Source organism: Conexibacter sp. JCM 18997, from assembly GCF_055391915.1.
The window spans coordinates 827,012-882,072 of the sequence record NZ_AP043885.1 but is presented as its reverse complement, the minus strand read 5'-3'; the positions used below and the strand labels follow the sequence as shown (position 1 = coordinate 882,072).

Sequence of the window (55,061 nt, the reverse complement as noted above, 5' to 3'; positions counted from 1 at the left end):
TGCTGGGCGACCGGACCTGGACGCCGCAGCTCCCGATCAGTTGCTACGTGATCGATCACCCCGAGGGCGTGATCGTCGTCGATGCCGGCGGGGACGCCAGACACCGGGAGCACACACCGGCCTGGCATGTCATCGCGCGCACGTGTGACCGTCAGAGGCAGGCCGCGGGCGAGGAGGTCGGCCCCCAGCTCCGCCGTCTGGGCTATGACCCCCAAGCGGTGTCGAAGCTGGTGCTGACGCACATGCACGGAGACCACGTCGGCGGACTGGCGCACTTCGAGGGCGTCGAGATCCTCGTCTCCGCGCAGGAGGCGGCGCTGGCACTCGGACGACTGGGGCCGGCGAACGCGTACTTCGCGCGGTTCTATCCCTCGTGGTTCAACCCGACGCGACTGACGTTCTCCGGTTCACCGTGGGAGACCTTCGACGCGTCGATCGCGCTGACGGAGGACGGGCGCGTGCGAGCGCTCCCGACGCCCGGCCACACCGACGGCCACCTCTCCGTCGCCGTCGAGCTGCCCGACCACATCGTCTTCCTCGCCGGCGACGCCACGTACGTCGAGCGCGCGCTGCTCGAGGGGCGCATCGATGGCGTCGCGCAGAACGCCAAGGCACATCGCGACAGCACCGCGAGGGTGCGCGCGCTGTGCACGCAGCGGCCGGTCATCTTGGTGCCGACGCACGACCCAGAAGGCTCCGCGCGCCTCGAACGCGGCCAGGTCACCACCGTCGACCGTCGGTGAGCGGTCAACACCCAGACCACCGAGGGCTGGACGAGACGTTTGGCGGGTACGTGATCGCCCGAACGGATGACGGACGTATCGCGAGATGTGGAACCTGCTGCCGCGGCGCTGATCCGCGAACTGACCTCTTTCGATCGCGCGAACGTGGAGCACGTCGGCGCCTGTCGGGTGCGGCTGAGCGCGACGGTCGACGGGCTCGCGCTGGCCGCCCTGGCCCACGCTGACGACGAGGCCAGCGGGCGGGCGCTGCGGCTGACCGATGCGCTGGCCGACCTCGTCACCGCGATCGACGGCTTCCTCGAGGACGCCAGCGAGCCCCGGGCCGCGTTCGTGCGCGCGCGGGCGCGTGGCGCCCTGGCCGTGCTGGACGAGTTGCAGCGCTGACCACGCGCACTCGTCCGCCAGTGTCTGGCCTCTGACGAATCTGGTACGCGGGAGTCCCGTTCGGCGTTAGGGTCACCGACATGGAAACGGAATTCCTGGAGTACATCTGCCTCGTGCTCAGCCAGGCGGCCTCCGTCCATCTGTGGCGCGCCGGGGCGCTGGGCTGGATCGACGTGCCCGAACATCTCCACCAGGACCTCGCCGCCGATGCCGACTGCCCGGAGACGTCGCGCGAGCGCGCCCGCGAGTGCCTGGAGGCGCTGGGCTCCGTGCGCCACCTGATGAGCGACCGCCCGGTCGTCGTCTCTATTCGCTGACGGGATCGACCGGGTTCTCGCGCGCGACGATCAGCGGGTCGATCGGCGTGAACGGGAACGTCGGCAGCGTGTCCAGGTCGACGCCGAACACCGAGGCCAGCACGCGGGGCGAGAAGGCCGATGCCGACGCGCGGAAGCCGATGTCGCCGGGCGTGTTCTGGTCGAAGAAGATCAGGAAGTGGATCGGCTCGTCGCCGATGACCTCGATCTGGTGCGGGTAGGCGCGCGGGACGAAGTACACGTCGCCGGGCTGCAGGACGTAGGTGTCGACGCTGCCGTCGGGATCGAGGATGCTCATGCGCGCCCGGCCCTGGCGGACGTACCCGAGCTCGGCGGTCTCCGGATGCCAGTGCGGCTCGCGCATGCCGGTCGTCTCGATGCGCAGCGAGTACATCGACAGGTGGCGCAGCGCGGGCCACGCGCCCACGCGGGCCAGGCGCGCGTTGCCGAACGGGTAGTCCAGCGGCGGCTGCGACGCCTCGACGGCGAACTTGTGCGGATCGGCGAAGCCGGCGCGGTCGGGGATCACCGGATCGCCGACTCCGGCCACCAGATCGGGTGAGCCGGTGTCGCGGGGCAGGCGCGCGAAGTCCGCGGCGGGCAGGCCGTAGGCGTTGCCGAGCACCGCGTCGCTCATGGCCCCGAACGCGCCGTGCAGCGAGAAGTCCTCGGGCGCCTCGCTGGAGAACACCAGGATCAGCTCGGCCGCGACGTCGCCCACGTTCTCGATGTGGTGCAGCGACCCGCTCTCGGCCTGGAACATCTCGCCGGCGTCGATCGTGAACGTCGAGAAGACGTCGGCGTTGTCGAGGATCGAGACGAGCACCGACCCGGCGACGCAGTAGGTCAGCTCGTCGGCGTTGGCGTGCCAGTGCGGCTCGCGGATCGCGCCGGGCTCCAGGACCAGCCGCTTCATCGAGACGCGCTCGAGGATCGGGAAGTTGCCCTTGTGGAGGCGACGGATGCTGCCCAGCTCGCTCTCGTGCTGCGCGTCGGCCGTGAGGATCGACTTGACGTGTCGTGACATCGGTGTGGTCCTTTCTACTGCGCGAACGCGGTCCAGGCGGACAGGTCATACCCGGGGCGATCCCGCCAGGTGAGAAATGCGTCGGAGTCGGTGGCCAGCACCAACGGAACCGCGAGATCCGCCCGGCGGCCGGCGACCAGGCGGCGTTGGTCCATCCACCAGCCCGGATCCCCCAGCGTCTGCAGCGCCAGGCTGACGGTGGTCGTCGCGTCGGTGGTGGCCACGACCGGGGCCTGCGCGTCGACCGGGTTGATCGTGAAGACGCCGCTGGAGCCCGAGCAGCCGCCGCCGACCGGGTTGGCCACCACCGTGTACGCCTGGCTCGTCTTGGCCACCGCGTACCAGAGGTTCATCGTGTTGGCCGCGAACCCGTGCGCGAACAGCCCCTCGGACTCCTGCAGCCAGCCGCCGTAGTCGCCCGTCCACGCGCTCGGCACCGCGATCAGGTCGGCGCGACGGACGGCGAGCACGCCGCTGGCCTCGGGGAAGCGGACGTCCTCGCAGAGCAGGATCGCGACGCGGCCGATGCTCGTGTCGAATACCGGCAGGTCGTCGCCGGCCGTGGCCCAGGCCGCGGTCGGCTCGTCGAGGTGCGTCTGGCGATAGGTGCCCAGCTGCCTGCCGTCGGGCCCGATCAGCACCGCGGTGTGGAACAGCGCGTCGCCGTCGCGCTCGACGTGGCTGCCGACCACGTGGCTGCGCAACCGCACCGCGAAGTCCGACAGCACCTGGACGGTGCGCCCGAGGGCCGACTCGGCGATCGTGGCGGCATCGCCCGGCGCGCCGGTGAAGCTGAAGGCCGGGAACACCACGAGCCCGTCGGCGGTTCCGGCCGCTTCGAGCTCGGCGACGAGCGCGCCGGCGCGCAGCACGGTGGCGTCGAAGTCGCCGGCGATCTCGTACTGCAACGCGACCGCGGTGACCGCATGGGACTCGGTCGACGCCGCGCCGTCGGTCGGGGCTCGGTAGAAGGCCAGGTCGCCGTACAGCTCGGGGCGGCGGCGGGCCAGCGAGGCCTTCTGGCCGTTGTCGTACAGCGCCGGGTCGATCTGCCCGTAGAGGATCTGGCCGGGGTTGGCCGCGGTCAGGTTCGCGTCCGTCGCGGGCAGATGGCCGGTGCGCTCGCCGTTGGCCTGCCAGATCGAGGCCGAGCCGCCGTAGACGACCGAGATGCCCGTGGTCGGGTTGCTCTCGACGTTGTTGCGATCGGCCGCGACCATCGCCAGCCCGTTCCAGGCCGCCAGCTGCTGGACCGCCGCGATGGTCGAGTGGTTGCCCCGCGACTCCGGGCCCAGCTGGGTCAGGACCCGGTCGCTGGAGCAGATGTAGGCGATCAGGTCAGCGCCCTTGACCGCGGGCAGCCGCCCCGGCTCCCAGTAGGTGTCGTCGTAGCAGATGACCATGCTGATCCGGCCCAGCTCGGTCTCGAACACCGGGTAGCCCGTGTTGCCCGGGGTGAACCACAGGATGTCGCTCGGGTTCAGGCCGTTCTTGCGGTACTTGCCGATGTAGCCGTCGGGGCCGACGAGCGCGCCGGTGTTGTACGTCAGCCCGGTCGCGCGATCGATCTCCGCGATGCCGATGGCCACGTGGCAGCCGTGGGTCGCGCACAGCGGCGCGATCGCCTCCGTCGCCCGGCCCGGCACCGTGTCCATGTAGGGCAGGAACTGCTCGAGGTCGCGGTAGATGTACCCCGACAGCGCCGCCTCCGGCAGGACGATCAGCTCCGCGCCGTGGCCCGCCGCCTCCGTGATCACCGCGCACGCGCGCGTGAGGTTGCGATCGAACTCGAACAGCTCGGGGTTGAACTCGACGGCGGCGACGGTGAACGGCTCGGTGCGGGTCACAGACCACATGATCGGCGCGCGCGGCGCCCAACTGCAATCTCGCCCGCCGGCGGGCTAGGGTCGGTCGATGACGAGCGCATGGGTCCTCGCTGCATCGGTCAGCGTCAGCGCAACCTTGCTGGTCGTCTTCTGCGCGGAGGTGATCAGCTGGACGGGCGTTCCCGCGGTGGGCACCGCGGCGCTCGGTGCCGCCGGCGTTCTGGCCAGCCAGGGCACGCTGAGCCTGTGGGCCGTGCTCGTCGCGGGCGTGGCGGGGGCCGAGATCGGCGGGATCGCCGGCTGGTCGATCGGACGGCGGCTGGCCACGCGACCGGCCAAGCGCCCCCACGAGGGGCGCATGGCCCAACGCGGGCGCAAGGCCCTGGAGGCCGGCCACGAGCTCGAGGAGAAGGTCGGCGGCGTGATGGTCCTGTTCGTCTCCTCGTGGGTGTCGGGCAGCCTCGGGATGCCCCTGCGGCGCTTCGCCATCTGGAACCTGATCGCGGCGACGCTGTGGACCGCGGTGTCCGTGCTGGGCGCCTACGGCATCGGCAACGCGATCGACGGCGGCAACCTCAAGCAGGTGCTGACGCCGCTGGTGATCGCGGCCGCCGCGCTGGCGCTCCTGGCCTACGGCTTTCGCCACTGGCGCCGGCACCGTGGCGCCCCGGTCGCCGTCGAAGGTCCCTGACTCAGATCTTTTTGGACACAGGGTCGACCACGGCTGGACGAAACGCGGTGGCTCGGCCAGAAGGCTGAGGTATGTTTTCCAGACTTCTCCCTTCGATCCAAGGATCCCGGTGGCCAATGTCTGACCGTCTCCCCGTCGGCCTCGTCCTGGGCAGCGCCATCCCGCCGGAGCAGATCCGCGACCTCGCCCGCCTGGGCGAGGACCAGGGCCTGGGCGAGCTGTGGCTGGCCGAGGACTACTTCTTCACCGGCGGCATCGCCGGAGCCACCGCCGCGCTGGAGGTGACCAGCGAGATCCCGGTCGGCACCGGCATCGTCTCGGCGATGGTTCGCCACCCGGCCCTGCTGGCCATGGAGATCTCGACGATCTGCCGGATGTACCCGGGCCGGTTCATGCCCGGGATCGGGCTCGGCGTCCCCCACTGGACGCGCCAGATGGGCGTCTACCCCAAGTCGCAGCTGACCGCCGTGCGCGAGTGCACCACCGCGGTCCGCGACCTGCTGGCCGGCGAGACCCTGACCCGCGAGAGCCCGTACTTCGGCTTCGACGAGGTCGCGCTGACCTATCCGCTCCAGGAGCTGCCGCCGCTGTACCTGGGCGTGCTCGGCCCCAAGATGCTGGCCATGTCGGGCGAGATCGCCGACGGCACGGTCACCTCGGTGTTCACGAACGTGCCCTACCTGCGGTGGCTGCGCGAGCAGGTCGCCGCGGGCCAGGCCACGGCCGGGCGCACCGGGCACCATCGGGTCGTCGCCTTCGCGGCGTTCTGCTGCGACGACGACGGCGACGTGGCCCGCGACGCGCTGCGCCCGCTGTTCGCGATGTACCTGTCGATGATGCCCAAGACGCCGATGTCGGATCTGTACGGGATCTCCGACGAGCTGATGGCGCTCGCGGCCGACGGCCCGGAGGCGATCGCCCGCGGCCTGCAGCCCCAGTGGCTGGACGATCTGGCCGTCGTCGGCAACCCCGAGGAGTGCGCGGCGCAGATCCAGGCGCTGCTCGACGCGGGCGCCGACAGCGTCGCGCTGTTCCCGATGCCCACAGACCGCTGCACGGAGATGGCCCGGATCGCGGGCAACGCGGTCCTGCCGCTGCTGGCCGCCGCGTGAGCGCCGGGCCGCGAATACGATCCGGCGGTATGGCGGATGCCGCGCCCACCCCGGTGGCGATCGACACGCAGGCGCTCGATCGCCAGCGGCTGCTGGAGACCTGGAACCTGCGCCCGATCCGCCTGCCCAAGGCGCGCGACGAGGTCGTCGCCGTCCTGGTCGACGCGATCCGCGTCGGTCGCTGGGGCATCGGCGACCAGCTGCCGACCGAGCGCGAGCTGACCGAGCAGCTCGCGGTCAGCCGCGTCGTGGTGCGCGAGGCGATCGAGACCCTGCGCGACGAGGGCATCGTCGAGACGCGGCGCGGGCGCGGCGGGGGCACCGTGCTGGTGTCGGTCGACAACCTCCCCCGCGTGCTGGCCAGCCTGCGCGGCGAGTACACGGCGAACATCCGCTCGCGGCTGGAGTTCCGGCGCATCGTCGAGACCGCGGCCGCCGTGCGCACCGCGGAGCTGGCCACCCAGGAGGACTTCGCCGCGTTGCGCGAGCTCGTCGAGATGCTCGGGGCCAGCCTCGGGCGCAGCCACGGCGAGATCCTGCACCACGACATGCGCTTCCACATGGCGGTCGGCGAGTACAGCCGCAACGTGCTGCTGGCCGAGGCGCTGTCGGACACGCTGAAGGAGATCCTCGTGCTGCGCTCGTTCTTCCCGCACGGGCACGTCGAGGTCGAGGCCTCCTACCGCAACCAGCAGACGATGATGGCGGCGCTGGAGACGCGCGACCCGACGATCGTCCGCCGCACGGTGGACGACCACCTGGCCGCGCTGGAGGAAGCGTCGCTCGGGTTCCGGCTGCCGCCCCCGCCGTAGGCGTCAGCCCACGGGCAGGACGCGGGCCAGCTGCTCGGCGCTGAGCACGCCGGACGTGGGGAACCCGCGGATGTAGGCGTCCAGCTCGGGCTGCAGCTCGATCGCCGCCGCCAGGTGCGCGGCCGCCTCCGCGTCGCGCCCGATGCGCGCGAGCACCACGCCCCGCCACAGCGTCGCCTCGTGGTTGTCGCCCAGCAGCTCCATGCCGGCGCTGAGCTCGGCCAGCGCGACCTCGGCCTGCTCGGCCGTCGGCGGCTCGGGGCCGCCCAGCAGCCGCGGCTCGCTCATCATCTGAAGCAGCCGGTCGTAGAACCCGTTGAGGCCGGCCAGGCGGCGCAGCTCGACCAGCGGCTCGGGATGGTCGTCGACGCGCACGTCGACGAGCACGTGGTCCCAGGGCGCATCCGAGCGCACGCCGTCGACGACGTACAGCGCCGCGGACTGGCGCCCGCGCAGGTCGCCGCCGATCACCTCGGCCCGGTCCATCGCGGCCAGCAGCTTGTCGGCCAGCGGCCCGTCGGTCTGCGCGAACGCGGCGACCATCGCCTCCGGCGTGTCGTCGCTGCCGAGCATGTTGCCCTGGGCGGTGACCCCCGCACCGACGTGATGGCCGCGGCACAGCACCGTGTCGGTGCCGGTGTGCACGGCGATGCCGCCCTCGGCGTCGATCACCGCGACCTGCCGCGTCTCGCGCCGCTCGTCGGGACCCAGCAGCGCGGCGAGCACCTCCTCGGCGGCCAGCCCGTCGCGCAGGAGCGCCATGCCGCGCGGCCCGAAGGAGATCTCGGCGAAGGCCTGCGTGAGGATCCCGCCCACGCCGGCCTCCGCGTGGCCGACCACGCGGCCGACGCCGAAGAAGTGCGACTGGACGCCGAAGCCGATGCCGCCGGTGTCCGGATCGCGCGCGATCAGCGAGTAGGTCACGCCGCGGTCTCCAGGTGCGCGGCCAGCAGCGCGATCGTCTCCGGCGGCGCTTCGAGCATCGGCAGGTGCCCGACGCCGGGCAGGACCACGAGCTCCACGCCCAGGCGGTGGGCCATCTGCTCGTTCTGCTCGGGCGGACACGTCGCGTCGAACTCGCCGCAGGCCACGAGCGCGGGCACGGGCACGGGGTGCACCTCGTCGACGACGTTCGTCGCGGTCGCGCCCAGCAGCACGTCGCGGACCACCGGTACGTCGTTGGGGTTGACCAGCGTCAGGGTCCGCTCGAGCAGCTCCTCCGACGCGTTGGGTCCCAGGCTGGCCAGCGGGACGAGCTGGCGGAACGTGGCCGCCACGCCCTGGCTCTCGAGCAGGTCGATGAACGCGTCGACGTTGCCGCGTGCGTCCAGCGTGGAGCCGAAGCTGGCCAGCGACGCGACGCGCTCGGGGTGACGGGTGGCCAGCAGGACGGCGAGCGTGCCGCCCAGCGAGCCGCCGATCGCGTGCACGCGCTCCACCCCCAGATGGTCCAGCGTGGCGACCAGATCCTCCAGCCAGAAGTCGACGCCGTACGGGCCGGCGGCGACCGCGTCGCGATGCCCGCGCAGCGACGGGAGGATGGCCGGCCGGCCGAGCCCCTCGGCCACGTCGGCCCAGGCGCGGTGATCGGTGTTGATCGGATGGATGAACAGCACCGGCGTCGCGGGGCCGGTCACGTCCCCGTAGGTCGTCCCGCCCAGCGTGCCGACGGGTCCGGTGAACGAGAATGCGGTGAAGGTCACGAGCGAATCCTACGCTCAAAGGTCTCGTCATTCTGTCCAAACATGTTTGGACAAGATTGGCTCAGACAAGCGGTTGACCGGCCCCTCGGCGGATCATAAGGTGCTTTCAGCGGACATTAAGCGCCGAGCGACAGGAGCTGTTGATGACGGACGAAGCGGACCTCGCTGAGATCAACCGCCTGCACGACGAGTGGTGGGCGGCGAACATGGACTTCGACATCCCGCGGATGCGCGCGTGCTTCGTCGACGGCGACAAGTTCCTGCAGTACAACCTCAACGGCCACACCTACTGGTCGCTGGCCGAGCTGACCCAGCTGTGGGAGACCATCGCCCCCGCCTTCGGGATCCCCGAGCAGGAGGTCATCGACTACCGCGTCGAGGTCCGCGGCGACATGGCCTGGGTCTCGCACGAGGCGAAGGTCAAGCTCGTGGCCAAGGAGGGGTTCGAGCTGCCGCCGACCATCCCCGCCGAGCTGCGCATCCGCGAGACCGAGGTCTACATCCGCGAGGACAGCGAGGGCAACCCGGTGTGGAAGATCTGGCACCACCACTGCTCGCCCCACGCGCCCGACGACGAGGTGCGCATGGGCTTCCAGGACAGCGTGCTCACGCGCGAGGCCGGCTGAGCGGCGCATGACCGACGTGGATCCGGCGCTGCTCGCCGACCTGTGCGAGTGGCTGCGGATCCCGTCGGTCTCGACGGACGGCGGCGACCTGGTCGCGCTGCGCGCGGCCACCGACTGGGCCTGCGAGCGCATCGTGGCCGCCGGCGGCCGAACCGAGCGCTGCGACGCCTACGGCAACCCGCTGGTCGTGGGCGAGCTGCGCGCCCGCCGGCCCGACGCCCCGACCGTCCTGATCTACGGACACGCCGACGTCCAGGGCACGGGCGACCTGGACGCGTGGACATCGGACCCGTTCGCGCCCGAGATCCGCGCCGGCCGCCTGTACGCGCGCGGCGCGTCCGACGACAAGGGCAACTTCCTGCCGCTGCTGCACGAGGCCTGCGCGCTGGCCCGGGCCGGCGACCTGCCCGTCAACGTGCGCGTGCTGATCGACGGCGAGGAGGAGATCGCCGGCGCGGCGGCCGGGCGCTGGCTGCGCGACGACGACCGCGGCGCCGACTGCGCGATCGTCTTCGACAGCTGGATGATCGACGAGCGCACGCCCGCGATCACGATCGGCCTGCGCGGCGCGGTCCAGGCGCACCTCACGGTGCGCACGAACGAGCGCGACCTGCACTCCGGCGCGTACGGGGGCAGCGTGCTCAACGCGGCGCACGTGCTGCACGCGATGATCGCGGCGGTGCTGCCCGGTCCGGACGGGCGGGTGCGCGACGAGCTGCGCGTGGGCATCGAGCCGCCCGGGGAGGCCGAGCTGGCCGGCTGGGCCGCGCTGCCGCCGGGCGACGCGGTGCTGGCCGACGCCGGCGGGCGCCCGCTGCACCCGGCGGCGGGCGCGCAGTACTACGCCCGCACCTGGGGCGACGCGTCGCTGGACGTGGGCGGGATCCGCACCGGCGCCGAGCGCACGGTCGTGCCGGCGGTCGCCCACGCGACGCTCAGCCAGCGGCTCGTGCCCCACCAGCGCGCCGCCGACGTGCGACCCGTGCTCGAGGGGCTGCTGCGCGACGCTGCACCCGCGGGCGTCGACGTGCAGATGCGCTTCGACACCGCCGACCCCGTGCTCTTCGACCCCGCCCTACCGGCGATCCAGCTGGGCATCGCCGCGCTGGAGCGGGCGACCGGGATGCGCCCGGCGATCGTGCGCTGGGGCGGCGGCATCCCGATCGTGGCCGAGCTGGGCGCCGCCGGCATCCCGACGATCGTCTCCGGCTTCGCGCTGCCCGACGACCTCCCCCACGCGCCCGACGAGTCCTTCCGGCTGGAGTCGCTGCGCCTGTGCGCGGCCAGCGCGCGCGAGCTGCTGAGCGCGCTGGCCCAGCTGCCGGCTACGTCGTGATCTGCGACAGCGCGAGGACGTCGCGGAAGTAGGCCTCGTCGCGGCGCAGCTCGTCGGGCGGGGCGATCCGGACCAGCCGCCCGCCCTCGATCACCGCGATCCGGTCGCAGGCCTGCAGCGTGGACAGCCGGTGCGCGACGACGAACACCAGCGCCCGGCCGCGCAGGCTGCTCAGCAGGTCGCGGACCGTCGCCTCGGCGTGGACGTCGAGCGCGCTGGTCGGCTCGTCGAGCACCAGGATCGCCGGCCGCCCGGCCAGCGCCCGGGCGATCGCGACGCGCTGGCGCTGACCGCCCGACAGCGTCGCGCCACCGACGCCGACGACGTGGTCCAGCCCGTCGGGCCAGGCGGCCAGCTCCTCCCCCAGCCCGGCGTCCAACGCGGCCCGGCGGACGGTCTCGTCGTCGAGCTCGGCGCGCAGCAGGCGGATGTTGTCGGCGATCGTGCCCTCCAGCAGCCGCGGGTCCTGCCCGACCCAGGCGGTGCGCGCGTACCAGGAGGCGGGATCGAGCTCGCGCAGGTCGACGCCGTCGACGAGCACGCGGCCGGCGGTGGGCCGGCTCAGGCCCAGCAGCACCGCGGCCAGCGTCGACTTGCCCGCCCCGGTCGGCCCGATCACGCCGACCAGATCGCCCGCGGCCAGTGTCAGCGACAGGCCGGCCAGCGCGTCCGCATCGGCGCCCGGATAGCGGTAGGAGACGTCGTCGAAGCGCACGTCGGGGCCGGTCGGCGCGGGCCGGTCACCATCGACGTGCTCGGGCGCCCACGCGGCCAGCGCCGCGTCGATGCGCTCGCGCTCGACCGTGCGCTGCTGGAGCTGCACGTTGACGTCGGCCAGCGCCTGCGTGTAGGTCAGCGCGCGCAGCAGCAGGACGGCGGTCGCGCCCAGCGTGGACAGCTCGACCGTCGTGGAGGCCTGCACGATGGCCAGGCCGACGATCAGCAGCGCGATCGTCGCGTCGCGGATCAGGCGGCTGGTCAGCAGCGCCGCGGCGTCCATCCGCCGGGCCGCGGCGGCGCCCGCGTCGACCTGGGTGGCCAGCCGCGCCCGCGCGCGTCCGACGACCCCGAACAGGCGGAACTCACGCGTGAAGCCGGCCAGCTCGGCCACCTCCCGCGACAGCGTGCGCTGCTGGGCGGCCGCGTCGAGCACCAGGCGGCGGCGATGCCGGCGGGCCGGGCGCCCGATCAGCACGACGACGACCAGCGCCGAGCCCAGGGCCAGCACGGTGTAGGGCCCGATCACCAGCGCCGCCGCGACGACGATCACCACGTGCAGCGCGGCGGTCAGCGCCTGGCTGCCGCTGCGCACGCCCGTGGCCACCCCGGCCACGTCGACGCTGACCAGGTGCTGCAGCTCCGACGGCGGCGTGCGCACCTGCACGCCCCAGGGCGCGGCGAACCAGGCATCCAGGAGGCGCAGCTGCAGCGTCCGGCGCGCGTCCCCGGCCGCGCGGCTGGCCACGATCGCGGTCACCCAGTGGGCCAGCGCCACGAGCGCGATCGCCCCGAGCGCGAGCCCGGCCAGCGTCCACGTGCCGCTGGGCAGGACGTCGCCCAGACCGCCGAACGACAGCGAGCGCCCCGCGGCGAGCGCGACGAGCAGGATGATCACCGCCGTCTCCCCGAGGCCTGAGATCGCGCCGGACACGCTCAGCAACGCGATCAGCCGCGCCGGGCGCCGGGCGGCGTAGGTCGCCGATCGCCACGCCTCGACGGGCGCCTCGAACAGGTTCACGCGGGCGGCTGACGCGCGGGCTCGGCGGCGAGGACCGGCGTTAGCATGCCCCGGATGATGCCCGAGCATCGCTCGGGAGCGCAACCGGACGAGCCGCTCCCCGAGACGATCCACGGCGCCCGGGTGCGCGCGGGGGTCGCGCGCCGCGACGTCGCCGATCCGCTCTACGAGCGCTCGTGGGGCGACCCGCGGCAGGGCACGATCGTCTCCTCGCACACGCAGACGGCCTTCGACATCGTCGGCGCTGGGCGCATCTGGGCCGACCACGGGCGCGAGATCGTCGTCGAGGCCGGCGCGGGCGACCGTCCCGCCCCGTGGCTGTTCGGCACGGTCGGCGCGTTCGTGCTGGCCCAGCAGGGCCGCTTCGCCCTGCACGCCAACGTCGTCGAGGTCAATGGGAAGGCGATCGCCATCGCCGGCGCGCGCCGGGCCGGGAAGTCGACGACCGCGCTGGCCATGCTGGCCGCCGGACACCGCCTGGTCACCGACGACGTGGCGCCGCTGGACATCGCCGGCGACACGGTCGTCCACCACCCCACCGGCCGCCCGATCCACGTGCATCCCGCCTCCGCGCGACGCCTCGGCGTGTCCGTGGCCGGCGGCCTGACGGTGGCCGGCGACCCGTCGAAGGTCGCGCTGCCCAACCCGCGCACCGAGGCGGTGCCCCTGGCGGCGATCGTGCTGCTGGTGGCCGGCGACGACCCGACCACCGACGTCGCCTTCGCGGCGCTCGGGCCCGCTGCGGCGGCCGCCGAGATCCACCAGAACGCCTACCGCCGGCTGCTGGTCTCGCCGCTGTGGCGCGCCGAGCTGTTCACCTGGGCGACCGCGGTGGCCCAGCGCGTTCCGGTGCAGATCCTCCACCGGCCCGCCGAGCGCTGGACGACGGACGCCGTCCGTGGAGCGCTCGAATCATTGTCGAGCGGCGATGGACCTGTGCGACCATGACCCGCGTGACCGAGAACTCGGTGATCGCTCGCAGCGAGACGCCGCTGTCCGCCGCGGTGGACGGGGAGATCGTGATCTTCCATCCGCAGGAGGGGGCGTACTTCAGCCTGGGCAGGATCGGGTCGCGCATCTGGGAGCTGGCCGAGGAACCGATCACGGTCGGCCAGCTGCGTGCGACGCTCACCGACGAGTACGACGTCGATCCGCAGCGCTGCGAGACCGAGGTCCTCGGCTTTCTGCACCAGCTCCAGGCCGCCGGGCTCGTCGACGTCGACGGCTGAGGCGCGCCGTGGACGCGCTCGACGCCGCTCCGGTCGTGGCCGCGCTGGGCCCCCTGTCGCCGCGGGCGGCCGAGCGCCTGCTCAGCGGCGCCGCAGCGGTGAGCGTCGACGGTCCGGTCCCCGTCCGCCTCGGGCAGGCCGCGCGCTGGCCCGCCGCCCGCCCCGGGCCGCCGCCCGCGCGCCACGGCGGCGTCGTGTGCGTGGCCGACGCGCGCCTGGACGACCGGGCGGCGACGGCCCGGCGGCTCGGGCTGACCGACGCCGACCTGGCCGGCCGCTCGGAGGCCGAGATCCTGCTGCGCGGGTACCTGCGCCTGGGCGCCGAGCTGCCCAGCGCGCTCGTGGGCGCGTTCACCTTCGTGATCTGGGACGGGCGCAGCGCCACGCTGCTGGCCGCCCGCGACCACTTCGGCGTGCGCCCGCTGTTCTTCACGGCCAGCGCGGGCGCGCTGCTGCTGGCCACCGACGAGGCGACGCTGCTGGACGTCGGCGGCCCGCGCGAGGTCGACGAGGAGGTGCTGGTCGCCCGCGCGGTGGCCAACACCGGGCTGCTGCTCCAGCGCTCGGTGTGGAGCGGGATCCGCAAGCTCCCTCCGGGCTGCCGCCTGCGAGCCGACGCCGACGGCCGCCACGCGGTGTCGGCCTACTGGCGCCCGACCGCGCGCCGCCGGGCGCTGGACGTCTCGCCCGCCCAGGCCGCCCGCGACGTACGCGCGCTGCTGGAGACCGCGGTCGCCGACGCCGTGCGCGACCGGGCGCCCACCGCCGCGCACCTGAGCGGCGGGCTGGACTCCTCGGCCGTCGCGGTGCTGGCCCAACGCGCGCTGCAGGCCCGCGGGGAGGCGCTGGCCGCCGCCTGGTGCTGGTCGCCCAGCCCCGACCGGCGCGCGCTGGACGACCCGGCCTTCGGCGACGCGCTCGACGAGCGCCATCGGGTGATCGAGCTGGCCGCGTCGATCGGCGCCCCGTTGGGCTACGTCGACCTGGATCCGGCGGCCACGGAGGCCGACCGGCTGCGGCGCCTGCGGGTCGAGCCCACCGAGTCGCTGCTGCTGCACTGGAGCGTCCTGCGGGCCGCGGCCGACCGCGGCGTGCGCGTGCTGCTGTCCGGCTGGGGCGGCGACGAGGCCGCCAGCTTCAACGGCCGCGGTCACGTCGCGCACCTGCTGGCCCGCGGGCGGGTGCTGGCCGCCTGGCGGACCGCCGCCGCGCTCACGCGCCGCACCGGTCAGCGCGTGGGAGCGCACGAGACCGCGCGCCAGCTCTACGGTCGAGGCGTGCACCGCCTCCTGCCCATCCATCTGCGCCGGCGCCGCGAGGGCGTGCCGGCGGCCGAGCGCGCGCTGCGCGTGCAAGGGCTCGGCCTGGAGACGCTCCATCCGAGCGCGCCCAGTCAGGCGGCGGCGGGCTGGACCCGGGCCCGTGGACGCGAGCACTCGGCCCGGGCCACGCAGGTCACGCTGCTGCGCAACGGCCACCTGACGCTGCGCATGGAGGCCTGGGACCTGGCCGCGCGCCGCTTCGGCATCGAGCACCGCTACCCGCTGCTCGACCGGCGGCTGGTCGAGTACGTGCTCGGGCTGCCCGAGGCGGTCCACGCCCACGACGGCTGGCAGCGCTGGCTGTTTCGCGAGGCGACGGCCGGCGTGCTGCCCGACGACCTGCGCTGGGGCTGGCCCAAGCAGGAGCCCGCCATGGTCGCCGAGTTCCGGGCCTGGACCGAGCAGCAGGCCGACGCGCCGCCCCCGGCCCAGCGGATCGACGACCTGCGCCGCCGCCGGGCGCTGGCCCAGCGCTCGGCGCGCGAGCGGAGCGCGGCGCGATGAGCGCCGCCGAGCCCCACCGCCAGGCCCCCAACGCCCGCCAGCTGCTGGCCTGGCGCGTGCTGGCCGTCGATGCGACGACCGTCGAGGTGATCGGCGCCCTGGAGGCGGCCGGGATCGACGTGCTGCTGCTCAAGGGGCCGACCTTCACCGCCCTGCTGTACGACCGCGGCGAGGTGCGCCGCTACGGCGACACCGACCTGCTCGTGCGTCCGGCCGACCGGCTGCGCGCGCAGCAGCTGCTGGCGCAGACGGGCTTCGAGCCGTCCGGCCACTCGCGCCCGGTCGATCCCGCGAGCGAGGCGGTGCACGAGTGGTCGCGGGGCGAGCGCCGGGTCGATCTGCACAGCGAGCTGGATGGCTGCGCCGCCGCGCCGGAGACGGTGTGGGACGTGCTGTGGGCGGACCGCGCCTCGCTGACGATCGGTGGGCGCGACATCGCCGTGCTCGCGCCCGACGCGCGCCTGCTCCAGGTGGTCCTGCACGCCGCCCACCACGGCGAGCTGATGGAGCACACCACGCGCGACCTGGATCGCGCGCTGGAGCGGTTCGACCGCGCCCGTTGGTGGGACGTCGCGACGCTCGCCGTCGAGCTGGACGCGGCGCCGGCCTTCGCTGCGGGCCTGCGCATCGTGCCCGCCGGCGCGGTGCTGGCCGACACGCTGGAGCTGCCGCGCGAGGCCCCCGTCCGCGTGGTGCTGGCCGCACGTTCGTCACCGCCGGCGGCGCTGGGCTGGGAGCAGCTGCGCCGCCAGCGCACGCCGAGCGAGCAGGGCCGCTACGCCGTGCGGCGCGTGTTCGTCCCGCGCAGCGAGCTGATCAAGCTGTACCCCGAGGCGGCCGACAGCCGCGGCGCGGCGGCGCTGGCCCGGACCCGGCGCGCGCTGTGGGTGGCGCGCACCGCGCTGCCGGGGCTGCGCGCCTGGCGTGAGGCGCACCGGGCGGCGAGCGGACGGCCGCCGCGACGGACGCCATGGGCCCGCGCCGCGATCGTGCTCGAGGCGGCCGGCTACCTGACCTGGGCGTCGGCGGCCATCGCGCTGCTGTCCAGCGCGCGGGTGACGAAGCTGCTCGGGCAACCGTCCGATCCCGAGGCGGGCCCGGCCGCGCGGCCCCCGGACGAGGCGCGCCGCGTGGGGCGCGTGGTGGGGACCGTGGCCGACGCGCTGCCCTGGCGCTGCACGTGCCTGCCCCAGGCGCTGGCCACCCAGCGGATGCTCGCGCGCCGGGAGATCCCGGCCGCCGCGCACCTGGGCGTGTGGAGCACCGCGCCGTTCGAGGCCCACGCGTGGGTCACCGCCCGAGGCGCCGTGGTGATCGGCGGCCGCATCGACGACGTCACGCGGCTGGCCACCTTCCGCTGAGCGCCGGTGCAGCGGCTCAGCCCCATCCACACGCGCGAGGGCGACACGCTGATCGTCACGCTGCGGGGCGTCGCCGAGGTCCGGCTGCGGGCCGGGGCGGTGGCGGCCATCGCGCCGGCCGACGGCGCCGATCCCGCCGACGTGGCCTGGCTCGTCGATGGGCACGCCCGCGAGGTGGCGGCGCTGCAGCGGGGCGAGCTGGCGCTGCGCGCCGCCGCGGTCGTCATCGACGGCCGGGCGGTGGCGATCTGCGCGACCGCCGCCTCGGGCGCCTCCGCCCTGGCCGCGGGACTGGCCGCCCACGGGCACGGCGTGATCGCCGATGGCTGGCTGCCGGTGCGCGTGCGCGACGGCGCGCCCGAGGCCGTCGCGGTGACCGATGCGCTGGCCCTGTGGCCGGACATGGCGACGCTCGTGCAGCGCGACCCCGAGGCGGGCGTGCCCGTGCGCCCGGGCCTGCGCAAGCGCCGCCACCGCTTCGCGCCCGGCGCCGACGCGCCGCTGGCCGCGGTGGTGATCCTGCGGCGCATGGCCGTGCCCGGGGACGACGAGCCCGACGCCGGCGGGGCCTCGGCCTTCACCCGGGTCATGAACGCGGTCGCGCTCGAGCCGCTGGGCGACGCGCTCGGGCTCCAGGCCGAGCGCTTCCGCTGGGGGGCCGCGATCTCGTCCGGCTGCACCGTGCGCGTGCTGCTGCGCGACCCGCGGGCCGCCGAGCTGGCCGGGCTGGCCCGCGTGGTCGAGGAGCTGGTGCGCGGATGAGCGCCAACACGGTGTGGCTGGCCTCCTATCCGAAGTCCGGCAACACGTGGGTGCGCGCGCTGCTGGCGGCGCTGGACACCGGCTCGGTGGCGATCAACTCGTCGATGGGCGGCTCGACGATCGCCAGCGCGCGCGGGCCGATCGAGTACGAGACCGGCCTGTCCTCCAGCGAGCTGCGCCGCGACGAGGTGCGCCGGCTGCGGCCGGCGGTCGACGCGATCCTCGACGCGCGTGTGGCCACGCCGTGGCCGCGCAAGATCCACGACGCGCTGTTCAGCGGCCTCGACGGCGGGCCGATCGTCGAGCCGGCGGCCACCCGAGCGGCGATCTGCGTCGTGCGCGACCCGCGCGACGTGGCCGTGAGCTTTGCCCATCACCAGGGCGTCAGCGTCGCCGAGGCGGTGGCCACGCTGGCCGATCCGGCGGCCCACATGGGCGGCGGCGCGCACCGGCCCGGCACCCAGGTCCGCCAGGAGCTGGGCACCTGGAGCACGCACGTGACGGGCTGGCTGGACCACGGGCTGTTCGAGGTGCTCCTGGTCCGCTACGAGGACCTGCGGGCCGATCCGCTGGGTCAGCTACGGCGGATCGCGGCGGTCGTCGGCCGGGCGCCGACCGAGGAGCAGCTGACCGCGGCGGTGGCCGCGACGAGCTTTGACCAGCTGCGCGCGCAGGAGGCGGCCGGCGGCTTTCGCGAGCAGGCCGCGCCGGAGCGGGCCTTCTTTCGCCGCGGCATCGCGGGCGGTTGGCGCGACGAGCTGGATCCCGGCCTGGCCGCCCAGGTCGAACAGGACCACGGCGACGTCATGCGGCGGCTGGATTACCTCTGAGCGCGCAGAACGGACGGATGTTCGGTGCCAGGTTTCCCACATTCGCTGGCAGACCGTCCGGAGTGCACCTACTATGTCGAGCATGCACAGCGACACCACGTCTCATCGAGACGACACGTCGAGCGAGTGGTCGACGCCCGAGCTCATCCGCCTCGAGGTCGGCGTCACGAACGGCGGCGCCACCCCGGCCGTCAACGAGACGCTCATCACGGGCACCGTCGGCCCTTCGTAGACCCGCCCCACCTGACGCGCTCCCGATCTGACGCCCCGGCGTCAGGCGCGTTTGGGCGGCAGGCCGCGTGCATAGGCCACGCCGCGCCGCACCCATGGCTGGAGCTGCCGCTTCGTTGAGACGCCTTCGGCGTCCACCCGCAGCCAGCCGTCAAGGTCCTTCCCGCGCATCTCGAACGGCCCGACGTGCTCCTGGGCCATCAGCGCCTCGGTCTCGCCCGGCTCGCAGCGGGCCATCAGCCCGCCCTTGCTGCTGACCGCGACCGCGATGTGGCCGCCGATCAGGAAGGCCAACCCGCCGAACATCCGCTTCTCCGTGACGCCGGCCTCCTCGGCCAGCGACTCCCGGATGCGGTTGGCCAGATCCTCGTCATACGCCATGGCGCGCATGGTCGCATCCCGGACGGCGGGTGTTCCATTCGCCATCGATCGGTGTAATCGTTGGGGATGGACGCCATCACCGCCCTCAAGCGACTGCACGGCCTGGACGCGCGCCTGCACGCGACGGCCCGCGCGCTGCGCGAGATGGGCTGGTCGGCCCTGGACGTGTGGCAGGCCGCATCCGAAGCGCAGGGCCGAGGCCGGGGCGACCGCCAGGTGACGATCGTCTTCACGGACCTCGTCGACTTCTCGGCCTGGGCGCTCGAGGCGGGCGACGATCCGGCCGTGCAGCTGGTGCGGGCCATGGACGACACGGTCGAGGCGCTCGTCGAGTCCCGCGGCGGGCGCGTCGTCAAGCGGCTGGGCGACGGCATGATGGCCGTCTTCGACGAGCCCACCGCGGCGGTCGATGCGACGCTCGCAGCCACCGCCGCGGTCGAGCACGTCGAGGTCGCGGGCCATCGGCCGCGCCTGCGGGCCGGGGTGCACACCGGCTGCCCGCGCCGTGTCGGGCGCGACTACCTGGGCGTCGACGTCAACGTCGCCGCGCGCGTGGCCGCCGCCGCCAAGCCCGGCGAGGTGCTCGTCACCGACACCGTCCAGACGCGCCTGGACCCCGCCGAGTTCACGATCCGGCGGCGCCGGCGCTTCCGGGCCAAGGGCGCGCCGCGCGACCTGCAGGTCTACGCGGCGTGGCGCTGAGCGTTCAGGCGTCCAGCCAGCGGGCCAGCGCGGCCCGGCCGGCCAGCGTCAGGAAGCCGTCGGCGTCCAGCCAGTCGCGCACGCGCAGCTCGCGCACGAGCCCGAGCGCGTCGCGCGGTGCCGGACCCTCGCCGCGGGACATGAGCGCGCTGGTGCCCGGCTCGATGGTCCAGCGGCCGGAGTCCAGCGCGGCCAGCGCCTGGCCCTGCTGCGCCGTGGGCTGATCGAGCGGGTGCGGGCCGGCGTCGCCCAGCGGATCGTCGCCGACCGGCGGCGTCGAGGCGGGCTGGGAGTTCGCGGCGGACGGGCCCCACGGAGCCTTGAAGCTCGAGGGATCGAAGGTCGACGCGTCGAACTGCTCGGCCTGGGTGCGCAGCCACGTGCCGGCCTCGTCGACCCAGCCCCGGGCCTGGTCGGGGTCCACGCCGATCGAGCGGGCCACATCGTCGAGGTCCAGCTCGGACAGGCGATCGACAGCGCGATTGACCTCTTCACCGATCGCGCGCAGCGCGTCCTCGAAGCTCTTGCGGGGGCTTTCCTCGTCGCTCATGGCATCGAGTATGGCGCGCGAACCTGCAGCGCAGATCAAGAGGAGCGCTACAAGGTGACCCGTGCCGCCGCGCAATCTCGTCAACCTCAACGCCGTCGCCAAGGGCTACGGCGCGCGCTCCGTGCTGCAGGGCGTCTCGCTCGGGGTGGCCGAGGGTGAGCGCATCGGCATCGTCGGACGCAACGGCGACGGCAAGTCGACGCTGCTGCGCCTGATCGCCGGCCTGGAGGAGCCCGACGCCGGCGCCGTGACGATGACGGGCGGCGTCGATCTCGCCGTCATCGGCCAGGGCGACGACCTGGATCCGCAGCACACGATCCGCCAGGCGCTGGTCGGCGACCGCGCCGACCACGAATGGGCGGCCGACAGCACGTTCCGCTCCGTGCTGGACGGGCTGCTGGGCGGCGTCGAGCTGCGCCGCTTCGCCGACGGGATGGACACGCGCATCGCCCCGCTGAGCGGCGGCGAGCGCCGGCGGATCGCCCTGGCCCGGATGCTGCTCGGCTCCCCCGACCTGCTGCTGCTGGACGAGCCGACGAACCACCTCGACGTCGAGGGCGTCGACTGGCTGGCCCGCCACCTGGCCGGCCGCCGCGGCGCGCTGCTCGTCGTCACCCACGATCGCTGGTTCCTGGACGCGGTGTGCACGAACACCTGGGAGGTCGTCGACCAGGGCGTGCAGCAGTACGAGGGCGGCTACGCGTCCTACGTGCTGGCCCGGGCCGAGCGCGCCCGCCAGGAGTCCGCCCGCGAGGAGCGCCGCCAGCAGCTGCTGCGCAAGGAGCTGGCCTGGCTGCGGCGCGGGCCGCCGGCCCGCACCGCCAAGCCGAAGTTCCGCATCGAGGCGGCCAACGAGCTGATCGCCGACGAGCCGCCCGTGCGCGACGCCGTCGAGCTGCTGCGCTTCTCCACCTCGCGCCTGGGCAACACCGTGCTCGAGGCCGAGGACGTGTCGGTCTCCTTCGGCGATCGCGCCCTCCTGCGCCAGGCCACGTGGCGGCTGGGCCCGGGCCAGCGCGTCGGCCTGGTCGGGGTCAACGGCTCGGGCAAGACGACGCTGATGAACGTGCTGGCCGGCACGCTCGCGCCCAGCAGCGGCCGCGTGGTCACCGGCCAGACGGTGAAGCTCGCCTTCCTGACCCAGGACACCGCCGAGATCCCCGGCCAGCTGCGCGCGCTGCAGGCGCTGGAGGAGGTGCGCGGGCGCATCCGCACCGGCGACGGGAGCGAGCTGACCGCGGGCCAGCTGGCCGAGCGCTTCGGGTTCCGTGGCGACCGCGGCCGCACGTTGGTGCGCGACCTGTCGGGCGGCGAGCGGCGGCGCCTGCAGCTGATGCGCCTGCTCATGGGCGAGCCCAACGTCCTGCTGCTCGACGAGCCCACCAACGACCTCGACATCGACACGCTGACCGCGCTGGAGGACCTGCTCGACCAGTGGCCGGGCACGCTCGTCGTGGTCAGCCACGACCGCTACTTCGTCGAGCGCGTGTGCGACGACGTCTTCGCGCTGGCCCCCGACGGCTCGATCCGCCACGTCCCCGGTGGGATCGATCAGTACCTCGACGAGCGCCGCGCCGTGGCCGAGCCGCCCCGCGTGGCCGCCGGTGGCCGCGCGGCCCCGGCCGGCGCCGTGGCGCGCGCCGCCCGCAAGGAGGTCGCGCGGCTGGAGCGCGAGCTCGATCGCCTGGGCGCTCGCGAGGCCGAGCTGCACGAGCAGATGGCCGCCGCGGCCACCGACCACGGCCGGCTGCGCGCGCTCGACGACGAGCTCGCCACGCTGCGGTCCACGCGTGACGAGCTCGAAGCGGCCTGGATGGAGACCTCCGAGACGCTCGAGGGTTAGTTGGGGGCGTGCACCCCGGGTGTCTGCGGGTCGCGGTTGCGCCCGAAGATCTGCACCGCGACGTCGGGGCGCGACGTCGTGTCGACGCGCCCGACGAGCTGGCAGACCGCCCCGGGGAACGGCGTCGTCGACGCGTTGTTGCCGTAGGGGTCGGTGTACCAGCGGGTCGCCCCCGCCGCGTTGCGCACGGACGGCCCGTCGAGATACACGTCGCGATACGTCCCGTTGTAGGGCGAGCGCAGGTCGTTGTAGGCGTACGGCGTGGCGATCGCCCCGTGCTCGGTGGCCTCGTCGCACTCGACGCCGTGCGCGCGGTTGCCGTTGGGCAGCACCTCCCAGCACAGGTCCAGCGACCGGCGCAGGCCTGCGCTGACCGACGGATCGGCGTAGCGCGCCGGGTTGAACACGCCGAAGCCCGTGTTGTAGGTGGCCAACGGCTGTCCGCTCCCGTCGGCGCTCTCGTGCAGCGCGTTGGCCGACTGCCACTTCTCATACAGCGCCCAGGCCGAGGTGGTCCGGCCGGCCGGCACGAGGAAGCTCGTCTGGACGCACGTGCGGTCGGGGATCGAGCGCGAGCCGGTGCCCGTCGGGTAGCCGTTGTTCGTCGTGGTCACCGTGGTCGCCGGATCGCAGGCCCGCGTGTACTGACCGGGTGTGCCGAAGCGGCTGACCACGTCGGAGATGATCTCCGTGCCGTCCGAGCAGCGCGACGCGTACAGCAGCTCGTGCACGTTGTTCATCGTCGCGTCAGCCGAGTGCGAGCCCTGGTGGACCATCACCAGGTAGTCGCAGGTCACCCCCAGGTCGGTCCCGTCGGCGGCCAGCAGGCGGACGTCGTTCTCGACGTCGACCTTGTAGCCCGGGTTGTCCTCGCCGCGCTTGGGCGTGCCGTGGTCGGTGGACCACGTCTCCAGCGCCTCGGTGGCCAGCCCGAACGGAACGCCGGCGTAGCCCTCGTACCCGCCCGCCGCCATGTGCGCGGCCACCCACCCGAAGATGTCGGAGGTGTGCGGATCGAGGCCGTGCTCGTGCCCGAAGGTGCACTCCGCGCCCGTCGCCGGGTTGACCACGGTGGGCGGGTGCCAGGTCGGGTAGCGCTTGCCGTCCGGCCCGACGACCGAGAAGCGGTCGTGCAGCGTGGCCGGGCAGGTGTCCAGCGCGGTCGGCGCCCAGGCGCGGGTGCTGGCCGCCACCGAGGCGGGCACGAGCGGCAGCAGCGGCGGGATCCCGGAGGTGTCCGGCGGCGGTGTCGCGACGCCCCCGCCGCCGGCCGCGGGGGTCGGCGGTTCGGGAGCCGCCGGCGCGGCCTGCACCGCGGGCGGCTCGGATGCGCTGGGCGCCGAGGCCTCGGGCCGGGTCGGCGTCGAGGCCGCGCTCAGGCGCAGCGTCAGCGTGCCGGTCAGCTTGCGCCCGCCGGGCAGCGTCACGCGGTAGGCGATGCGGTCGGTCCCCACGGCGCCGCGGTCGGGGCGATAGCGGGCGCGACCGGTCGCGGCGTTCAGGCGGTCGACGGTCCCGTGTGCCGGGAAGCCGGTGATCGCCCGCTGGCCCCCGCCGGTGCGGCCGTGGGCCACCCAGCGGGCCCGACCCCCCGACGCGACGCGGCAGTCCAGCGCGACCGTCACCGCCGACGTCCCGGCCGCCACCACCTGGGTGGCCGGCCGGCACGTCGTCCCGGGGGCGGCGTGCGCCGCCCCCGGAAGCATCGTCAGCGCGGCCGCGAGGCCGAGCCCGAGCGTGCGCGCCGTCACCGCTCACCGGCCGGGCGCACGGCGACGCGCACCGTGCGCGTCTGGCTGCCGGCGGTCAGGCGCACCGAGGCGTTCAGCCGCCCGCTGCGCTTCAGCTTGGCCACGACCGACCGGGGCAGGGTCACCCGCACCGTCGTCGTCGCGCCCGAGCGCACCGACCAGCGGACCGTCGACAGCTTCCGGCCGGCGATCGTCACCACCAGCGAGCCGGCGCAGGTGCCGTCGCTGTCCACGCAGCGCACCACGAGCGGCATCCGGCGGCGCTGATCGACCTTCGACCGGCGCGTGGCCAGCGTCGGCACCGCCGTCCTGGTCGACGTCGACGGCCCCGTGCTCGGGCCGGTCGTGCCCGGGCCGGCGCCGCTGGGCTCCGCGGACGGCGCCGGCGTCTGCGGGGTGGCCTCGGGCTCCGAGGACCCTCCGCCCCCGCCGCCGACCGGCGTCACCGCCGGCGCCGGCTTGGGCGTCGGCGGGCCGGGCATCAGGACCACCGACACCTCGCCGGAATCGGTGCGATCGCGGCGGTATGCCTGATCGGACCCGATGGCCAGGTCGGCGGCACCGTTGCCGTCGACGTCGCCCAGCGTGGCGATCGTGCGGCCGAACCGCTCGCTCGTCGTCTGCCCCTCCAGCTTCGACCCCTGCGCCGGGGTCAGCGTGGCCAGCGACAGGTAGTGCGTCGTGTCCGCCGGGTTGGCGGGCACCAGGCCCGACGCGGCGTCGTTGGCCGGCAGCGTCGTCGGATCCACGACGCCGTACAGCAGGGACACCGAGCCCGAGCCGGCGGCGTACGCGCCGACCGCCAGGTCGTCGGCCCCGTCGTGGTTGACGTCGCCGGCGGCGGTGATCCCGTAGCCGGTCGACGAGCCGGGCGCGCCGAGGATCCGGTACCCGCGGGTGCCCAGCGCCGCCGTGTCGATGACCACGCCCGACGGCGTGCTGGTGCCGTAGACGACGTAGGCGGCGTCCGAGTTGGCCGCCGACGTGCTGTCGGCGCCGGCGATCAGGTCGTCCAGGCCGTCGCCGTTGACGTCGCCCGCCGCGCCCAGGCCGATGCCCACGCGATGGCTGGCGAACGCGCCCGCGACCGCCAGGATCGACTGGCTCGGGTCGGTCAGGTCCACGACGCCGCGCTTGGCGCCGCTGACCACCCAGGCCGTGCCCGCCGCACTGCGCGCGGCGCCGCCCGGAGGCGTGTAGGCGTAGGTGTACGAGCTCATGGCCAGGTCCGGCGTGCCGTCGCCGTCGACGTCGCCGACCCGCACCAGCGGGCTCATCGTGGACGGGGCGCGGAACTCGGCCAGGACGGCGCCGGGATCGGCCAGGTTCTGCGTCGTGGTCGAGGCCTGACCGGCCACGAGGTACACGCGCGGCGCGGTGTTGGCCATGATCGCCAGGTCGCTGAGCCCGTCCCCGTTGACGTCTCCGACGCCGAGGATCGCGTATCCGAGGTGGTCCCAGGCGTCCGCGTTGGCCGCGTAGCCCGCGGCGTCCGGCGTGGCCGGCTCAGGCGAGGTGATCATGTACCCCGCCGAACCGAGGTTGCCCAGGTCAGGGACGTCGCGCGTGGCGAAGTCCCGCGCCCCGAAGACCACGTAGGCGCGACCGCGGGCGACCGAGGTGATCGAGGCGCCGGCGGGCGTGCGGCCCGGGTACTCGTAGGCCCAGGCGCCGACGACGAGGTCGTCGATGCCGTCGCCGTTGACGTCGCCGGCGCACCCGACGCCGGTGCCGGTCTGGGCCTTCTCGCCGACGCCCTGCAGGAACACGACGCGGCCGCGCGGCTTGGTGGCCAGGTCGGCGCCGCCGAACCCGGGACCGCCGAGCGTCACGTACGCGCCGCCCTCCCAGGAGAGCGCGGGGACGTTGGTGCTCCACAGCGGAGCGCCCTCGATCACGTCGTCGTAGCCGTCGCCGTTGACGTCGCAGGCGCCGTCGGCCAGCGCACCGCCGGTCGAGTCGCCACCGTCGCCCTGCAGGCGGGCCAGCGGCTGGTCGGCGAACAGGAAGGAGGCGAACGGATCGGTGTCGGCGCCGTCCTCGGTCGAGCGGCCGCTCAGCCGTGCGGTGGTCACCGGGCCGCCCGCCGAGGAGGCGATGCGCAGCAGGCCGGTCTTCCACCCGCCGTCGGTCGGCGCGAAGGCGACCGCGACCGTGCAGGACTGCCCGACGTTCAGCGCGCCGCTGGCGCAGCCGTCGCTGGTGATGGCGAAGTCGTCGGCGTCCAGGCCGTCGAGCGTCGCGCCGCTGACCGCCAACGGGCCCGAGCCCGTGTTGGTCAGGGTGACCGAGCGCGGCGCGGAGGTGGCGGCGCCCTGATCGGCGAAGACGACGGCGGGCTGCGAGAGCGACGTCGCGGCCTGCGTCCCGATGCCGTCCAGCGGGAAGTTGGGCCCGTAGGAGGCGATCACCAGCGAACCGGTCTTCACGCCGGGCGACGTCGGCGCGAAGGTCACGTCGACGGTGCAGCTGGCGCCGGTGGTCAGCGCCGCGGCGCTGCAGGTGTCCGCGCCCTTCGTGTAGCCGGTGCCGGAGACGGTGACCGCGCCCAGCGTGTAGGACGTCGGCGCGTTGTTCGTCACGGTGATCGTCTTGGTGGTCGACGAGCCGACAGGCTGGCCGCCGAAGCCCGGTCCCGAGGCCGACAGGTTGCGGCCGGTGCCGGTGAACGTCGGGCTCGTGGCCGTCGGGGCGTTGGAGGTGACCTGCAGCGCCGCCGCGTGCGGGCCGAGCGCCGTCGGCTTGTAGGCCACGGTGACCGTGCAGGTCGCGTTGGTGATCAGCGTCTTGGCCACGCAGTTGTCGGTGACGATCGTGAACTGGCCCGGATCGGTGCCGACCAGGCTCGTGCCGGTCGTCGTCACCGCGTCGGTGCCGGTGCTGCGGAAGGTGAAGGTCTTCGTGGCCGAGGCGACGCCGTCGACCTGGCGGTTGGCGAAGTCCAGGGTCGACGTGGTGGTCAGCGTCGCGGTCGCGGCCGCGTGGGCAGAGCTGGCTGCGAGCAGCGAGACGAGGACCAGCGCCAGGGCAGCGGCGAGCGCCGCTCCCCGGCGAGCCGGAGGCGAGTACATGGAAGGGAACGTCCTTGTGCGCGTGGGAGAAGGCGCCGGGTCCGGCCCGGCAGAGTTAGGGTGACCTAACTCTTAGGGCACCCTAACACACGTCGAAGGTGCTAGCGGGTGACCCGCAGGTCGTAGCGGATCGTCTCGTCCTTGTAGCGGACCCAGACCCGCGCGGGCAGCGACTCGTGGCGTTGCAGCGCGGCCTTCAGCCGGGCGCGCTCCTCCGAGGTCGTGCCCAGCCAGATCGGCCACGCCCGCTTGGTCGTCACGTGCCGGCGCGAGACCGTGGCGAGCTTGACGAACCCGTTGCCGACGCGGACCTTGCCGCCGACGAGCATCGAGCCGGCGTGCGGCACGCGCATGGTGATCCGCACCCCGCCGTCGCGCACGACGTGCTGGAGCTTCTCGTAGCGCGCCCGCATCCGCGCGGCCAGCGACAGGCCGGGCGGCGGCGTGCCGTACGAGCCGTCGGGCCACGACGTCTGCGCGGCCGAGTTGCTCGTGCCGCCCTCGCGCTCCTTGACCATCAGCGTGGCCCGCACCTGACCGTTGCCGCCGCTGGTGTCCTTGCCGTCGGTCGAGTAGACGTCGGCCTCGGTGATCCAGGTGCCCAGCGTGTCGCCGCGCACGTCGATCAGCAGCGTGCCTTCCTGCTGGTTGACGTAGTCGCCCATCTGGCACTTCACGAACGTGCCTTTGACGTAGCACGACTGGCCGCCGTACAGCTTCGTGCCCAGGATGCGCAGCCCGGCGGGAACGACCGCCTGGATCCACACGCCGGTGGCGCTGTTGGGGCCGTTGTTCTTGATCGTGAACTTCAGCTCGCTGTTCTCGTCGCGGTAGATCGGCTGACGCACCGCGTGACCCCAGATCGTCATGTCCTCCTTGCAGCCACGCTTGGGACATGTCTCCGCCGCGGAGGCGACCTCCGCCCCGACGAGGGCGATCGTCACGACCGCCAGGAAGCAGCTGACCATCCGTGTCATCACCCAAGACGGTACCGAGACCGCCGGAGCGTCATGCTGGATTCGTGCTGGAGATTCGCGGCGAGCAGACGGCCCTGATCGACGAGGCGCTGGCGCTGCGGGCGCGCGGCGGCGGAGACGTGGCGCGTTGGCGCGCGCGGCTGATCGACGACGACGGGCGCTCCTGGCGCGCGCAGGCCGATCGAGCCGACCAGCTGGCGGCCACGTGGGCGCCAGCCAAGAGCGGCACGGGACCGGTCGCCGCGCTGGGATCGCTGCGCCCCGTGCGCGTCGAGGTGCGCGCCGAGACGGCCGACGGCGGCGCGGTCAGCCGCACGCTGGACCGCCGGCTGCTGGCCGACGGCGTCAACGTGCGCCGCTGGCGCGCGCCCGCTCCGGCCGCGACGCTGCTGCTGCCGGTCGGCGCGCCCGCCGCGGCGGTGTTGATCGATGCCACCGCGGGCGAGGCGGCGGCGGTGCTCGCGGGCGCGCTGCTGGCCTCTCGCGGCGTGCTCGCGCTGGTCGTCGGTGCGCCGGTCCGCGGCGGGCTGCCCGGCGAGGCGCTCAACCAGGCCGGCGACCTGCTGGCCGGCGTCCCGGCCACGACCGGGCTGACGATCACCCGGCTGGACGCCGCCGCCGTCGGTGTGCCCCCCGGCGTGCCCGCGGTCCCCGCGGGCGACCCCGCCGCCTGGGACGCGCTACTGGAGCGCCTGGGCGCGGCGCCCCGGGACTAGACGACCCGGGCCAGGAGCGCGCCGAGCATCGTGGCGATCAGCGCGAAGCCCAGCCCCACCCCCACGGCGTTCAGCAGCGCGCCGGCGCAGGCGCCGGCGAACCGGGCGGGGGCATCGCGCCAGCGTGCGTGGCCCGCGTAGAACTCGCGGCGCAGCTCGCGCGGGACGACGTAGGCCAGCGCGCCGGCGCAGCAGACGCCGATCAGCACCCACAGTCCCACTACGTCGACCTTCATGGTGGGGAATCTTACGACGCGCGCCAGCGCAGGTACCCCTCGTGGTCCATGCCGGGGAAGCGCGTGGCCGTCAGCAGCTCCACCGGCGGGCCGGCCTCGGCGACGAGGCTGCAGGGCACGAACGCGTCAGGCGCCGGGTTGTCCCAGGTCTCCAGGCCGCCCAGCAGGACCTTCTCGAACCGCGGCCCGAACAGGGTCAGGTTCGTCGCGCCCGGGAGCGCCGCCGAGGGGGCGAGCAGGCCGCGATAGCCGGCATCGCGCAGCTCGTCGGCCAGGCGGCGGGCGGCGGTGTGCGGGCCGATGGCCAGCGCCGGATCCAGCCCGCAGGCGGCCAATCGGGCGAAGGTCGACAGGTCGGCGATGTCGCGCTCGCGGACGAAGACGAGCCACAGCCGCCGGTGGTACTGGTGCGCGCGTTCGGCGTCGCGGATGCCCTCGTAGCGCACGAGCTCGGCCCAGGCGCCCAGCGGCTCGAGCGCGAGGTACTGCGCGTAGCCCTGCCCGCTGGCGTGCCAGCGCCCGGAGCTCTGCGAGGGGATCGGCTCGCCGGCGGCGTGGTAGAGCGGCGGCCAGCGGGGCGACACCTGGCGGTAGGCCGACCAGGCGCCGGCGACCCGCTCGGGCTCAGTCCGCCAGCTGGCCACGCAGCCCTCGCGCCAGCGCGGTCAGCGGCTCGCGCGCCGCCGCCGGCCCCTGGCGATCGAGCACCTCCAGGGGCGTGCGGCCGTCCAGCTGCGCGCGCGGCGCATCGAACCACAGCAGCACCCCGCGGGGCGTCATCGACGCGCGCAGATGGGTCAGCACCTGCGCGACGAGCACGACGCGGTCGGCGTTGCGGGTCACCGGGCGCCCCGCCCGCCAGGCGCCCACGGTCTTGGTCGAGACGCCCAGCAGGCGCCCGAGCTCGCCGGCACCCGCGCTGGACAGCGTCGCGAAGACGAACTCCGCGGCCGCGCGCGGCTGGTCCAGCGCGTCGTGCTCCAAGCGGCGCCCGACGCGACGCACGACGTCGCCCACGGCCAGCGCCGCCAGCTCGATCGCGCCGCCCGGGTCGCCCTCGTCGGGCGCCTGCTCGATCGCCCGGCGCAGGCCGACCGCCAGCTCGAACATGCGCCCGGCGTCGTAGTCCTCCCCACCCTCGGGCAGCGCGCGCACGAGGGCGAGCATCGCGTCCTCCAGGCGCGTGAACCAGTCCAGCCGCGCCCGCGCGCCGCCGGGCGGCGGCTCGGCCAGCAGCGCCTCGACGGCGCCGGCCCGGTCGGTCAGCTGATCGGTCGTGGTCCGCAGAACTTCCATCTGGCCACGAAGTTTACCGGAGTCGCGGACGGCTCCGTCCGGTCCGCGCGGTGCGGTTCGTCTCCCCAGGCATGGCGCCTCCAGCGACGATCGCGGTCATCGGCGACCGCGACGCCTCCCATCGCACGCATCGCGCGCTCGACGCCACGCTGCAGCTGCTGTCGCCCGGGGTCGACGGCCGCTGGCTGGCCAGCGACGCCCCGGACCTGGCCGCCCAGCTCGACGCCTTCGACGCGGTGTGGTTCGCGCCCGGGACACCGCACCGCGATCCCGACGCCGTGCTGGCCGCGCTGCGGCGCGCGCGGATCGGCGGACAGCCGACGCTGGCCACCTGCGGCGGGTTCCAGATGGCCTGCGTGGAGATCGCCCGCACCGAGCTCGGCCTCGACGCAGCGGTCGAGGAGCTCGATCCCCAGGCGCCCGATCCGTTCGTGGCCCAGCTGGGCTGCTCGCTGATCGGCCAGACGCGCACGGTCACGCCGGTGGCCGGCACGCGCCTGGCCGCGCTGATGGGCCCGGCGCCGTTCGACGGCTTCCACTGGTGTCGCTTCGGGGTCCCGGAGGCCTCGGTCGCGGCGCTGGAGTCGGTCGGCGTCGTGGTCAGCGCCCGCGCGCCCGACGCGGGCGTCGAGGCGATCGAGCTGCCCGGCCACCCGTTCTTCGTGGCCACGCTGTTCCAACCGCAGATCGCGGCCGAGCGAGGCCAGGTGGCGCCGCTCGTGCAGGCGCTAGTCAGCCAGCTCGCGCCGGCCCAGCGCGATCAGTAGCGCGTCGTTGGCGCCCTCGCCGATCTGCGTCTGCGGTGCGTCGCGGCGCAGGCGCGCGAGCTCGGCGTCGGCGGTGTAGGAGCGCGACGCGGCCAGGCGCGCGGCCCGGTCGACCGCCCACACCGCCGTGTCGCTGGCCACGATCTTGGCGGCGATCGCCACCTCGCCCGCGTCTTCGGTGCCGGCGTCGATCGCCGCGGCGGCCCGGGTCACCGCGCTCTCGACCACGATCAGGCGGGCGCGAAGCTCGCCCAGGCGCATCTGCGCGTGCGTGTGGTCGCCGAGCACGCCGTCGCCGATCTCGCGGTCGGCCGACTCCGCCACCGCGTTGACCAGCGCCCGATCGGCGATGCCCAGCCCCCGGCAGGCGACGTTCACGCGGCCCACGTCCAGCGCGTCGAGCATCTGCCGGACGCCCAGCCCCAGGCCCGCGTCGCCGCCCAGCACCTCGGCGCGGGGCGCGTGCAGGTCCGCGAACGTGAAGACGGCGGACTCGACGCCGCGGTAGCCGACCTTGTCCAGCTCGGCCATGCGCCACGACTCGGTCCCCCGCCCGGAGGTGGGCAGGATCACGCACGACGGACGGTCGGTGCCCTCGACCATGGCCAGCAGGAAGATCACGTCGGCCGACAGCCCGCCGGCCACCCAGCGCTTGCGTCCGTTGAGGATCAGGCCGCCGTCGCCGTCCGGCCGGGCGCCGCACTCCAGGCGCTTGAGGTCGCTGCCCGCCTGCGGCTCGGTGATCGAGAACGAGGCGATCACCTCGCCCGAGGCGATCCGCGGCAGCCACAGCTCGCGCTGGGCCTCGCTGCCGTGGCGGACCAGGAGCGTCGTGGCCAGCCCGGTGGGGTTGACCGCGCCGGTCAGCGAGATCCAGCCGTGCGAGAGCGCCCGCCACACGGGCGCCAGGTCGGCCACGCCCAGGCCCGCGCCGCCGTACCGGGCGGGCACCAGCGCGCCGGGGATGCCCAGCTCGACCAGGCGCGCGAACACCTCGTCGGGCAGGACGTCGTCGCGATCCCAGTCGGCGACGCTGGGCAGGACGACCGAGGAGACGAGCTCCTCGGTCGCGGCCAGCAACTGCCCTGCGTCTATGAGAGGCGCTCCACGATCATCGCCTCGCCCTGGCCCTGAGCCACGCACATGGTCTCCAGGCCGTACGTCCCGTCGGTCGTCTCGAGGTCGTTGAGCAGCGTGGTCATGATGCGCACGCCGGTCATCCCGAACGGGTGGCCCAGCGCGATCGCGCCGCCGTGGGGGTTGAGCTTGTCGTAGTCGAAGCCCACCTCCTCGGCGATCGGGATCACCTGGGCGGCGAACGCCTCGTTGAGCTCGTAGATGTCGATGTCACCGATCGCCATCCCGGCCCGGTCCAGCGCCTTCTTGATCGCGCCGATCGGCGCGACGCCCATCAGCTCGGGCTCGTTGCCCCACGTGGCGGCGGTGATGATCCGCGCGCGCGGCTTGAGGCCCAGCTCGGCCGCCTTCGTGTCGCTCATGATCAGCGCCGCGGCGGCGCCGTCGTTGAGCGGGCACGAGTTGCCGGCCGTGACGGTCCCGCCGGGGCGGAACGCGGGCTCCAGCGAGCCCAGCTTCTCCAGCGTGGACGAGGCGCGCGGGCCGTCGTCCTTGCTGACCACGGTGCCGTCGGCCAGCGTGACCGGCACGATCTCGCGGTCGAAGAAGCCGCTCTCCTGCGCGGCCACGGCCCGCTCCTGCGAGCGCTGCGCGTACTCGTCCTGCTGCGCGCGCGTGACGCCGTACTTCTCGGCGACGTTCTCCGCGGTCAGGCCCATGGCGATGAAGGCGTCGGGCTGACCCGGCTCCTTGCCCTGGAGCTTCTCGTTCTGATCCTCGGGGTGCGCGGCCTCCTGTGCCCCGTTGTAGCGGGAGACGAACTCCACGCCACCGGCGACGAAGATGTCGCCCTGCCCCGCGCGGACGCTGTTGGCCGCGATGCGGATCGCATCCAGGCCCGACGCGCAGTAGCGGTTGATCGTCGACCCGTTGGTCGTCTGCCCGAGCTTGTCGCTCAGCAGCACGGCCAGGCGGGCGATGTTGTTGGCCTGCAGACCCTGCGGCAGGCCACAGCCCGCCACGAGCTCCTCGACCGTCGACGGATCGACGTCGGGGTTGCGCTCCAGCAGCTGGTCCACGATGAAGGCCAGCGTCTCGTCCGGACGCAGCGAGGCCAGCGAACCCTTGAAGGCACGGCCGACGGGCGTCCTGACCGCGTCGACGATGACGGCTTCAGGCATGGGAACTTCCTTTCGATGAGGTAGCCCGGCGGTCGCACACCACGGGCAGGTTTATCCCCCGGCGGTCGCACACCACGGGGCCTACGCCGTTCATTCTACCCCCTTCGTTGACTCGACAGTCAACCCCGCCACCGGGCCGGCGAGTCGCGTCTGAGTGGCGCTCCGCGCCACTGAATCGCGAATCGATCCCGCTGAGTGTCAGCCGGTTGGGCAGAGCTCGCGCTGACCCGCGCCGGCGATCGACCAGCCCGAGCAGAAGTAGCGGCTCAGGAGCGCGTCGCGCTCCAGCGTCACCGGCGCCCAGCGGCCGTCGCCGACGGGCTCGGCGTAGGTGTGGGTCGGGGCCAGCAGGCGGTCCAGCGCGTCCGGGTCGTGCTTGAGGTAGCGGTCCAGCCAAGCCTGCACGTAGACGCTGGCGGTGGCCTGGCCGTAGCGGCTGGCCGGCAGCGCGAGCGGGATGTCGGTGTACTCCAGGTGCGTCGAGGCGCGCGGGACGATCAGCATCGAGTCGACGCCCGCGGCCCGCCAGGCGGCGAAGCCGGTCTGGATCTCGCGCTGGGGATCGGGGGCCTGCGTGGGCGACGTCGGCGTCGGGGTCAACGAGCTGCCGCCGTTGAGGAAGTACGGCTGGACGGTGAAGCCGTAGTCGGACTGCACGGCCAGCGCGGGCACCACGGGCGTCGCGGCCGGGATCCCCATGGTCGCGCCGGAGGTCAGCTTGTCCAGCGCGACGACCGTCTCCACGCGCGGGTCGATGCCCTGCACGTAGGAGACCGCGAAGGCGCCGAGCGAGTGGCCGATGATCGCCACCTTCGTCGTGCGCCCCGGCGTGTCGGTGCGCGTGTCGACCCGGCGGTCGAAGCGCTTCCACCACGGGTTGAACGCGTCGACGGTGGCCGAGCCCGCGGCCGGACTCGCGTATGGCGTGCGCGGCGTGGACAGGAAGAAGTCCAGCGCGTCCTGGGTGCCGTGCACGAAGTTGCTGCCCTGCTGGGCGGGCACGCCCGGGCAGCCGAGCGTCTCGATGTCGCGCGGCGGGGCGAACGGGTTGCAGAAGGGCAGGTCGTCCACCGGGCCGCCGTCGTGGGGCAGCGTCTCGCTGGTGCCCTGGCCCTGCACGTCGTAGGTGAGCACGAGGTAGCCGCGCTCGGCCAGGTCCTCGGCCAGCCAGGTGTACATCCCCTCCGAGCCCTGCACCGAGCCGGTGGTGATGACCACGCCCGGATACCGCCCGCGCGCGCCCAGCGGCGCGTACACGTGCCCGCGGATCAGCGCGCCGTAGCGGTTGGTCCACGACACCGCCTGCACCTGGCCACGGGTGCCGGCCCAGCCCGCGCGCAGCGGGTTGCCGACGTTCCAGCCGGGCGCGACCGCGCCGGGCGTGATCGCCGGCCGGGTCAGGTTCTGGGCCTGCTGGGCGAACTGCGCGAGGCTGGTCTGCGTGGCGCTGGAGATCAACCCCGGCAGATAGCCCGGGTTGTCGAGCTGGCCGCCCGGCGCGGTCTGGCGCCCGTAGGCGTCCTGCATGTTCTGCAGGTCGCGCTGGAGGTACTCCGGCGTGCCGGGCTGTGGCGCCGCGGCAGCGGAGGAGGCGGCCACGGCGAGCCCAGCCAGGGCGGCCGCGACGAGGGACAGTCGACGCAGGACCATGGTGCAGACAACGCCCTCGGGACGACAAACTGGCGTTGGCGCTTGAACGGCTCGACGCGCGGTTGGACGAATGTTCGACGGCACGGCCCACCCAAGGGTGAAACAGTGTTCAGTATGCGTGGGCATGGATGCTCGCGTCGGGTCGCCGTTCTTGCCGCTGTCGCCGGCCTCGTGCTCGCGGCACCGGCAGCGTCGTCCGCCGCCAGCCTGGACCTGGTCAATCCGCAGAACGGCGCCGCGTATCAGTCGCCGCCGGTCGACTACCGGTTCGCCGGTGAGCTCGACCCGACGCAGATCGTCTACACGTGGGTCATGGCGATGCGGCTGCGCTGGAACGACGCCAGCGGCCCGATCGTCCGCTACGGCAGCGACATCATCGACATCGACGGCGACTTCAACGAGCCGGCCAGCGGCCTGATCCCGTCGACGCCGCTGCCCGAGGGCAAGTACTACCTCAGCGCCGCCCAGCGCAGCCTGGCCTGCTCGATCCCGGCGGTGCTCGGCATCGACTGCGACGCGGACCTGAAGGCCGACGCGACCTTCTGGGTCGACGCCACCGATCCGAACACCTCGCTGGACTCCGCCACACCGCCGTCGCCGACGAACGCGACCACGCGCAGCTTCACCTTCAGCGGCACCGACCCGGCGCCGGCCACCACGCCGCCGGCGACGGGCGGCCCCGCCGAGGCCTCCGGCCTCGACCGCTACGAGTGCTCGCTCGACGGCGCCGCGTACGCGACCTGCACCTCCCCGTTCACGACGCCGGCGCTGGCCGAGGGCAACCACACGTTCGCGGTGCGGGCCGTCGACAAGGCGGGCAACGCGGACGCCACGCCGTCGACCTCGGCCTGGATGCTCGACACGACCCCGCCGACGGTCACCATCACCACGCCGCCCAACCGCCAGCACTACGTGCTCGACCAGGCTGTCACGGTCGACTACGCGTGCGCCGACCCGCTGTCCGGCGGGCCGCCGCCCGTCGCCTCGGGGATCGCCAGCTGCGTCGGCACGCAACCGGATGGGGCCGCGCTGGACACCGACACGCTCGGGCCGCACCTGTTCACGGTCACCGCGACCGACAACGCCGGCAACACCAAGACGGTGACGCATGCCTACGTCGTGGACCCGCCGCGCTACGCCGACTTCGTCCTCGAGGACCACCCGATCGCCTACTACCGCCTCGGCGACCCGCTCGGCTCCGACCCGATGACCGACAGCTCCGGCCACGGCCACGACGGCGAATACCGCAACGGGGTCGCGCTGCGCCGCTCCGCCGCGATCTCCTGCCAGCGCCGGCCCCACCCGCCGCAGGCCTGCGACTTCGCCGCCGACCCCCAGGACTGGGCCGCGTTCTTCCCGGCGCGCGACGGCTACGGCTTCGTCAACGGGATCAGCGCGCCACACGGCGCCTACTCGCTGGAGGCCTGGATCAACCCGGCCGACGGCGCCAACATGGAGATCGTCGGCCACGGCGGCGGCGGGCAGCTGTTCATCTCGGGCGGCAAGCTCGCCTTCCGCCAGACGCAGGACACGATCGTCGCGTCCGCCGGCCCGACGCTGACGCCCGGCCAGTGGTGGCACGTGGCGGCCTCGTGGAACGGCTCGGTCTCGCGCCTGTACGTCAACGGCGTCCAGGTCGCCAGCTCGACGACGGCCAACCGTCCGCCGTCCGGCACGGCGACCTTCTACGTCGGCTACGGCGACCAGGCGCCGTGGTTCCACGGCACGCTCGACGAGGTCGCGTACTACGACAGCGCGCTGCCCGCCGACCAGTTCGCCGACCACCACGAGATCGGCACGGCGACCGACCATCCCTCGCTCGGCCCCGGGGATCTCAACACCGCGCGGCCGTCGACGGACCCGTCGGCCCCGGCCAACGGCGGGCTGTACGCCCCGACCAAGACGCCGAACGCCGCGTTCACCTGCGATGACCCCGACGGCGCGGCCGACGTCGCGTCGTGCACGGCGACCGTCGACGGCAACCCGATCGCCAGCGGCGACCCGCTGCCCGACGCGCTGGGTGCCCACACGTTCGTCGTCACCGCTGTCGACCAGGCCGGCAACACCTACGTCCATCCGCACACCTACACGGTCAAGGACTTCGCCTCGATCATCGGCTTCGACCTCCCGGTCGCGTACTACCGGCTCGGTGACGGGGCAGGCGCGTCGACGATGGTCGACGCGTCGCCGAACGGCCGCAACGGCGCGTACAAGAACGACCAGGACTCCGGGCCGGTCGGGATCGCCGGCGACGGCGACCGCGCGCGGCGCTTCTTCGGGGCCAACGGCTACGCCTTCGCCAACGGGATCGCCGCGCCGCGCTTCCAGGCGACGATGGAGGCCTGGGTCAACCCCGACGACGCGCGCGACCAGTCGATCGTCGGCCACGGCGACGCCGGTGAGCTGCTGATCCGCGGCGGTCGGTTCGCGTTCCGTCACATGGATCAGACCGTGACCGCGTCGGTCGGTCCGGTGGCCGGCACGTGGAGCCAGGTCGTCGGCGTGTGGGACGGCGTCCAGCTGCAGATCTACGTCGACGGCGCGCTGCGCGGATCGACGGAGGCGACCAAGCGCCCGAGCTCGAACAGCACGTTCTACGTCGGGTACGGCGAGCTGGCGCCGTGGTTCAAGGGCGCGATCGACGAGGTCGCCTACTACGACGTCGCGCTGACGGCCGGACGCGTCTATCAGCACTGGATCGCTGACCCGCCACCCGCGGTGACGCCGGTCACCGCTCCGACGCCCCCGGCGCCCGTCTTGTCCGGCGGTGGCGGCGGCGGAGGAGGGGGCGGCGGCGGCGGCGCGGCGATCGCGCCGGCGGCCAAGCCGACGTCCACCGCACCGGACGCGTCCGCCTCCCCCGGCCCCGCGTCGAGCGTGCCCGCGGCCGCACCGGCGCCCCCCGTGGCCGCGACCCCGTCGACGCCCGTCGACAAGCGCCTGACCGCCTGCGCCAAGCTGAAGGGCACCAGGAAGTCCACCTGCGTCAAGCGGGCCAAGGCCCTGATCAAGTGCGACCCGCTCAAGGGCGCCAAGAAGCAGACCTGCGTGCGCAAGGCGACGGCGATCGGGCGCAAGCCGGCCTGAGCCCCCGTCCGGCGGGTGTGACCGCGCGTCGATGATCCAGGGACGGATCTGGCGCGGATACACCCATGCATGGGACGCAAGATCGCCATCGTCGGCACCGGCATCGCCGGCCTCGCCGCCGCTCACAAGCTGCACAGCGCCGGGCACGACCTGACCGTGTTCGAGGCGGGCGCGACGCCCGGCGGCCACGCCAACACGATCGGCGTCGACACGCCGGCCGGCGCGATCGACGTGGACACCGGCTTCATCGTGTTCAACGACCGCAACTACCCGCGGTTCGAGCGCTTCCTGGACGACCTGCGCGTGGCCTGGCAGCCCAGCGACATGAGCTTCTCCGTGAGCGACGGGATCGGCGACTTCGAGTACAACGGCTCGTCGGCCAACGGGCTGTTCGCCAAGCGCTCGCACCTGGTCACGCCCTGGTTCCATCGCATGATCGCCGACCTCGTGCGCTTCAACCGTGAGGCGCTGCAGCTGCTGCGCGCCGACGACGGGCTGTCGCTGCGCGCCTGGCTGGACGAGAAGCGCTACTCGACCCCGTTCATCGAGCGGCTGATCGTCCCGCAGGCCGCCGCCGTGTGGTCGGCCGATCCGCGCCAGCTGTGGTCCTTCCCGGCGCGCTTCCTGGCCGAGTTCTTCGCCAACCACGGCATGCTCGGGTTCCGCAACCGGCCGCAGTGGCGGACCGTCGCGGGCGGCTCACGCCGCTACGTCGACGCCGCCGTCGCCCCCTGGCAACCGCGCCTGCGCCTGAACAGCCCGGTCACGGCGATCCACCGCCACGACGACCACGTCGAGATCGCCTCGCGCGGCATGCTCGCCCCCGAGCGCTTCGACGAGGTGATCCTGGCCACGCACTCCGACCAGGCGCTCGCGCTGCTCGGCGACCCCTCCGACCGCGAGCGCGAGATCCTCGGCGCGATCCCCTACCAGCCCAACGAGGCGGTCCTGCACACCGATCGCCGGCTGCTACCGCGCCGCCGCCGGGCCTGGGCGAGCTGGAACTACCACCTGCTCGAGGCGCCCACCGGCAAGCCGACGATGACCTACCACATGAACTCGCTGCAGTCGCTGCAGCCGGGCGTCGAGCTGTGCGTCACGCTGAACCACACAGAGGCGATCGATCCCGGCAAGATCCTGCGCACGATCCCCTATGCGCACCCGGTCTTCACCGCCGACGGCGTCGCCGCCCAGAGCCGTCATCACGAGATCAGCGGCCACCACCGCCGCACCCACTACGTCGGCGCCTACTGGGGCTGGGGCTTCCACGAGGACGGCGTCGTCAGCGCCGAGCGCGTCGCCGCGACCTTCTAGGCCGATGCTGACGCCCGCCGTCTACGAGGGGACGATCTCCCATCGCCGCGCCGCCGTGCGCCGGTGGGGCTTCCGCCACCGCATCGCGATGGCCTACCTGGACATGGCCGACGTCCCCGCGCGCCTGACCAAGCGCGCCCCCGGACTGCTGCGCTTCCGCCGCGAGGACTACCTGACCACCGACGCCGTGCGCGACCTGGTGCAGGAGCGGCGCGGCACGCGCCCGGCGGGCCCGATCGGCCTGCTCACCAACCTGCGCGCGCTCGGGCGCTGCTTCAACCCCGTCAGCTTCTACTACTGCTACGACGCGACCGGCACCCGGGTCGAGGCGGTCGTGGCCGAGGTCACCAACACGCCCTGGGGCGAGCGCCACGCCTACGTGCTGTCCGAGGATCCGACCCCCAAGGAGCTGCACGTCTCGCCCTTCTTCGGGATGGACCAGGAGTACGAGTGGTCGGCCGGCGAGCCGGGCGACGACCTGGTCGTGCGCATCACCAACCGCGAGGGCGCCCGACGCGTGTTCAACGCCACGCTCGACGTGCACCGCCGTCCGCTGACCCGCACGACGCTGCGCCACCACGCGCTCTCCGCGCTGCGCACGGGCGTCTTGATCTACGCTCACGCCGTCGCCCTGAAGCTCCGGGGCGTTCCCCTGCACCGCCACCCCGCGCAGCAATCGTGAAGCCCGCTCTCGCCCGCACCGCGCTCCATGCGTTGCTGTCGCGCCTGCGCGTCGGTCAGCTGACCGTCGTGGAGGGCTCCAAGCGCCACGTGTTCGGCCCCGGCGGCGCGCCCTCGGCGATCGTCGAGGTGCGCTCGCCCGAAGCCTGGCCGATCCTCCTGCGGGGCAGCCGCGGCCTGGCCGAGTCCTACATGGCCGGCCTGTGGGAGACACCGGACCTGCCCGCCGTGATCCGGGTCGCCGCGCGCAACATCGTGGCCATGGACGAGGTGCGCCGGCGCCTGACCCCGCTGCGCGAGCCCTACCAGCGCGCCCGGGCCCTGCTGGTCCGCAACACGCCCACGCGCAGCCGCGAGGACATCGCCGCCCACTACGACCTGGGCAACGACCTGTTCGAGCTGATGCTCGACCCGACGATGATGTACTCGTGCGCGGTCTTCCCGCACGAGTCGGCGTCGCTGCAGGACGCCCAGGAGGCCAAGCTCGAGCTGATCTGCCAGAAGCTGCAGCTCGGTCCCGAGGACCGTCTGCTGGAGATCGGCACGGGCTGGGGCGGCCTGGCCATCCACGCGGCGCGCACGCGGGGCTGTCACGTCACCACGACGACGCTCTCGCGCGAGCAGCGCGACCTGGCCGTGGCCCGCATCGCGCAGGCCGGCCTGAGCGACCGCATCGACGTCGTCATGGAGGACTACCGCGACCTGCAGGGCACCTACGACAAGCTCGTCTCGATCGAGATGATCGAGGCGGTCGGCTGGAAGGACTTCGGCACGTTCTTCCGCGTGTGCTCGGACCGCCTGGTCCCCGAGGGGCTGATGCTGTTGCAGGCGATCGTCATCGACGACCGCGCCTACGAGGTCGAGAAGGCCTCCAAGAGCTTCATCCGCACCTACATCTTCCCCAACGGCTGCCTGCCCTCCAACGCCGTGATCGCTCGCAGCGTGGCCCGCGAGACCGACCTGCGCGCCGTGCACCTGGAGGATCTGGCGCCGCACTACGCGCTGACGCTGAAGGAGTGGCGCTCCAACCTCGAGGCCGGCGAGGACGAGCTGGCCGCCGGCGGCTACGACGAGCGCTTCCGGCGCCTGTGGCGGCTGTACCTGGCCTACTGCGAGGCCGGCTTCGCCGAGCGTCGCATCGGGCTCGTGCAGACCGTGCTGGCCAAGCCAAACTGGCGCGGCACGATCACCGCCTCGGCGCCCGCGCTGGCCCAGCCCACCGCGATCACCGGATGATCGGCGCGGGCGGCGACGTCCGTATCCCTCGGTGATGTCTCTCCCCCGCACCGCCGCCATCGCCGTCCTGTCCCTGCGCATCGCCTACGGCGTCGCGCTCGTCGCCGCGCCCGGCCGCCTGGCCCGCAGCTGGCTGGGCCCGACCACCGCCCCGACCGACGTCGCCCTGCGCGGCCTCGGGGTGCGCGAGATCGCCGTGCACGGCGTCGCGCTGACCGCGGCCCTGCGCGGGGCGCCGATGCGGCCCTGGCTGGCCGCGTCGTTCGCCGGGGATCTGGGCGACATCGGCTCGACCGTGCTCGGCGGCTCCGCGCTCCCCGCGGGCGCGGTGCCCAAGACCGCGGCCGTGGCCGGCGGCTCCGCCCTGCTGACCGCGGCCGTCGCAGCCGCCATCGACTCCTGAGCTCGATCGCCCTCACCCGCCGCGGGTCCGGCCCGCCGCTGGTCCTGCTGCATCCGCTGGGCGCGGACCGCCACGTGTGGGACGACGTCGCCGAGCGCCTGGAGGGCGAGCGCGAGACGATCGCCGTCGACCTCCCCGGCTTCGGTGGCTCCGCGCCGCTGAACGACAGCCCGCCGCCGGTGCCCGCCCGCCTGGCCGAGGCGGTCGTCGCCGCCCTGGCCGCCGAGGGCCTGCGGGACGTCGCGGTGGCCGGCTGCTCGCTGGGCGGCTGGGTCGCGCTGGAGATCGGCCTGGCCCGGGCGGGCCGCAACGTGACGGCGATCGCCCCGGCCGGCCTGTGGCCCGAACCGCTGATGCCCCGGCGCGGGTCGGCCCGCGCGCTGGCCCGGGCCGCCTCCCCCGCGCTACCCACGCTGCTGCGCAACGACCGCGTGCGCGGCGCCGTGCTGGCCCAGTTCGTCGCCCATCCCGAGCGCGTGCCGCCCGCCCGCGCGGTGGCGCTGGTGCGCGCCTACGCGCAGGCGCCCGGGTTCCGGGCGGTCAACGACGCCATGCGGGCCAACCGCTTCACCGGCCTGGCCGACCTGCGGGTGCCGACGCTCCTGGCCTGGCCCGACCACGACCGCCTGGTCCGCGCACCGCGCGTGCTGCCCGCGACCGTGCACAGCGTGGTGCTGCGCGACTGCGGCCACCTGGCCATGTGGGACGACCCCGCGCAGGTCGCCCGCGTGCTGCTGGACGGGAGCGCGGCGTGATCCTGCTCGCCGCGGCCATCGCCCTGGCCGTGCTGATGCTGGTCAGCTGGCTGGTGTCGCTGGCCATCGGCGACGTCTCGATCGTGGACATCGTCTGGGGTCTGGCCTTCGTCGTCGTGGCGATCGTGGGCCTGCTGGCCGGCGACGGGGACGAGAGCCGCCGGATCCTGCTGGCGGTGCTCGTCGGCCTGTGGGGCCTGCGGCTGGCGGGCTACATCGGCTGGCGCAAGCTGCGCCACCCCGGCGAGGACAAGCGCTACGCCGCCATGCGCGAGCGCCGCGGGCCGTCCTTCCGCTTCACCAGCCTGGTCAGCGTCTTCGCGCTGCAGGGCGTGCTGGCCTGGGTCATCTCGCTGCCGCTGCAGGGCGCCGCGCACGCCGACGGCGGGCTCGGCGTGCTGGACGGGCTCGGCGTCGCCGTGTGGGCCGTGGGGCTGACCTTCGAGGCCGTCGGCGACGCGCAGCTGGCCCGCTTCAAGCGGGCGTCACCCGGGGGCCGGGTGATGGACCAGGGCCTGTGGCGCCTGACCCGCCATCCGAACTACTTCGGCGACGCCTGCGTGTGGTGGGGCCTGTACCTGATCGCCCTGTCGGCCGGGGTCTGGTGGACGGCGATCGGCCCGCTGATCATGACCTTCCTGCTCGTGCGCGTGTCGGGCAAGGACCTGACCGAGAAGGCGATGGCCGGCCGCCCCGGCTATGCCGAGTACGTCGCGCGCACGTCGGGGTTCGTGCCGCTGCCGCCGCGGGGCGCCAGCAGGTAGTGCGAGACGAGCCACTCGTCGCCGTCCTTGTAGCCCCAGATCTCGCGCGTCGACAGCAGGAACAGGCGCCAGGTGGCCAGCAGGCGCCTGGCCTCACGGGCGTCGTGGTCGCGGCGCAGGATGGCCAGCGCCTCGTCGGCGTGGGCGTCCAGGCGCGTCAGCCAGGCGTCCAGCGTGCGCGCGTAGTGCGTGCCCGCGACCGCCCAGCGCTGCGTCACGTGCAGGTCGCCGCCGAAGCGCAGCAGCAGGTCGTGCGAGGGCATCGTCCCCTCGGTGAAGAAGCGCTGCGCCGCCCATGTGCCCTCGAAGCGGTAGGCCACGCGGCGGTGGCTGAAGACGTGGACGAACAGGCGGCCGTCGGGGCGTAGCCAGCCGGCCACGCGGCCCAGCAGGGCCTCCCAGTTGCGCAGGTGCTCGAACATCTCCACCGAGACGATCCGGTCGAACTGCCGGCCCGGATCGAAGTCGTTGACGTCGGCGGTGACGACGGTCAGGCGGTCGGCCACGCCGCGGCGCCGAGCCTCCGCCTCGATCCAGCCACGCTGGTTGTGGGAGTTCGACACGGCGCGGACCCGGGTCTGGGGGTACTGCTCGGCGATCCACAGGCTCAGCGCGCCCCAGCCGCAGCCCAGATCGAGCACCTCCATGCCGTCGGTCAGCCCGGCGCGCGCGCAGCTGAGCGCCAGCATCGCCTCCTCGGCGCCGTCCAGATCGGTGACGCCGTCGCTCCACAGGCAGCCGCTGTACTTGCGCCGCGCGCCCAGGAAGCAGCCCAGGAACTCCGCGGGCAGCTCGTAGTGCTGGTCGTTGGCCGACTGAGGCAGCTCGGCGATCGGGCCGCTGCGCATCCGGTCGACGATCTGCTGCTGGCGCGCCTCCACCGCCTCGATGCCGCCGCGCTCCTCGCGGCGCAGGCGGGCGCGCGCGCCCCAGCGCGAGCCGGCGGCCAGGAAGGGATCAGGCAGGAGCCCAAGGGTGAGGGCCGTGTCGAGTGCGCGATAGCGGTCCATTGCAGGACCGATACGGATGACACGCGCGTCTGGATGTGGGAGAAGCCCGTGTGCCCGTGCGTTTAAGATTGGGGAAGGTGACCGCGTGACGACCGATACCGCCCCTCAGTACAGCTCGCGCCAGGAGCAGCTGGCCGCATCGCCGCCGATGTTCAAGTGGCCGCTGCTGGACAAGTTCTCGCGGGTCCACCACGTGGTGCCGATCATCATCTTCACCCCGGCGATCGTCGTCTGCTTCGTGCTCGGCGTGACGCAGATGGCCTGGTGGTCGGTCGTCCTGTGCCTGGCCGGCGGCTACGTCTTCTGGACGCTGTTCGAGTACTGGCTGCACCGGCTGGTGTTCCACTTCGAGCCCGAGGACGGCCTCGGCGCGCGGCTGCACTGGATCATCCACGGCGTCCACCACGACCACCCCAACGACCCCAAGCGGCTCGTGATGCCGCCCGCGGTCAGCGTGCCGCTGGCGCTGATCATGTTCGGCGTGTTCGTGCTCGTGCTCGGCACCCCCGCGGCGTACATGTTCACCGCGTCGTTCCTGGCCGCCTACCTGATCTACGACGAGCTGCACTACTACCTGCACCACGGTCGCCCGACGACCTGGGCCGGGCGCCGCCTGCGCGAGCTGCACATGCGCCACCACTTCCAGGACGACCACGTCGGCTACGGCATCAGCGCGCCCTGGTGGGACCTGGTGTTCGGCACGTCCTACCGGGTCAAGGCCGAGCAGCGCCGGGCCGACGCGGACGCCGAGCGTCAGTAGCGCCCGCGGCGCACCTTCGGCTCGCAGTGCAGCGGCTGGCGCGGCGGCTTGAGCGTCGGCGCGGACGGGATCTGCAGGGTCACGGCGTTGCCCGCGGCCAGCTCCACCGGATCGCCGTGGTGGTGGATGGTGATCGGGCCGCCGTCGCGGATCTCGTAGGTCGCCTCCTCGTGGGTGATGGCCACGCGGATGCGGGCGCCCCGTGAGGTGATGTTGAAGCACACGCGTTCCAGGCCGGCCGGGAGGCGCGGGCGGTAGGAGACCGCGTGATCGTGCTCGCGCACGCCGCCCAGACCGGCGATCACGGCGATCACCGCGCCGCCCAGGGACGCGATGTGGACGCCGTCGGCGGTGTTGCTGTTGAGGTCGTGCAGGTCCATCAGCGCGGCCTCGGCCAGGTAGTCGTAGGCCAGCTCGATGTGGCCCACCTCGGCGGCCACCACCGCTTGCGTGCAGGCCGACAGCGACGAGTCGCGCACGGTCAGCGCCTCGTAGTGCTCGAACGCGCGGCGCTTCTCCTCCAGCGTGAACTGGTCGCCGCACAGGTGCAGCGCGAGCACGAGGTCGGACTGCTTGACCACCTGCTTGCGGTACAGCTCGAAGTAGGGGAAGTGCAGCAGCAGCGGGTACTGGTCGGCGTCGGTGTGCGCGAAGTCCCACACGTCGTGGGTCAGGAAGTCCTGGTCCTGGGCGTGCAGGCCGAGCGCCTGGTCGAAGGGCACGGCCATCGCGTCGGCCGCCTTCTGCCAGGCCTCGACCTCGTCGGGCACGACCCCGATCTCGGCCGCCTCGCGGCGGTAGCGCGTGGCGGCGTCGGCGGCCGCGGCCAGGTTGCGCTTGGCCATCAGGTTGGTGAAGACGTTGTCGTCGACCAGCGCCGAGTACTCGTCGGGCCCGGTGACGCCGTGGATGTGGAACTGGTCGTCGACGCCGAAGTGGCCCAGGAAGGCCCACAGGCGCGCGGACTCGATCAGCAGCTCCAGACCCTCGTTGCGCTCGAACTCCTCGTCGTCGGTGGCCGCCACGTAGCGCTCGGTCGCCCAGGCGATGTCCGCGTTGATGTGGAACGCCGCCGTGCCCGCGGGCCAGTAGCCCGAGCACTCCTCGCCGTGGATCGTGCGCCAGGGCATCGCCGCGCCGGCCAGGTGCAGCTGCTCGGCGCGGGCCCGGGCCAGCGGCAGGATCCGATGGCGGAACATCAACGCGTCGCGCGCGGCGTCGGGCAGCGTGTGGATGAGCACGGGCAGGACGAACGCCTCGGTGTCCCAGAACGCGTGGCCGTCGTAGCCCGGACCGGTCAGGCCCTTGGCCGCGATCGCCCGGGTCTCGGCGCGCGCGGAGGCCTGCAGCAGGTGGAACTGGGCGAAGCGCAGCGCCTGCTGCAACGGCGGGTCGCCGTCGATGACGATGTCCGCCCGCTCCCAGTAGTCGTCCAGGTAGGCGCGCTGGCGGGCGGCCAGCTCGTCCCAGCCCTGGGCCATCGCCGTCTCCAGGCTGGCGTCGACCTGATCGCGCAGCCACTCGGTCGACTGGCGCCCGGACCAGTGGTAGGCCAGCAGCTTGGTCACGCACAGCCGGTCGCCGGGATCGAGCGCGACGGCGATCGTCACGCGCCCCAGGTCGGGCTCGCATTGGGTCAGCGTGGTGACCTTGCTGTCGCAGTCGATCACGTGCTCCATGCCCGCCGCGAAGCCGATCTCGCTGGCCCGGGTGCGGTGCACGAGCACCGTGCGCAGCCCGTGCTCGATGTCCATGACCGGGTCCAGCACGGAGCCCAGCGCCTTGCCGGCGCGCGGATCGGTGCCGCTGGGGCGGTCGGCCTGGTTGGCCTGCAGGTTGGACTGGATCGCGATCCGGACCGGCTTGTCGATCGCCTCGACCTCGTAGCGGATCGCCGCGACCGAGCGATCGACGAAGGAGACCATCCGCTGGCTGGTCACCCGCACGGTGTTGCCCGCGGCCGAGCGCCAGCGCGCCTCGCGGGTCAGGATCCCGGTGCGGAAGTCCAGCGTGCGCTCGTGCGACTCCAGCCGGCCGCGGTGCACGTCGAACGGCTCGTCCTCGACCAGCAAACGGATGATCTTGCCGTCGGTGACGTTGACGACGGCCTGGCCGTCCTCGGCGAAGCCGAAGCCGCGCTCGCCGTACTCCAGCGGATAGGACTCGTACAGGCCGCTGAGGTAGGTGCCGCTGAGCACGCGCGGCTCGCCCTCGTCGAGGTTGCCGCGCAGGCCGAGGTGGCCGTTGGAGAGCGCGAACACCGACTCGGTCTGGGCCAGATGGTCCTCGCGGAACTCGGTCTCGTGGATCGCCCAGGGATCGGGCGGGAAGACCCGCGCGTCGAAGCTCATGACAGCAGCTCGTCGAGGTCCTGCACGACGACGGTCGCACCGTGCTCGGACAGCGCCTGGGCGTGGTCGACGCGATCGACGCCGACGACCACGCCGAAGTGGCCCGCGCGACCCGCCTCCACGCCGGCCAGCGCGTCCTCGAAGACGGCGGCCTGCGCCGGCTCCACGCCGAGCTTCTGCGCGGCGATCAGGAAGGTGTCGGGGGCCGGCTTGCCCTTCAGGTGCTCGGCCTCGATCGTCGTGCCGTCGACGCGCACCTCGAGGTACTGCTCGATGTCGGCCGACTGGATGACCGCCTGGCAGTTGGCGCTGGACGACACGACCGCCGTGCGCTTGCCCGCCGCGCGCGCGGCCTGCAGGAAGCGCACCGAGCCGTCGTAGACCTCGACCTTGCCCGCGTCGATGAGCTTGAGCACGAGCTCGTTCTTGCGATCGCCGATCGCGTGGATCTCGTCCTGCGACAACGCGTAGCCGCGCGACTGCATGAAGGACTGGACGCCGTCGTAGCGGGGCTTGCCGTCCACGTACTCGTTGTAGTCCGAACCGGTGTCGAACGGTGTGAACGAGTCGCCTTCGCGTCGCCGGAGCTCCTCGTCGAAGGTCTGCTTCCAGGCCTTGGCGTGGACCTTCGCCGTCTGCGTCAGCACGCCGTCGAGATCGAAGAGGTAGGCACGGATCTCGTCCGGTAGGCCAATCACGTTCGGGATGCTATCCCCGCACCTCGGCCAGGCTGCGCTCCAGCGCCTCCATCAGGTCGCTGGCCGGGGCCGGCGCCTCCTGCTGCTTGGGCGCCTCGATCTGCTTGCCGCCCTTCTTGCGCCGCACCACGGCCTGCAGGCGCTTGCGGTACTCGTCGCGGTAGTCCGCGGGGTCCCAGTCGGCGCCGAGCGCCTCGACCAGCTTGACCGCCTGCGTCAGCTGCTTGGGCGCCGGCTTGGCGCCGCCCGTGTCGATGCCCCTGGGATCGCGCACCTCGTCGGCGAAGCGCATCGTGGTCAGCTCCAGCGCGCCGTCGCGCACGCGGATGGCCACGAGCGACTCCTTCGTGCGCAGGACGAAGCGCCCGAGCGCCACCTGGTCGGCGCGCTCCATCACCTCGACCAGCAGCCGGTAGGCGCGCTTGGGCCCGTCACCGTCGCCGGAGGGCACCAGCCAGTAGGGATGGTCGAGCAGGATCGGATCGACGGCCTCGACATCGGCGAACGAGGCGATCTCGATCGTGTGCGTCTTGCCCGGCGCGACCGCGGCCAGCTCGTCGTCGGTGACAATCACCTGCGTGCCGTCGTCGAGCTCGTACCCGTGGGCGATCTCCTCCCAGGGCACCTCCGTGTCCTCCTGCTCGCAGAAGCGGTGCGTCTCGATGCGGGCCGCGTCCTTCTCGTGCAGCTCGTGGAAGTGCAGATCCTGGTCGCGCACGGCGCTGTGCAGGCGCACGGGCACGTTGACCAGGCCGAAGGAGAGCGAGCCCGACCACAGGGCGCGGGCCATCAGCGCAGGCTCGCTTCCAGCGCGGCCAGCAGGTCGTCGGTCGCCTCGGTGTCGGGCTCCTGCGGCAGCTCGATCTCCTGGCCCGCGCCCTTGGCCTTCAGCAGCTTCAGCACGAGCGCGCGGTACTCGTCCTGCTCCCGTTCGGGCCGGAACGCCGCGTGCAGCGACTTGACCAGCTTGCCGGCCATCGTCACCTCCTGCTTGGACGGGGCCTTGGAGGGCCGGCCGACGTCCAGCGATGTCGCCTCCACCAGCTCGTCGGCGAAGCGCAGGGTGTGCAGGCGCAGGATCTTGGGCCGGTCGTGCGGGGAGATCGCGGCCAGGTACTCGCGGTCGTGGAACACGAAGCGGCCCACCGCGACCCGGCCGGTCTGCTCCAGCGCGTCGTGCAGCAGCCGGTAGGCCGCACCGCCCTCGTCGCCCGCGCCCAGGTAGTAGGTCTTCTCGAAGAACACCCGGTCGATGTCGGCCAGCGGCACGCACGCCTCGACGTCGATGACGTGCGTCCGGTCGCCCGCCGCCGCCTTGATCTCCTCGCTCTCCAGGATCACGGTGTCGCCGTTGGACTGCTCGTAACCCTTGACCACGTCGGCATAGTCGACCTCCTTGCCCTCCTTGGCGCAGAAGCGCCGGTGCTGGATCGGCGAGCCATCCTTGACGTGCACCTGGCGGAAGCGCACCGTCTTGGACTCCGTCGCCGTGTGCAGCTTCACCGGGACGTTGAGCAGCCCCAACGTGATCGTTCCGTTCCACAGCGAGCGCGGTGCCTTCTTCGCGGCGGGCATGACCGTCCCATTACCCGCCGCCCACCGCCAGGGACGAGCGGCAACGCGCCACGCTCGCGGGCCGTTGTCGGATTACCGTCGCATAGCGACGGTCAGCTGACAACGATCGATTGGCTCGCGCCAACGACTATCGCAACGAGTCCAGCGCCTCGTTGACCAGCGCGTCGGCGTCGGCGTTCTGGGCGCGGGGGACGTTGCGCATCGACCAGTCGGTGAACCGGGACAGCAGCGCGAGCGCCTCGGCGTGCAGCGGCTGCAGCGCCGGGTGCTTGACCTGGTAGGCGCCGTTGACGTGCTTGGCCACCAGCTCGGAGTCGTTGACGATCTCGACCTCCGTGGCGCCGAGCTCCAGCGCCCGGGTCAGGCCCAGCAGCAGGCCCCGGTACTCGGCGACGTTGTTCGTCGTCTCCCCCAGGCGCTGGGCCGTGCGGTCGACGACCGCGCCGTCGGGCGTGGACAGGACGGCGGCGGCCGCGGCCGGTCCTGGATTGCCGCGGGCCCCGCCGTCGACGTGGACCACGAGGCGCATCGGCGGCGGCGCTACCCGTTGATCGGATCGATGCGCGGGAAGTCGCCGGCGGCGCGGGCCCGGCGGCGGTCGCGCACCTCGCGGCGGCCGTCACCGATCGACGTGGCGTCGCGGTCGCGCCGTTCGGACGTCCGGCGGTCGATGATCACCGTGACGTTGGGATCGTCGGCGTAGTAGGCCTCGAGCTTGGGGAACAGCTCGTCCGCCAATGGCTCAGGCACGACGCAGTAGATCATCTTGGCGGGAGGCTACCCGGCGGCGAGGTGAATCTCACCGCGTTCGTCGGCCGCGGCGTTGGGCTGCTGATCGGCCTCGTCGAGCTGGGAGATCTCGTCGCCCTGCTCGGCCACGCGGACGCCGGCGGCCTCGTCGGCGAGGTCGACCTCGTAGCGGTACCAGCACAGCTCCCAGCCAGCGGTGATCGAGACGATCGAGCCCTCGGTGGCCGACGGACGCACGACGACGAACGGCGCGCCCAGGGACCGGGCCACGCCGGCCACCGTGCGCGGATGGTCGGAGCCGTTGAACACCTCGATGGCCCGGGCGCGCTTCATGTCGGCGTTGGTCGGCACCGCGCGCACGGAGCGACCGTCGCGGGCGCGATCGGCCACCGGGTCGGGCTTGGGCGCCGGCGGCGGGGCCGGAGCGGGCGCCACCTCGGCCACGTAGGTCGGGTCGTGCTCGTCGCCGTAGGGCAGGACGGGCGCCTCCAGCGGCTCGTCGGCCGCGGCGCGGCCGCCGTGGCGGCGGATCCCGTTCTCGGCCGACAACTCGCCGCTCTCGACCGGTCGCTTGCTGTTGCGCCCCAGGCGGCCGAACAGCGAGCCGCGCTCGCGGCGGCCGCGCTGGCGCACGGGCATGTCGTCGACCAGGCCCTCGCGGATCCAGCCCTCCAGCGCCGCGCGCTGCGTGCACAGCTCGCAGACGTTGCGGCGCTGGCCGGAGTGCAGGAAGACGTCCGCATGCTCACCGCGCAGCAGGGTCCTCCCGCACACGTCGCACGAGACCATGGCCTGGTTGGTGGCGATCTGCTTGGGCGTCACGAGACGGCGCAGCCTACAACGACACGGCCTCCTGCCCGGTGGCGGCGACGACCTTCTGCGCCAGGTGCGCCGGCACTTCCTCGTAGCGCAGGAACTCCATCGCGTAGTCGCCCTGGCCGCCGGTCACCGAGCGCAGATCGGGCGCGTAGGTGAGCATCTCGGCCATCGGGACCTCGGCCCGGATCTCGGTCATCCCACCCGCCGACTCCATGCCCTGCGGGCGCCCGCGGCGGCTATTGAGATCGCCGATCACGTCGCCCACGCAGTCCTCGGGGACCGACACCGACACGGCCATGATCGGCTCCAGCAGGACGCCGTCGGCCTGATGCATCGCGTCGCGCATGGCGATCGAGCCGGCCACCTTGAAGGCCATCTCCGAGCTGTCGACCGAGTGGTAGGACCCGTCGACCAGGCGCACCCGCACGCCCTTGACCGGGAAGCCGGCCACCGGACCGCTGGCCATCGCCTCGCGCACCCCCTTCTCCACCGCGGGGATGAACGAGTTCGGGATGACCCCGCCCTTGATCTTGTCCTCGAAGACGAAGCCCGAGGGGTGAGCGGGATCGGACAGCGGCTCGATCTCGATGTGGCAGTCGCCGAACTGGCCGCGTCCGCCCGACTGCTTCTTGTGGCGCCCGTGGGCCTTGGCCGGCCGGCGCAGCGTCTCCTGGTAGGGCACGCGCGGCGGCTTGAGCGTCACCTCGGCGCCGAAGCGGTCGCGCAGACGGTCGACGATCACCTCGACGTGGATCTGCGACAGCCCGGCGACGATCTGCTCGCCCGTCTGCTCGTCGCGATGCAGGTCGATCGTCGGGTCCTCCTCCTGCAGGCGGCGCAGCGCGGTGAACACCTTGTCCTCGTCGCCCTTGGTCTTCGGCTCCATGGCGAAGGCCATCACCGGGGCCGGCAGCTTGATGGCCGGCATCGAGATGGGCTCGTCGCGCGCGGCCAGCCAGTCGCCGGCGCGCGTCTCCTTGAGCTTGGCCACGGCGCCGATGTCGCCCGGGCCGAACTCGTCGGCGTGCTCGGTCTCCTTGCCGGCGAACACGAGCAGCTGCCCCACGCGTTCCTTGTGGTGCGTGCGCGTGTTCATCACGTGCGAGTCGTGGTTCATCACGCCGCTGTAGACGCGGAACAGGTTGATCCGCCCGGCGAAGGTGTCGGCCCGCGTCTTGAACACGTAGGCGAACAGCTCGGCCTCCTCCGTCGGCTCCAGCGTGTGCCCCTCGACGTCCAGGGCGCCGTGCTTGACCGGGCTGGGCAGGTCCTCGACGATCGCGTCGAGCAGGCGGTTGACGGCCAGGTTGCGGGTGGCCACGCCGCACGTGACCGGGAAGATGTCGCCATGGTTGGTGCCGTCCTTCAGCGCCGTGACGATCTCCTCGTGGGAGATCTCCTCGCCCTCGAGATAGCGCTCCATCAGCGACTCCGACACCTCGGCGACCTCGTCCATCAGGCGCTCGCGGTAGTCCTCGGCGATGGCCTGCAGGTCGTCGGGGATCGGGATCTCGGTGCAGTTGTCGCGCGAGGCGTCTTCGCTGTAGGCGTAGGCGCGCATGTCGACGAGGTCGATCACGCCGCGCACGTCGTGCTCGCGGCCGATCGGGATCTCGGTCGCGACGACGTGCGGCCCGAAGGCGGCCTTGAGGGCCTCCAACGTGCGGAAGAAGTCGGCGCGCTCGCGATCGAGCATGTTCACGAACAGCAGCCGCGCGATGTCCAGCTCGGCGGCGCGTCGCCACAGGCGGGTGGTCGAGACCTCGACGCCCATCACCGCGTTGACGACGAAGACGGCCGACTCGCAGACGCGCAGGGCGCCGAGCGCGTCGGCCACGAAGGACGGCTCACCGGGGGTGTCCAGCAGGTTGATCTTGCGATCGGCCCAGTCGAACGAGCTGAGCGTCGCGCCGATCGACATCCGGCGCGACTGCTCGTCGGGTTCGGAGTCCGAGACCGTGGTCCCGTCTGTCACGTTGCCCAGGCGGTTGATCGCGCCAGCCTGAAAGAGCAGGGCCTCGTGCAATGAGGTCTTGCCACTCCCCCGGTGACCGACAAGGGCGACGTTGCGAATGCGGTCTGCACGCTTGTGCACGCCTACGCTCCTCTCCTCGCGTGGAGCATCGGACCTTACACCCGCATGGAAATTCCCTGGACCATCTCCTCGACCGCGCTTGACGCGGCCCAGGCGGCGATGGTCGCGCTGCCCGCGGCGGGGCTTCCGCGCGCCCTGCAGCGCTTCTCGGGCAAGTGGTGGGCGCTGATCCCGCCGATCTCGATCATCGCCGTCGTCTACGCGATCACGGTGCTGCCGGGCGTGGCCGACGGGCTCACCTGGCTGGCCCTGATCGCCTGCCCGCCGCTGGCCGCGATCACGGTCGGCTGGGCCATGCACGGGGCGCGCTGGTGGTACGCCCCGGCGGCCGTCCCGGTGCTGGCGGGCGCCATCCACTGGCACGACACGCTGGGCGGGCACCTGTGCGCGCTGGCGATGACCGCGCTGTCGACGGTCACGCTGGCCCGGCTGCTGGCCGGCGTCACGCCCCGCCTGCTGCTGAAGCTGGGGATCGTGGCCATGGCCGTCGCCGACGCCTACCTGATCCTCTCCGAGCAGCTGCAGGCGCCCAACGCGGCGCTCGTCGGGGCCGCCCCGGCCCCCACGCTGCCCCGCCTGCAGGTGGCGATCGTCGATCCCGCCTCGATGGGCTACGGCGACCTGTTCCTGGCCGCGGTGCTGGGCGCCGTCGTCGCGCTGGAGGCGCGCCGCTACCGCGACCAGTTGGCGATGGCGGTCATCGTCTTCGTCCTGGCCGTGGCCTTCGACGGCCTGTTCCTGTGGCTGGACTCGCTGCCGGCCACCGTTCCGGTGGCCGTCGCGCTGCTGATCTGGGAGGCGCTCAGGCGCCGGGGAGCACGTCGGTCTCCGCCTGCAGACGGGAGCGCAGGCGCAGCACCGCCTTCGTATGCAGCTGGGAGATCCGCGACTCCGTGACCCCGAGGACCTCGCCGATCTCGCGCAGCGTCAGGTTCTCGTAGTAGTAGAGCGCCACGACGAGCTTCTCGCGCTCGGGCAGGCGCGCGATCGCGTCGGCCACGCGGTCCTTCAGCTCGGTGGCGTCCATGATCGTCGCGGGATCCGGCGCGCCGGGGTCCTGCAGCGTGTCCAGCAGCGAGACCTGGTCGCCGGACGCGTCGCTGACCGTCCACAGCTCGTCCAGCGCGGCCACCGAGGAGTTGGAGATCTGCAGGAGCGCGTCCTGGAACTCCTCGACGGTCATCTCCAGCTCGAGCGCCATCTCCTCGTCGCTGGGCGCCCGCTGCAGACGATGCTCGAGCTTGGAGTTGGCCCGCTCGATGTCGCGGGCGCGGGCGCGCACCGAGCGGGGCACCCAGTCCAGCGAGCGCAGCTCGTCGATGATCGCGCCCTTGATGCGCGTGATCGCGTAGGTCTCGAACTTGATCTCGCGCTCGATGTCGAAGCGCTCGATGGCCGAGATCAGGCCGACCAGGCCGTAGGAGATGAGGTCGGCCTCCTCCACGTGCGCCGGCAGGCCCGAGGCCATGCGGCCGGAGACGTACTTGACCAGCGGCGAGTAGGCCACGACCAGGCGCTCGCGCGCACGCTGATCACCGGACGACTTGTAGCGTCGCCAGAGGTCGCGCAGCTCGATCGCCTTGACGTTGGTTTCCACGAGGTGGTCTTCCCTCCGCTACGCCCGCGGGTGCGCGGCGGCGTAGGCGGTCCTCAATCGCGCGGACTCTACCCGAGTGTAGATCTGCGTCGTGCTGATGGTGCTGTGCCCCAGGAGCTCCTGGATCGCGCGCAGGTCCGCGCCGCCGTCGAGCAGATGGGTGGCGAACGAGTGGCGCAGCGCGTGCGGCGACACCCCGCCCTGGAGGCCGACCAGGCGGGTCCACACACGCAGGCGCCGGCGCACGTCGGACGTCGACAGCCGGCGGCCGGATTTCGAGACGAAGAGCGCTCGCATGTCCTTGTCATCGACCAGAACGGCCCGACCCCGCTCCAAGTAGCGCGAAACGGCGGCCAGCGCGGCCTCCCCGGCGGGCACGATGCGGGTCTTGCGGCCCTTGCCCTCGACGCGCAG

The 55,061-nt window shown here is 73.3% G+C and carries 55 protein-coding genes (2 of these 55 running past the window's edge); 28 read left to right on the top strand and 27 right to left on the bottom strand.

Annotated features, from left to right (window positions below; translation table 11 throughout):
* The 3 genes from ACZ5UI_RS04535 to ACZ5UI_RS04525 all read left to right on the top strand — a co-directional run.
* Nucleotides 1-743 carry the 3' portion of an N-acyl homoserine lactonase family protein gene (locus tag ACZ5UI_RS04535; RefSeq protein ID WP_464194670.1) on the top strand. It extends 130 nt beyond the left edge of the window, so only the last 743 of its 873 coding nucleotides appear in the window; its start codon lies beyond the left edge, outside the window; its stop codon occupies nucleotides 741-743.
* A 144-nt stretch (nucleotides 744-887) separates the two neighbouring features.
* Nucleotides 888-1,127 (top strand): hypothetical protein, encoded by a 240-nt coding sequence (locus tag ACZ5UI_RS04530; protein WP_464194668.1) that lies wholly within the window; start codon nucleotides 888-890, stop codon nucleotides 1,125-1,127.
* Nucleotides 1,128-1,207: 80 nt separating this feature from the next.
* Nucleotides 1,208-1,444: a hypothetical protein gene (locus ACZ5UI_RS04525; protein WP_464194666.1), complete on the top strand. Its 237-nt coding sequence runs from the start codon at nucleotides 1,208-1,210 to the stop codon at nucleotides 1,442-1,444.
* Here ACZ5UI_RS04525 and ACZ5UI_RS04520 read toward each other — a convergent pair.
* Both ACZ5UI_RS04520 and ACZ5UI_RS04515 read right to left on the bottom strand, forming a co-directional pair.
* Complete coding sequence (locus tag ACZ5UI_RS04520; RefSeq protein WP_464194664.1) at nucleotides 1,434-2,471, bottom strand: cupin domain-containing protein; 1,038 nt, start codon at nucleotides 2,469-2,471, stop codon at nucleotides 1,434-1,436. The genes ACZ5UI_RS04525 and ACZ5UI_RS04520 overlap by 11 nt on opposite strands.
* 14 nt (nucleotides 2,472-2,485) lie before the next feature.
* Nucleotides 2,486-4,318, bottom strand: coding sequence for a nitrilase-related carbon-nitrogen hydrolase (locus tag ACZ5UI_RS04515; protein WP_464194662.1), 1,833 nt, complete (start codon nucleotides 4,316-4,318; stop codon nucleotides 2,486-2,488).
* Nucleotides 4,319-4,385: 67 nt separating this feature from the next.
* Between ACZ5UI_RS04515 and ACZ5UI_RS04510 the strand changes: the two genes are divergently transcribed.
* From ACZ5UI_RS04510 to ACZ5UI_RS04500, 3 genes are all read left to right on the top strand, one after another.
* Entirely contained in the window at nucleotides 4,386-4,988 is a 603-nt protein-coding gene (locus ACZ5UI_RS04510; RefSeq protein WP_464194660.1) for a DedA family protein, read from the top strand.
* A gap of 116 nt (nucleotides 4,989-5,104) precedes the next feature.
* A complete protein-coding gene (locus tag ACZ5UI_RS04505; RefSeq protein WP_464194658.1) occupies nucleotides 5,105-6,100 on the top strand; it encodes an LLM class flavin-dependent oxidoreductase in 996 nt (331 codons plus the stop codon).
* A gap of 29 nt (nucleotides 6,101-6,129) precedes the next feature.
* Nucleotides 6,130-6,912 carry a FadR/GntR family transcriptional regulator gene (locus tag ACZ5UI_RS04500; protein WP_464194656.1) on the top strand — a complete coding sequence of 261 codons (783 nt, stop codon included), beginning with the start codon at nucleotides 6,130-6,132 and terminating at the stop codon, nucleotides 6,910-6,912.
* A gap of 3 nt (nucleotides 6,913-6,915) precedes the next feature.
* Here the strand turns inward: ACZ5UI_RS04500 and ACZ5UI_RS04495 are convergent, their stop codons facing one another.
* Complete coding sequence (locus ACZ5UI_RS04495) at nucleotides 6,916-7,836, bottom strand: DUF1028 domain-containing protein (RefSeq protein WP_464194654.1); 921 nt, start codon at nucleotides 7,834-7,836, stop codon at nucleotides 6,916-6,918.
* Nucleotides 7,833-8,615, bottom strand: a complete 783-nt coding sequence (locus ACZ5UI_RS04490) for an alpha/beta fold hydrolase (protein ID WP_464194652.1) — start codon at nucleotides 8,613-8,615, stop codon at nucleotides 7,833-7,835. Before ACZ5UI_RS04490 ends, ACZ5UI_RS04495 begins: the two co-directional genes overlap by 4 nt.
* A 143-nt stretch (nucleotides 8,616-8,758) precedes the next feature.
* Here ACZ5UI_RS04490 and ACZ5UI_RS04485 point away from each other — a divergent pair, with 143 nt between their 5' ends.
* Entirely contained in the window at nucleotides 8,759-9,241 is a 483-nt protein-coding gene (locus ACZ5UI_RS04485) for a YybH family protein (protein WP_464194650.1), read from the top strand.
* Between the two features lie 7 nt (nucleotides 9,242-9,248).
* Entirely contained in the window at nucleotides 9,249-10,577 is a 1,329-nt protein-coding gene (locus tag ACZ5UI_RS04480; RefSeq protein ID WP_464194648.1) for a M20/M25/M40 family metallo-hydrolase, read from the top strand.
* On the opposite strand, the gene ACZ5UI_RS04475 is transcribed toward ACZ5UI_RS04480, so the two are convergent.
* Nucleotides 10,567-12,315, bottom strand: coding sequence for an ABC transporter ATP-binding protein (locus ACZ5UI_RS04475; RefSeq protein ID WP_464194646.1), 1,749 nt, complete (start codon nucleotides 12,313-12,315; stop codon nucleotides 10,567-10,569). The two genes, ACZ5UI_RS04480 and ACZ5UI_RS04475, sit on opposite strands and share 11 nt — an antisense overlap.
* Nucleotides 12,316-12,372: 57 nt before the next feature.
* Between ACZ5UI_RS04475 and ACZ5UI_RS04470 the strand changes: the two genes are divergently transcribed.
* From ACZ5UI_RS04470 to ACZ5UI_RS04440, 7 genes are all read left to right on the top strand, one after another.
* Nucleotides 12,373-13,263, top strand: coding sequence for a phosphoenolpyruvate carboxykinase (ATP) (locus ACZ5UI_RS04470; RefSeq protein ID WP_464194644.1), 891 nt, complete (start codon nucleotides 12,373-12,375; stop codon nucleotides 13,261-13,263).
* The gene (locus tag ACZ5UI_RS04465) at nucleotides 13,260-13,544 is read left to right on the top strand and encodes a PqqD family peptide modification chaperone (protein ID WP_464194642.1); all 285 of its coding nucleotides are present in this window, start codon (nucleotides 13,260-13,262) and stop codon (nucleotides 13,542-13,544) included. Before ACZ5UI_RS04470 ends, ACZ5UI_RS04465 begins: the two co-directional genes overlap by 4 nt.
* Nucleotides 13,545-13,552: 8 nt before the next feature.
* Nucleotides 13,553-15,370 (top strand): asparagine synthetase B family protein, encoded by a 1,818-nt coding sequence (locus ACZ5UI_RS04460; RefSeq protein WP_464194640.1) that lies wholly within the window; start codon nucleotides 13,553-13,555, stop codon nucleotides 15,368-15,370.
* Nucleotides 15,367-16,731 carry a lasso peptide biosynthesis B2 protein gene (locus ACZ5UI_RS04455; protein ID WP_464194638.1) on the top strand — a complete coding sequence of 455 codons (1,365 nt, stop codon included), beginning with the start codon at nucleotides 15,367-15,369 and terminating at the stop codon, nucleotides 16,729-16,731. Before ACZ5UI_RS04460 ends, ACZ5UI_RS04455 begins: the two co-directional genes overlap by 4 nt.
* A 6-nt stretch (nucleotides 16,732-16,737) precedes the next feature.
* Nucleotides 16,738-17,493 (top strand): hypothetical protein, encoded by a 756-nt coding sequence (locus ACZ5UI_RS04450; protein WP_464194636.1) that lies wholly within the window; start codon nucleotides 16,738-16,740, stop codon nucleotides 17,491-17,493.
* On the top strand, nucleotides 17,490-18,323 hold the full coding sequence (locus ACZ5UI_RS04445; protein WP_464194634.1) for a sulfotransferase domain-containing protein: 834 nt from the start codon (nucleotides 17,490-17,492) through the stop codon (nucleotides 18,321-18,323). Before ACZ5UI_RS04450 ends, ACZ5UI_RS04445 begins: the two co-directional genes overlap by 4 nt.
* 82 nt (nucleotides 18,324-18,405) lie before the next feature.
* The gene (locus ACZ5UI_RS04440; protein ID WP_464194632.1) at nucleotides 18,406-18,555 is read left to right on the top strand and encodes a hypothetical protein; all 150 of its coding nucleotides are present in this window, start codon (nucleotides 18,406-18,408) and stop codon (nucleotides 18,553-18,555) included.
* A gap of 41 nt (nucleotides 18,556-18,596) precedes the next feature.
* Here the strand turns inward: ACZ5UI_RS04440 and ACZ5UI_RS04435 are convergent, their stop codons facing one another.
* On the bottom strand, nucleotides 18,597-18,935 hold the full coding sequence (locus ACZ5UI_RS04435) for a TfoX/Sxy family protein (protein WP_464194630.1): 339 nt from the start codon (nucleotides 18,933-18,935) through the stop codon (nucleotides 18,597-18,599).
* Between the two features lie 66 nt (nucleotides 18,936-19,001).
* Here ACZ5UI_RS04435 and ACZ5UI_RS04430 point away from each other — a divergent pair, with 66 nt between their 5' ends.
* Nucleotides 19,002-19,637 (top strand): adenylate/guanylate cyclase domain-containing protein, encoded by a 636-nt coding sequence (locus ACZ5UI_RS04430; protein ID WP_464194628.1) that lies wholly within the window; start codon nucleotides 19,002-19,004, stop codon nucleotides 19,635-19,637.
* A gap of 4 nt (nucleotides 19,638-19,641) precedes the next feature.
* On the opposite strand, the gene ACZ5UI_RS04425 is transcribed toward ACZ5UI_RS04430, so the two are convergent.
* On the bottom strand, nucleotides 19,642-20,187 hold the full coding sequence (locus ACZ5UI_RS04425; protein WP_464194626.1) for a hypothetical protein: 546 nt from the start codon (nucleotides 20,185-20,187) through the stop codon (nucleotides 19,642-19,644).
* A gap of 61 nt (nucleotides 20,188-20,248) precedes the next feature.
* On the opposite strand from ACZ5UI_RS04425, the gene ACZ5UI_RS04420 reads away from it, so the two are divergent.
* Nucleotides 20,249-22,030: an ABC-F family ATP-binding cassette domain-containing protein gene (locus ACZ5UI_RS04420; protein WP_464194624.1), complete on the top strand. Its 1,782-nt coding sequence runs from the start codon at nucleotides 20,249-20,251 to the stop codon at nucleotides 22,028-22,030.
* On the opposite strand, the gene ACZ5UI_RS04415 is transcribed toward ACZ5UI_RS04420, so the two are convergent.
* The 3 genes from ACZ5UI_RS04415 to ACZ5UI_RS04405 form a co-directional block, all read right to left on the bottom strand.
* Nucleotides 22,027-23,781, bottom strand: coding sequence for a hypothetical protein (locus tag ACZ5UI_RS04415; protein WP_464194622.1), 1,755 nt, complete (start codon nucleotides 23,779-23,781; stop codon nucleotides 22,027-22,029). The two genes, ACZ5UI_RS04420 and ACZ5UI_RS04415, sit on opposite strands and share 4 nt — an antisense overlap.
* Nucleotides 23,778-26,852 (bottom strand): choice-of-anchor D domain-containing protein, encoded by a 3,075-nt coding sequence (locus ACZ5UI_RS04410; protein WP_464194620.1) that lies wholly within the window; start codon nucleotides 26,850-26,852, stop codon nucleotides 23,778-23,780. Before ACZ5UI_RS04410 ends, ACZ5UI_RS04415 begins: the two co-directional genes overlap by 4 nt.
* Before the next feature lie 101 nt (nucleotides 26,853-26,953).
* Nucleotides 26,954-27,829, bottom strand: a complete 876-nt coding sequence (locus tag ACZ5UI_RS04405) for a hypothetical protein (protein ID WP_464194618.1) — start codon at nucleotides 27,827-27,829, stop codon at nucleotides 26,954-26,956.
* Between the two features lie 44 nt (nucleotides 27,830-27,873).
* Between ACZ5UI_RS04405 and ACZ5UI_RS04400 the strand changes: the two genes are divergently transcribed.
* Nucleotides 27,874-28,545, top strand: coding sequence for a hypothetical protein (locus ACZ5UI_RS04400; RefSeq protein ID WP_464194616.1), 672 nt, complete (start codon nucleotides 27,874-27,876; stop codon nucleotides 28,543-28,545).
* Here ACZ5UI_RS04400 and ACZ5UI_RS04395 read toward each other — a convergent pair.
* Genes ACZ5UI_RS04395 through ACZ5UI_RS04385 form a run of 3 tightly spaced genes read right to left on the bottom strand, consistent with a single transcriptional unit; the run spans nucleotide 28,542 to nucleotide 30,077 of the window.
* Nucleotides 28,542-28,781, bottom strand: a complete 240-nt coding sequence (locus ACZ5UI_RS04395) for a hypothetical protein (protein ID WP_464194614.1) — start codon at nucleotides 28,779-28,781, stop codon at nucleotides 28,542-28,544. The two genes, ACZ5UI_RS04400 and ACZ5UI_RS04395, sit on opposite strands and share 4 nt — an antisense overlap.
* A gap of 11 nt (nucleotides 28,782-28,792) precedes the next feature.
* Nucleotides 28,793-29,425 (bottom strand): RES family NAD+ phosphorylase, encoded by a 633-nt coding sequence (locus tag ACZ5UI_RS04390; protein WP_464194612.1) that lies wholly within the window; start codon nucleotides 29,423-29,425, stop codon nucleotides 28,793-28,795.
* Entirely contained in the window at nucleotides 29,406-30,077 is a 672-nt protein-coding gene (locus ACZ5UI_RS04385; RefSeq protein WP_464194610.1) for a hypothetical protein, read from the bottom strand. Before ACZ5UI_RS04385 ends, ACZ5UI_RS04390 begins: the two co-directional genes overlap by 20 nt.
* A 71-nt stretch (nucleotides 30,078-30,148) precedes the next feature.
* Here ACZ5UI_RS04385 and ACZ5UI_RS04380 point away from each other — a divergent pair, with 71 nt between their 5' ends.
* Nucleotides 30,149-30,844 carry a CTP synthase gene (locus ACZ5UI_RS04380; RefSeq protein WP_464194608.1) on the top strand — a complete coding sequence of 232 codons (696 nt, stop codon included), beginning with the start codon at nucleotides 30,149-30,151 and terminating at the stop codon, nucleotides 30,842-30,844.
* Here ACZ5UI_RS04380 and ACZ5UI_RS04375 read toward each other — a convergent pair.
* From ACZ5UI_RS04375 to ACZ5UI_RS04365, 3 genes are all read right to left on the bottom strand, one after another.
* Nucleotides 30,806-31,924, bottom strand: a complete 1,119-nt coding sequence (locus tag ACZ5UI_RS04375; RefSeq protein WP_464194606.1) for an acyl-CoA dehydrogenase family protein — start codon at nucleotides 31,922-31,924, stop codon at nucleotides 30,806-30,808. The genes ACZ5UI_RS04380 and ACZ5UI_RS04375 overlap by 39 nt on opposite strands.
* An 11-nt stretch (nucleotides 31,925-31,935) precedes the next feature.
* Nucleotides 31,936-33,102, bottom strand: a complete 1,167-nt coding sequence (locus ACZ5UI_RS04370; protein WP_464194604.1) for an acetyl-CoA C-acyltransferase — start codon at nucleotides 33,100-33,102, stop codon at nucleotides 31,936-31,938.
* Between the two features lie 198 nt (nucleotides 33,103-33,300).
* Complete coding sequence (locus tag ACZ5UI_RS04365; protein WP_464194602.1) at nucleotides 33,301-34,752, bottom strand: alpha/beta hydrolase family protein; 1,452 nt, start codon at nucleotides 34,750-34,752, stop codon at nucleotides 33,301-33,303.
* 171 nt (nucleotides 34,753-34,923) lie between these two features.
* Between ACZ5UI_RS04365 and ACZ5UI_RS04360 the strand changes: the two genes are divergently transcribed.
* The 7 genes from ACZ5UI_RS04360 to ACZ5UI_RS04330 all read left to right on the top strand — a co-directional run bounded on the left by ACZ5UI_RS04360 (nucleotide 34,924) and on the right by ACZ5UI_RS04330 (nucleotide 42,992).
* Complete coding sequence (locus ACZ5UI_RS04360) at nucleotides 34,924-37,839, top strand: LamG domain-containing protein (RefSeq protein ID WP_464194600.1); 2,916 nt, start codon at nucleotides 34,924-34,926, stop codon at nucleotides 37,837-37,839.
* Between the two features lie 69 nt (nucleotides 37,840-37,908).
* A complete protein-coding gene (locus tag ACZ5UI_RS04355) occupies nucleotides 37,909-39,153 on the top strand; it encodes an NAD(P)/FAD-dependent oxidoreductase (RefSeq protein ID WP_464194598.1) in 1,245 nt (414 codons plus the stop codon).
* Nucleotides 39,154-39,157: 4 nt separating this feature from the next.
* Nucleotides 39,158-39,835, top strand: coding sequence for a DUF1365 domain-containing protein (locus ACZ5UI_RS04350; RefSeq protein ID WP_464194596.1), 678 nt, complete (start codon nucleotides 39,158-39,160; stop codon nucleotides 39,833-39,835).
* A complete protein-coding gene (locus ACZ5UI_RS04345) occupies nucleotides 39,832-41,070 on the top strand; it encodes a class I SAM-dependent methyltransferase (RefSeq protein WP_464194594.1) in 1,239 nt (412 codons plus the stop codon). Before ACZ5UI_RS04350 ends, ACZ5UI_RS04345 begins: the two co-directional genes overlap by 4 nt.
* 34 nt (nucleotides 41,071-41,104) lie before the next feature.
* Complete coding sequence (locus ACZ5UI_RS04340; protein WP_464194592.1) at nucleotides 41,105-41,473, top strand: hypothetical protein; 369 nt, start codon at nucleotides 41,105-41,107, stop codon at nucleotides 41,471-41,473.
* A 74-nt stretch (nucleotides 41,474-41,547) separates the two neighbouring features.
* Nucleotides 41,548-42,228 carry an alpha/beta fold hydrolase gene (locus ACZ5UI_RS04335; RefSeq protein ID WP_464194590.1) on the top strand — a complete coding sequence of 227 codons (681 nt, stop codon included), beginning with the start codon at nucleotides 41,548-41,550 and terminating at the stop codon, nucleotides 42,226-42,228.
* The gene (locus ACZ5UI_RS04330) at nucleotides 42,225-42,992 is read left to right on the top strand and encodes a DUF1295 domain-containing protein (RefSeq protein WP_464194588.1); all 768 of its coding nucleotides are present in this window, start codon (nucleotides 42,225-42,227) and stop codon (nucleotides 42,990-42,992) included. The genes ACZ5UI_RS04335 and ACZ5UI_RS04330 overlap by 4 nt, the downstream gene beginning before the upstream one ends.
* Here the strand turns inward: ACZ5UI_RS04330 and ACZ5UI_RS04325 are convergent.
* Nucleotides 42,926-44,002 carry an SAM-dependent methyltransferase gene (locus tag ACZ5UI_RS04325; protein ID WP_464194586.1) on the bottom strand — a complete coding sequence of 359 codons (1,077 nt, stop codon included), beginning with the start codon at nucleotides 44,000-44,002 and terminating at the stop codon, nucleotides 42,926-42,928. The two genes, ACZ5UI_RS04330 and ACZ5UI_RS04325, sit on opposite strands and share 67 nt — an antisense overlap.
* Nucleotides 44,003-44,087: 85 nt before the next feature.
* On the opposite strand from ACZ5UI_RS04325, the gene ACZ5UI_RS04320 reads away from it, so the two are divergent.
* Entirely contained in the window at nucleotides 44,088-44,762 is a 675-nt protein-coding gene (locus tag ACZ5UI_RS04320) for a sterol desaturase family protein (RefSeq protein WP_464194584.1), read from the top strand.
* Here the strand turns inward: ACZ5UI_RS04320 and ACZ5UI_RS04315 are convergent.
* From ACZ5UI_RS04315 to fusA, 8 genes are all read right to left on the bottom strand, one after another.
* Entirely contained in the window at nucleotides 44,756-47,113 is a 2,358-nt protein-coding gene (locus ACZ5UI_RS04315) for a glycoside hydrolase family 65 protein (protein WP_464194582.1), read from the bottom strand. The two genes, ACZ5UI_RS04320 and ACZ5UI_RS04315, sit on opposite strands and share 7 nt — an antisense overlap.
* Nucleotides 47,110-47,811 carry a beta-phosphoglucomutase family hydrolase gene (locus tag ACZ5UI_RS04310; protein WP_464194580.1) on the bottom strand — a complete coding sequence of 234 codons (702 nt, stop codon included), beginning with the start codon at nucleotides 47,809-47,811 and terminating at the stop codon, nucleotides 47,110-47,112. The genes ACZ5UI_RS04315 and ACZ5UI_RS04310 overlap by 4 nt, the downstream gene beginning before the upstream one ends.
* Nucleotides 47,812-47,821: 10 nt before the next feature.
* Nucleotides 47,822-48,601: a non-homologous end joining protein Ku gene (gene ku / locus ACZ5UI_RS04305; protein ID WP_464194578.1), complete on the bottom strand. Its 780-nt coding sequence runs from the start codon at nucleotides 48,599-48,601 to the stop codon at nucleotides 47,822-47,824.
* The gene (ku, locus tag ACZ5UI_RS04300) at nucleotides 48,601-49,386 is read right to left on the bottom strand and encodes a non-homologous end joining protein Ku (RefSeq protein ID WP_464194576.1); all 786 of its coding nucleotides are present in this window, start codon (nucleotides 49,384-49,386) and stop codon (nucleotides 48,601-48,603) included. The genes ku (ACZ5UI_RS04305) and ku (ACZ5UI_RS04300) overlap by 1 nt, the downstream gene beginning before the upstream one ends.
* Before the next feature lie 127 nt (nucleotides 49,387-49,513).
* Nucleotides 49,514-49,915, bottom strand: a complete 402-nt coding sequence (locus ACZ5UI_RS04295) for a ribonuclease HI family protein (protein WP_464194574.1) — start codon at nucleotides 49,913-49,915, stop codon at nucleotides 49,514-49,516.
* 11 nt (nucleotides 49,916-49,926) lie between these two features.
* Entirely contained in the window at nucleotides 49,927-50,136 is a 210-nt protein-coding gene (locus tag ACZ5UI_RS04290) for a hypothetical protein (RefSeq protein WP_464194572.1), read from the bottom strand.
* Between the two features lie 27 nt (nucleotides 50,137-50,163).
* Nucleotides 50,164-50,958, bottom strand: coding sequence for a hypothetical protein (locus tag ACZ5UI_RS04285; protein WP_464194570.1), 795 nt, complete (start codon nucleotides 50,956-50,958; stop codon nucleotides 50,164-50,166).
* Nucleotides 50,959-50,971: 13 nt separating this feature from the next.
* Entirely contained in the window at nucleotides 50,972-53,050 is a 2,079-nt protein-coding gene (fusA, locus tag ACZ5UI_RS04280) for an elongation factor G (protein ID WP_464194568.1), read from the bottom strand.
* Nucleotides 53,051-53,095: 45 nt separating this feature from the next.
* On the opposite strand from fusA, the gene ACZ5UI_RS04275 reads away from it, so the two are divergent.
* Nucleotides 53,096-53,947, top strand: a complete 852-nt coding sequence (locus ACZ5UI_RS04275) for a hypothetical protein (RefSeq protein ID WP_464194566.1) — start codon at nucleotides 53,096-53,098, stop codon at nucleotides 53,945-53,947.
* On the opposite strand, the gene whiG is transcribed toward ACZ5UI_RS04275, so the two are convergent.
* Nucleotides 53,853-54,647, bottom strand: a complete 795-nt coding sequence (gene whiG / locus ACZ5UI_RS04270; RefSeq protein ID WP_464194564.1) for an RNA polymerase sigma factor WhiG — start codon at nucleotides 54,645-54,647, stop codon at nucleotides 53,853-53,855. The genes ACZ5UI_RS04275 and whiG overlap by 95 nt on opposite strands.
* A gap of 18 nt (nucleotides 54,648-54,665) precedes the next feature.
* Nucleotides 54,666-55,061 carry the final stretch of a tyrosine recombinase gene (locus tag ACZ5UI_RS04265; protein WP_464194562.1) on the bottom strand. Its footprint extends 537 nt past the window's final position, so the window shows 396 of its 933 coding nt (coding positions 538-933); the start codon falls outside the window, past its right edge; it ends in the stop codon at nucleotides 54,666-54,668.

Excerpts from the sequence above, each read along its gene's own strand:
- ACZ5UI_RS04435 (WP_464194630.1), bottom strand. The coding sequence starts at position 18,935 with ATGGCGTATGACGAGGATCTGGCCAACCGCATCCGGGAGTCGCTGGCC.
- ACZ5UI_RS04465 (WP_464194642.1), top strand. The coding sequence starts at position 13,260 with ATGACCCGCGTGACCGAGAACTCGGTGATCGCTCGCAGCGAGACGCCG.
- ACZ5UI_RS04315 (WP_464194582.1), bottom strand. The coding sequence starts at position 47,113 with ATGAGCTTCGACGCGCGGGTCTTCCCGCCCGATCCCTGGGCGATCCAC.
- ACZ5UI_RS04425 (WP_464194626.1), bottom strand. The coding sequence starts at position 20,187 with ATGAGCGACGAGGAAAGCCCCCGCAAGAGCTTCGAGGACGCGCTGCGC.
- ACZ5UI_RS04470 (WP_464194644.1), top strand. The coding sequence starts at position 12,373 with ATGCCCGAGCATCGCTCGGGAGCGCAACCGGACGAGCCGCTCCCCGAG.
- ACZ5UI_RS04365 (WP_464194602.1), bottom strand. The coding sequence starts at position 34,752 with ATGGTCCTGCGTCGACTGTCCCTCGTCGCGGCCGCCCTGGCTGGGCTC.
- ACZ5UI_RS04385 (WP_464194610.1), bottom strand. The coding sequence starts at position 30,077 with ATGGAAGTTCTGCGGACCACGACCGATCAGCTGACCGACCGGGCCGGC.
- ACZ5UI_RS04275 (WP_464194566.1), top strand. The coding sequence starts at position 53,096 with ATGGAAATTCCCTGGACCATCTCCTCGACCGCGCTTGACGCGGCCCAG.
- ACZ5UI_RS04355 (WP_464194598.1), top strand. The coding sequence starts at position 37,909 with ATGGGACGCAAGATCGCCATCGTCGGCACCGGCATCGCCGGCCTCGCC.
- ACZ5UI_RS04445 (WP_464194634.1), top strand. The coding sequence starts at position 17,490 with ATGAGCGCCAACACGGTGTGGCTGGCCTCCTATCCGAAGTCCGGCAAC.
- ACZ5UI_RS04395 (WP_464194614.1), bottom strand. The coding sequence starts at position 28,781 with ATGAAGGTCGACGTAGTGGGACTGTGGGTGCTGATCGGCGTCTGCTGC.
- ACZ5UI_RS04340 (WP_464194592.1), top strand. The coding sequence starts at position 41,105 with ATGTCTCTCCCCCGCACCGCCGCCATCGCCGTCCTGTCCCTGCGCATC.
- ku (WP_464194576.1), bottom strand. The coding sequence starts at position 49,386 with ATGCCCGCCGCGAAGAAGGCACCGCGCTCGCTGTGGAACGGAACGATC.
- ku (WP_464194578.1), bottom strand. The coding sequence starts at position 48,601 with ATGGCCCGCGCCCTGTGGTCGGGCTCGCTCTCCTTCGGCCTGGTCAAC.
- ACZ5UI_RS04325 (WP_464194586.1), bottom strand. The coding sequence starts at position 44,002 with ATGGACCGCTATCGCGCACTCGACACGGCCCTCACCCTTGGGCTCCTG.
- ACZ5UI_RS04500 (WP_464194656.1), top strand. The coding sequence starts at position 6,130 with ATGGCGGATGCCGCGCCCACCCCGGTGGCGATCGACACGCAGGCGCTC.
- ACZ5UI_RS04510 (WP_464194660.1), top strand. The coding sequence starts at position 4,386 with ATGACGAGCGCATGGGTCCTCGCTGCATCGGTCAGCGTCAGCGCAACC.
- ACZ5UI_RS04405 (WP_464194618.1), bottom strand. The coding sequence starts at position 27,829 with ATGACACGGATGGTCAGCTGCTTCCTGGCGGTCGTGACGATCGCCCTC.
- ACZ5UI_RS04440 (WP_464194632.1), top strand. The coding sequence starts at position 18,406 with ATGCACAGCGACACCACGTCTCATCGAGACGACACGTCGAGCGAGTGG.
- ACZ5UI_RS04430 (WP_464194628.1), top strand. The coding sequence starts at position 19,002 with ATGGACGCCATCACCGCCCTCAAGCGACTGCACGGCCTGGACGCGCGC.
- ACZ5UI_RS04350 (WP_464194596.1), top strand. The coding sequence starts at position 39,158 with ATGCTGACGCCCGCCGTCTACGAGGGGACGATCTCCCATCGCCGCGCC.
- ACZ5UI_RS04520 (WP_464194664.1), bottom strand. The coding sequence starts at position 2,471 with ATGTCACGACACGTCAAGTCGATCCTCACGGCCGACGCGCAGCACGAG.
- ACZ5UI_RS04370 (WP_464194604.1), bottom strand. The coding sequence starts at position 33,102 with ATGCCTGAAGCCGTCATCGTCGACGCGGTCAGGACGCCCGTCGGCCGT.
- ACZ5UI_RS04410 (WP_464194620.1), bottom strand. The coding sequence starts at position 26,852 with ATGTACTCGCCTCCGGCTCGCCGGGGAGCGGCGCTCGCCGCTGCCCTG.
- ACZ5UI_RS04380 (WP_464194608.1), top strand. The coding sequence starts at position 30,149 with ATGGCGCCTCCAGCGACGATCGCGGTCATCGGCGACCGCGACGCCTCC.
- ACZ5UI_RS04485 (WP_464194650.1), top strand. The coding sequence starts at position 8,759 with ATGACGGACGAAGCGGACCTCGCTGAGATCAACCGCCTGCACGACGAG.
- ACZ5UI_RS04295 (WP_464194574.1), bottom strand. The coding sequence starts at position 49,915 with ATGCGCCTCGTGGTCCACGTCGACGGCGGGGCCCGCGGCAATCCAGGA.
- ACZ5UI_RS04480 (WP_464194648.1), top strand. The coding sequence starts at position 9,249 with ATGACCGACGTGGATCCGGCGCTGCTCGCCGACCTGTGCGAGTGGCTG.
- ACZ5UI_RS04455 (WP_464194638.1), top strand. The coding sequence starts at position 15,367 with ATGAGCGCCGCCGAGCCCCACCGCCAGGCCCCCAACGCCCGCCAGCTG.
- ACZ5UI_RS04525 (WP_464194666.1), top strand. The coding sequence starts at position 1,208 with ATGGAAACGGAATTCCTGGAGTACATCTGCCTCGTGCTCAGCCAGGCG.
- ACZ5UI_RS04505 (WP_464194658.1), top strand. The coding sequence starts at position 5,105 with ATGTCTGACCGTCTCCCCGTCGGCCTCGTCCTGGGCAGCGCCATCCCG.